Genomic DNA, 55,925 nt, shown 5'->3' on the forward strand with positions numbered 1-55,925 from the left:
CGCGGTCGGGATCGAGTGCGTCACGTACGCGATCGCGCTGCCCTCGGGCAGCCGGCTCAGCGCGTCGGCCGTCGACTCGACGAACGACCCGACGAAGCCGGGGTGGTTCGCGTAGTGCCGGAGCTTGTCGATCTGCGGCGCGTCCGGGACCTCCCGGGCAGCGTCCTCGAGGTTCTCCCGGTACTGACGGCAGCCGGAGTACGACGGGTAGGCGGACGTGACGATCACCACTGCACGGCGTACGCCGTCGGCCGCCATCTCGCGCATCGTGTCGGTCAGGTACGGCGCCCAGTTGCGGTTGCCCCAGTAGATCGGGAGGTCGAGGCCGATCTCGTCGAACGACTCGCGCAGCGCCTTCAGCAGCTCGCGGTTCTGGTCGTTGATCGGGCTCTTGCCGCCGAACGCGTAGTAGTGCTCCCCGACCTCCTTCAGCCGCTCGTCCGGGATCCCGCGGCCGCGGGTCACGTTCTGGAGGAACGGCAGGACATCTTCAGGCTTCTCGGGGCCTCCGAAGGAGAGCAGCAGGACCGCGTCGTACGGGGGTGCAGCAGGCGACATATTCCAAGCTTCTCAGACGGCTGAAGGTTAAGGTGTTCCCGGTCTCTCATGCTCAAGCCTTACGCTCATCTCATGCGCCGTCCCGGTGCCGGCGCCTTCTTCGCCGCCGGGATCCTCGGGCGTATGCCGATCTCGATGATCGGCCTCGGCATCGTCATCCTGATCGCCCAGGAGAGCGGCTCGTACGGGCTGGCCGGCGCGATCTCCGGAGTGGCCGTGATCGCGGGCGCGCTGACCGGACCGGTGCAGGGCAGGCTGGTCGACCGCTTCGGTCAGCGGATGCTCCTGCTGATTGGTTCGGTCCTCTGCACGGTCGCCCTCGGCGGTCTGCTCGTCGCGGTGCGTGCGGACGCCGCCACCTGGATCCTGTACGCGCTGTCGTTCGTTGCCGGTGGCACCCGTCCGCAGGTCGGCTCGTTCGTCCGTGCCCGCTGGACGCATCTGCTCGGGCGGGGCCGTGCGCTGCAGACCGCGTTCGCTCTGGAGGCGGTCGGCGACGAGGTCGTCTTCATCGTCGGTCCGGTGCTGGTTACCACGCTGGCGACGCAGTGGAGCCCGTACGCCGCGCTGACGGCCGCCGGCGTACTAGGGCTGGCCGGTGGCATCTGGCTGGCCACACTGCGCGCGTCCGACCCCCCGGGGCGTGGCAAGTCGAACGGCGCCGAGCAGGCACGGATGCCCTGGCTGTCGATCACGCTGCTCAGCCTGATCGGTCTCGGCCTCGGTGCGACTCTCGGCGGCGCAGAGGTGATCACGGTCGCGTTCACCACCGAGAAGGGCAAGGCGGGCCTGGCTGGCGTCGTACTGGCGATCTGGGCGTTCGGGAGCCTGCTGGCCGGGCTCTGGTACGGCTCTGTGCATTGGCGTGCTCCGGTGGAGCGCCGGCTGCTGATCGGTACGATCGCACTCGCCATCACGCTTGCACCGCTCCCCTGGGTCAACAGCGTGCTGATGCTCGGTGTGGTGCTCTTCTGCTGCGGCATGACGATCGCCCCGACGATGGTGGCGGTTACCGCCTGCGTCGAGGAGTGGGTGCCGCCGGAGCGGTTGACCGAGGCGATCACCTGGACCGTCACCGGCATCCTGCTCGGCGTTGCACCTGGCAACGCTGCCGCTGGGCACGCTGTCGACGTGTTGGGTCCGTCTGACGCCTACTGGGTCCCATTCGGCGTCGGCATCGCGTGCGCGATCGTTGCCGCCGTCTCGATCACCTTTGCTCGGCCGAAGGAACGGTTCGCCCATAACTAGGCTTGTATCTCCGGTAACGGGAGATGTGAGGGTGTTGGGCATGGACCACTCGATCGGTGCGGTGGCGCGGCTTGCCGGCGTGTCGGTGAAGACCGTGCGGTACTACTCCGACCTCGGGCTGCTGCCCTCACGTCGTACGACGGCCGGCCATCGGCGGTACGACAAGACCGCGGTCGCGCGGCTGGAGCTGATCCGCACGCTGCGTGCTCTGGGCCTCGATCTGGAGACGGTGCGGACTGTGCTGGACCGGGAGCGGACGCTGGCCGACGTACTCGCGGCGCATGCCGACGCACTCGCCGTACAGATCCGAACGCTGCAGGCGCAGCACGCGGTCGTATCGGTGGCCACTCATTCGACTCCCGAGGAGCTCATCCACATGACTGCACACTTCGAGGAAGCGCGCCGGACGCTGATCGCCGACTTCCTGACCGACGCGCTCGGCGACGACCCCGTACTCACCGCAGCTCGCCAGAACCTCACACCCGTACTAGCTCCAGACGCGGAGTCCCGGCAGGTCGAGGCCTGGCTCGAGCTGGTCGAGCTGGCGTCATCAGAAGACTTCCGTGACTCGGTACGGCGCCTCGCAGCCGGCTGGCGGGTTCTCGCCGGGGACGACCCCCTGCGGGCGGACCCGGAGTTGCGCGCGCGGCTGATCGAGATGCGGCGTACCGCGGATCCGCGCTGGCACCGGTACGTGGAATTGGTTGCCGTGGTCAACGGATGGGCACCGCCGTCACGGGTTGCGGGGTAACGGCGCGTTCCAGCCACGACGGATCGCGAGCAGGCGGATCGTGAAGCAGGTCGCCGCGGCGGCGATCGGGACCCAGAGCGCGTGGTACTCCAGCGCCGCCGCGATGACCACGATGCCGGCGCCGAGGAGCGCCGGAGTGGCGTAGATCTCGGACCGCAGTACGACGGGGACGCGGCCGCTGAGGACGTCGCGGAGTACGCCGCCGCCGATCCCGGAGAGCGTGCCCAGCAGGGCGGCCGAGATCGGGGACAGACCGAACTCGATCGCCTTCAGCGCGCCGGTCACGCAGAACAGCGCGAGGCCGGCCGCGTCGAAGATGTTCACCAGCCGCTCGAGCCGGCCGATCCCCGGATGCAGGAAGAACGTCAGCAGCCCGGCCACGATCGGGACGACCAGATAGCGCCAGTCCCGGAGCGCAGCGGGCGGGGTCTGGCCGATCAGCACGTCGCGGATGAATCCACCGCCGAGCCCGGTGACGAGCGCGAGCACCTGGATCCCGAACACGTCCAGCTTCTTCCGTACGCCGACCAGCGCTCCGGTGATCCCGAAGACGAAGATCCCCACCAGATCGAGAACTTGCAGCACCATGGGCCAGACGCTAAACCACGAGCGCTGCGCTTCCGGCACTTCTATCGTTGGTGGGCATGAGCCGCGCCCCGGACGTCGACTACTCCGCCACCTCGCAGCGCCCTGCCTGGGACTCGTTGCCGACGGCCCTCCAGGAGGCTCTCGAGGTTGCCCTGGGCACCGAGATCGTCTCGGTGGCCGATCCGGTCGGGTCCGGCTTCACCGGTGGGTTCGCGGCCCGCGCACGGCTGGCCGACGGGCGGCAGGTGTTCATCAAGGCCGCTCCGTCCGGGATGCACGCCTATGGTGCCTACCAGCGTGAGGCCGAGGTCGTGCCACAACTTCCGTCCGTCGTGCGAGCCCCGGCGATCGTTGCCACTGCGCAGGTCGAGGGCTGGTTCGCGGTGGTGTCCGAGTGGGTGGCCGGGCGGATGCCCGGAACTCCTTGGATAATAGACGACTTCGATCGGGTGACTGCTGCTTGTGAGGAGATGGCTCTCGCGTTGCGGCCCAGTCCGTTGGCCGGCTTGAAGCCGTTCGCATATCTGGTCGAGGACGACGTTGCCGTGCCCGCGCAGATTCTCGCGGGTGAGCGCGCGCTGCCAACGGGTTTACAGCCGTGGTTGCCCCGGGTGCTGCCGGAGTTGGCCGAGTTGGCGGCAGCAGGGCCGGAGGTTCTCGTCGGCGACACGGCGATGCACTCCGACCTGCGGCCCGACAACATGGTGATCGACGAGAGCGGCACCTGCTGGATCGTCGACTGGAACTGGCTGACGCTCGGGCCGCGCTGGGTGGACTGGGCGGGTCTGTTGCCGATCGCGCAACACCAAGGCATCGACACGTTCGCCGCGATCAGACGCAGTCCGCTGACGGCCGACGTACCCGACGAACACCTCGACGCCTTCGTGGCGGTGATCGCCGCCTACATGTTGAAGAACACCGATGCCCCGCCGCCGCCCGGCTGTACGCCCGCCCTGCGGGAGCACCAGCGCCTGCACGCATGGACGTACCTCGACTGGCTCGCCGTACGCCGGGGCTGGTGAGCGCCTACTGTTGTTGTATGACCAAAGGGCCGGCCACGAGGTTCAAAGTCGAGGTGCTCGATGGCGAGCGGACGTCGCGGCGTGAGGATGTCGTCACCACCGAGGAGCCGCTCGAGTTGCGGCTGGAGTGGCCGGGGCGACCGCCCGAACCATTGGTCGTCACCATGCGGACGCCCGGCTCCGACTTCGAGCTGGCTGCCGGCTTCTGCCTCGGCGAAGGTTTCGCGGTCCGGCCGGACGCGATCCGGACGGTTGCCTACTGCACCGATGTCGCGCTGACCCGCGAGCAGCAGTTCAACACCGTCACGGTCACCTTCGACGGTCCCCCGGACCGCGAGCCACCCCAGCGGTACGGCGTCACGTCGGCCGCCTGCGGCGTCTGCGGCCAGCAGAGCCTCGACGAGCTCGCGGATCGCGAGTACGACCCGGTGGACCCGGTCGAGGTCCCGGTCGACGTCGTACGGCGGCTGCCCGATCTTCTCCGCGAAGGGCAGACCACGTTCAACCGCACCGGCGGACTGCACGCGGCCGGCCTGTTCACCGCCGACGGCCGCAAGATCGTGGTGAAGGAGGACGTCGGCCGCCACAACGCCGTCGACAAGGTGGTCGGCTGGACCGTCCTCAACCACCACAGCCGCAAGGGCCTGGTCCTCGCCGTCAGCGGCCGCGCCGGCTACGAGATCGTCCAGAAGGCCGTCGCCGCCGGCATCGGCATGATCGTCGCCGTCAGCGCCCCCTCCAGCCTCGCCGTCGACCTGGCCCGCCAGTCCAACATCACCCTCGCCGGCTTCACCCGAGGCGACCGCTGCGTCGTCTACTCAGCCTCGGAGCGGATCACGCGTCCAGCTTGAGGAAGGTGGCTTTGGGGACGTATTCGTAGCGGTCGGGCATGCAGGTGAGGATGATGATCTGGCCGTGGTCGCCGGCTCGGCCGAGCAGGGCGCCCATGTCGCGGAGGCGGGCCTTGTCGGACCAGCCGAGGGCGTCGTCGAAGATGACGGGGACGCTGCCCTCGCCGGTGCTGACCAGGTGGCTGATGGCCAGGCGAGTGATGATTGCGAGCTGCTCCTGGGCGCCCGTCGACAGCGCCTCGACGCGGAGCCGTACGCCGTCCAGCTCCCGCTCCGCGACCGCGAGATCGTCGTCCAGCCAGACCTTGAACGACGGCCCGTAGACGCTCCGCCCCAGCGACTCGATGCGGGTCTGCAGCGGTTCGGAGTACTTCGTCTGGGCCTCGGCGCGATGCCGGCTCAGCGTCTCGTACACGCGCCGCGCTGCCTCGGCCCGCCGCTCCAGGCTGTCGTGCTCCGCGCGTACGGCGGCCAGCTCCAGGTCGGCCATGTCCCGCCGGGTCGCGAGCCCGTCCCGGCCGGACTGCTCCAGCCGGCCCTCCGTCGTACGCAACGCATCCCGCAGCGTGTCCCGCTCGCCCTGCAGCCGCTTCGCCACCGCCAGCGCGTGCGTCAGCTCGCCCGCGACCTGATCCGCCCCGGCCGCATCCGCCTGCTGCTGTACGACGGTCAGCTCCTCGAGCACCGCCTCGACCTCAGCCGTCGCCTCGGTTTCAGCCGCGGACACGCTGTCGTCGTCGAGCACCGTCCGCGCAGCCTCGAGCGCCTCGACCGCTGACGCCAGCCGCTCCCCTGCCAGCTCGGACCGGGCCCGCGCGTTCTGCGCCTCGGAACGATCCTCGTCAGCAGCCTTCCGTGCCTGCGCGATCGCGAACTCCGCGTCGGACAGCAACCGCTCGGCCTCGGCGAGCGCCTCCCGCGCGGAGTCCAACGTTTGCTGCGCGGCGGCGAGGTCGTCCGCCTCCGGCTCCGGCACCTCGAAGTCGTCGAACAGCGTGTCGTGCGGTGAAGCGAACTCCTCGAACAACGACATCTGCCCGGGAACGCCTTCAACCGCGGGCTTACCGGCTTCCTCGGCGTCGTCCTCAGGGCCCAGCCGCGCAGTCAGTACGGCGATCCGCTCCCCCGGATCGCCTCCGGCCGTCAACGACTTCTCCGTCCGGCGGGCTTCGTTCAGCTCGGCGGTCGCGGTGTCCGCCTTCCGCAGCAACTCGCGCGCCGCGGCGACGTCCTTCACGCCGGCCTTCTTGAGCAGATCCTTCTCCCGCCGTACGGCGTCGTCGACCCGCGACCGCAGCGTCGCCGCCTCGCCACCGGCCCGCACCGTCACTTCGAGCTGACCCGGTACGCCGATCACCAGCTCGCCCGAGACAAGCACCTGGGTCGCCTCGTCGAAGCCCAGCTCGGAAGGTACGGCTCCATCCAGACCGGTCCCCGACAACTCCACGGGCTCGGCGCCAAGTCGCCGTACAGACACTTCGGGTACGCCGGCCGCGAGCGCCGCGCGGGCCTCGACCACGGCCGCCCGGGCGTCTTCCAGCGCCGCGACGATCGCGTCGTCGACCTTGATTCGATCGAGGATCGTCCCGGCCGCCGCGATCCGCGCGCGGACGTCGACCAACTCGGTCTGCTGCCCCAGCAAACGATCGAGCTCGGCGCGATCCATCAGGTCCGAGACCCGGCGCTCGGCCGCCTGCACGTCCGTACGCCGGAGGTCCTTGAGCTCCACGACCTCGGCCAGCGCAGCCTCGGCCGCCTGCACCATCTCGGCCGCGGTCTTGGCGACCAGGTCGGCGTCCGCGCGTTTAGTGGCCAGCTCAGCCTCGAACTTGGTGAACCGCTCGACCTCGTCCAGCAGCCGCTCGCGGTCGAGCCGCGTGCGGGTGTGGTTCTCCAGCCGGGCTCGCGCCGTCTCCGCACGGGAGCGGACCGAGTCACGGCGGAGCAGGATCTCGTCGGTCGCCTTCTTGCGTTCGCGCAGCTCTTCGACCGACTTCAGGTGATCGGACAGCCGGGTATCGACATCGGACAGGTCGAGGTTGAGCCGCTCGGCCCGCCGGATGTCGGACTGAACCTCCTCCATCGCCTGCAACGCCTGCGCCGCACCCAGCTCGGCCCCGGCCACCGTCTTCGCGGACCGCGCATAGTCGCCGGTCGGCTTCCCACGTGGCGTCCAGTACCGCAGGTACTCATGCTCGACCGCAGTCACCAACGGCATCGACGCGCCGTCGACCGGCGTCCCCGACTCGGCGGTCACAGCCGTGATCAACGGCTCCGCATCGGCCGGCGTTGGCAGCACCAACGACTGGCCCTGGCTGACCATCAACGTCTGCCACAGCACCGGGTCGACGTTCTCGTGGAAGAGCCGCTCGGCCTCGTTGTGCGCCTCGCGACCGGTCCAGGACTGCCGCCGGCCGTCCGGCTCGACGATCGTCAGCTCGGTGGAACGGTTCTTCAGCCAGCGCTTGGAGTACGTCAGCTCGCGGCCGCCGAGGCTCAGCTCGGCGGTGACCTCCGGGCCGACATCCTGCCCGACCGGCTGGATGTCGCGGATCCGGGTCGACTTCGAGTCGTCGGGCAGCTCGAAGATCAGGCCGAACGCCTCGACCAGGCTGGACTTCCCGACCTCGTTGTCGCCGACCACGACGGTGGTGCCGAGTGCGCGGAACCGGACAATGCGGTCTTTGACGCCACGGAAGTCCCGTAGCGCCAAGCTGTGCAATCTCATCCCGCGTCCCGCGCCAATCGGTGCATCAAGGACAACGCCGCACCTGCGCCCTCGTCGCCGCCGGCCAACGCCTGCCGCAACTCCTCCATCGCGGCGCGAGCGGGACCGCTCAGCTGCAACGACTCGAGGTCGGCCGCGTCCGGAGCGGGTCGCACGGTCCAGAACTTGGCCCACCGCTCCACGCTGGCGAACACCTCGCCCTGCGCGTCGATCATCGCGTCGAGCCGACTCAGCAACGGCAGCGGCAACGAGCCGTCGCCGGCCAGACGCACGTACGTCCGTTCCTTGTCCGGCAGCTCGGCGAACCAGTCCTCGAGCGCCTGGATCGACTCCTCGTCGAACAGCTCGACGCGATGGTCGACCATGTGCCACGCGCCGACGCGCACCGGCTCGACCTCGATCGTGCCAGCGGCGATCGTCACCTTCAGCACGTTGCCCGGCGCGTCCTCCTCGGGTGACGTGACCTCTTGCGTCCCGGAGAACCAGATCCGCTCCGTCACCTTTGTCGTCGAGTGCCGGTCGCCGAGTCCGACGTACTGCAGCCGGCCGTCCGCGACCGCGGCCTCCAGCGCTGTCTGATCGATCGTCGGTACGTCGGACATGCCGCCGGACAGGCTCGTGAGCTGACCGTGGGCGAGCAGGATCCGGACGATCCCGGGCTCGGGCGCGAGGTCGGCGTACCCGGGCGCGGCCGGATCCGAGAGCGGGCGGCGAGAACGCCACGGTGCGCCGACGATCTCGACCCCCGGCAGGATCGGGAAAGGCGTCGTTTCGGTCAGGACCGTGACGTGCTCCGGGGCGTGCGCCTGCCACTGGCTCGACGTCCACAGCGAGCCGGGCTCGAGCGCGTCGTGGTTGCCGGGCAGGAGTACGACGGGCACCGGGATCCGCTTGAGGGCTTCACAAGCGCGCAGGATCGTCTGCCGCTCGACCTGGTTGTGCTCGAACACATCGCCGGTCACGACGACGAACGCCGCCCCGGTCTGCTCCGCGACCTCGCCGATCCGTGCGACAGCATCCAGCCGCGCCTGGCCCCACCGGGCCTGACCGTCCGGCCCCAGGAACCGGCGCATCATTCCCAGCTGCCAGTCCGAGCTGTGCAGAAACGTGATCGACTCGTCCATTGCGGGATGAACGCTAACCCGAGCCACCGACAGTCGCACACTCAACACTCAGAAGCGCCCCATACCGCCCACACTCCGGACAGGTTTCCGGCGTTTACCCAGGGAAGTCGGCGCTCCGGGAGAGTTCGGACCAGATGGCGACCTCGGCCCGCACACCGGCGTACACGCCGACGGGGACCCTCGTCGGTCAACGCCAATCAACTTTGTGCACCAGAGCCGTATGACGAGCGCCGATTCGTGCGGATCTGGTGCACAAAGTGCCCGCCCACCCTGACATCTAGACAGCCTACGATCCGGTGGTGGGCACCTACCTCGATACCGAGCGGCTGACGCTTCGCCGGTTCACCCCGGCTGATGTCGAGTTGCTGGTGGCATTGAACTCCGACCCCGAGGTGATGCGGTTCCTGACCGGTCGGCCGCCACCACGCGACCACATCGAGGAGGTCGTACTGCCGGAGATGCTCGAGGTGTACGCCGAACACCCGCAGCTCGGGCACTTCGCCGCCGAGGCCGACGGCGTCTTCATCGGATGGTTCGGGATGCAGCCGACGAGCGATGCCAAGACTGTCGGCATCGGCTACCGGTTGAACCAGGCCGCGTGGGGCAAGGGGTACGCGACCGAGGGTACGAAGGCGTTGATCGCAAAGGCGTTCACAGAGCTCGGGATGGAGCGGGTGGAGGCGGACACGATGGCGGTCAACCACCGTTCGCGGGCGGTGATGCGGCGGTCCGGCCTGCGGTTCGTGAAGGTCTACCACGAGCACTACGACAATCCGCTCCCCGGAACCGAGTTCGGCGACGTCCTGTACGGCCTCGATCGCGCGACCTGGGAAGCTGGGCGGTATGGGACAAATGGCTGACGATCGACCGTACGCCGTACTCGATATCGACGCGACGCTGTCCGACACGAGCCGGCGGATCCACTTCGTCGAGCGGAAGCCGAAGGACTGGGACTCGTTCTTCGCGCACGCCAAGGAGGACGCCGTACTCGACGAGGGGCTCGCGGTCGCGACGACGCTGGCGGCCGAGCACGAGATCGTCTACCTGACCGGGCGGCCGGAGCGGCTGCGACGGGACACGGTGAAGTGGCTGAAGGACAACGGCTTCCCGGACGGCAAGCTGTACATGCGCGGCAACACCGACCGGCGCCCGTCGACGATGATGAAGCTCGGCCGGCTGCAACGCCTCGCCGAGCAGCGACCGGTCGCCGTCCTGGTCGATGACGACGTCAAGGTGATCGCCGCCGCCGAGAAGGCCGGCTACACAGTGATGAGGGCCGACTGGGGACTCGATGCCGAGACCCAGCCGACCCTCTTCGAGGCCCAGGAGTCCGAAGGACGGACCTGAAGCCCTATTTGTCCCGCTACTTGCTGAGCCCGAGGATCAGCGTGTTCGGGTACGGCGGGTACTGCGGCAGGTAGAAGTTCTGCACCTTCGACCCGTGCAGGAACGCGTTCCGCGCGTAGATCAGCGGTACGACCGGTGCGTCGGCCATGATCTGCTTGTCCACCGCGCCCCACATCCCGGCCGCCTTGGTCCGGTCCGACTCGGCCGTCGCCGCGGCGATCGCGGAGTCCACCGCCGGGTTGGAGTAGCGGGAGATGTTGTACCCGCCGTTGCCGATCTCGGACGACGCGAACAGCGGCTGGATGTTGCCGATCGCGGACGGGAAGTCGGGCAGCCAGCTCGACACGGTCAGGTCGAAGTCCGGCTTGTTGCCGGTGATCAGGTCGGTCAGCGGCTCGCTGTCCAGCGGCTTGATCGTGACGGTGATCCCGGCCCGCTTCAGACCCTGCTGGATCGCCTGCGCGACGCCGAGACCGGTCGTGTTGTCGGCGGCCAGCACCAGGTTGAGGTTGGCGGCGCCGGCGGCCGCGAGCATCTGCTTCGCCTTGTCCGGGTCACCCGCCGGCGGTGCCGGGAACAGGTCGAACTTGTTGAAGCCGTCGATACCCGGCGTGATCAGGGTCGTGGCGAGCTCACCGCCGAACTCCGGTCCGCCCTCGGCGACCTGGACGGCCTGCTTGTCGACGGCGTACTGGATCGCCTTGCGGACCTCGGGCTTGGCGAGCGCGGGACGCTGCGTGTTCATCGCCAGGTACATCAGAGCGCCGGACGTCGACGTCGCCACCCGAGCCTTCACCGCGGGGTTGCCGGTCACGGTCGGGATCAGCGCGGCCGGGACCGAGGTTCCGGTGGTCGCGGCGAACTTGTCGTCGCCGGCGTCCGCGATCAGGCGCTGGTTGACGACGTCGGGCTGCAGGCCCATGTCGGTCACGATCGAGTCCGGCAGGCCGGTCCGGGCCGGGTCGGTCGACTTGTCCCAGTTCGGGTTCCGGGTCAGCACGAGCTTCGAGCCCGGCGCGTACGACTGGACCTGGTACGGGCCGCTGGCCATCGGCTTCTCGCCGTAGTGCGCCGGGTCGGTGTCGGCCTTCTTCGGCACCGGCGAGAACGCCGGCATGCTGACGATCCACGGCCAGTCGCCGTACGGCTTGTTCAGCTTGAACACGATCGTGGTGTCGTCCGGCGTCTGGATCGAGGCCAGGTCGCCGCCCTTGTACGGGCCCTGGTACTTGTCGCCGCCGACGAGCAGCGACTTGTGGTAGCCGAGTCCGCCGGACAGCTCCGGGGCGAACGACCGCTCGACGCCGTACTTGATGTCAGCGGCAACGATCGGCGAGCCGTCGGCGTACTTGAGACCCGGCTTGAGCTTGTACGTCCAGGTCTTGCCGCCGTCGCTGACCTGGCCGGTGTCGGTAGCCAGGTCCGGGACCAGTTCGGTCGGCTTGCTCGGGTCGGTCTTCCAGGACGTCAGGCCGCGCAGGACCAGGTGGATCCCGCTGATACCCAGGTTCTGGCTCTTGGCCGGGTCGTAGCTGACCTCCTTGGCGGTACTGAGGAAGTGCAGGGTGCCGCCCTGCTCTGCGGCGGCAGTACTGCCACCACTCGCGGGGGTCTTGTCGTTGGCGTTGCAGGCGGCCGCTGCCAACACCAGTGCGGCCGCTACCGCGACCGCTCGGGTTAGGTGTTTCATCATGTCCTCTCAGGAGGTGGGGGCTCAGGGAAGTAGCAGGCGGCCCGATGTTCTGTATTCCCTGCCACGGGTTCGAGCACTGGTCGTTGCGTCGCGCACACGTCCTGTGCCTTGTAACAGCGGGTCCGGAACGGGCATCCGGACGGCGGGTCGATGGGCGTCGGTACGTCGCCGGTGAGCACGATCCGGTCCCGCTCGACACCCGGCTCAGGCACCGGTACTGCGGACAGCAGCGCCTTCGTGTACGGATGCGCCGGGGCCTCGTAGACCTCTGCGGCGGGACCCTCTTCGACGATCGTGCCGAGATACATGACGGCGATCCGGTCGGCGACCTGCCGGACCACGGCGAGGTCGTGCGCGACCAGCACGTACGACAGGCCGAGCTCGTCGCGCAGATCGGCGAGCAGGTTGAGCACCTGGGCCTGGACGGACACGTCGAGCGCGGACACGGGCTCGTCGCAGACCAGGAGATCCGGCTTCACCGACAACGCGCGGGCGATCCCGATCCGCTGGCGCTGACCGCCGGAGAACTCGTGCGGGTACCGCTCCAGGTACTGCTCGGCGAGGCCGACCTGCTCCAGCAGCTCGACCAGCTGGGCCCGGGTCGGACGGATCCCCTGCGCGCGGTACGGCGTACTCAGGATGGTGCCGACCGACTGCCGCGGGTTCAGCGACGCCTGCGGGTCCTGGAAGACCATCTGGATCCGCCGGCGGATCGGCCGGAGCCGGCGACCGCGGACCTTGGTGACGTCGGTGCCGCCGATCTCGACGCGGCCCTGGGTCGGGTCGAGCAGGCGGGTCGCCACGCGGGCCAGCGTCGACTTGCCCGATCCGGACTCGCCGACCAGGCCGACCGTTTCGCCCTTGCGGACGACGAGGTTCACGCCGTCGACCGCGCGGACGGCCTGCGCCTTACGCCACGGGGCGCCGCGCAGACCGAAGTACTTCTTGACGTCCTTGAGGTTCAGCAGCTCTTCGCTCACAGGAGCACCTCCGGCCGCCGACCGAGGTGGCAGGCCGCCTCGTGATCGCCCTCGCCGGGACGCGGAGTCAGCTCGGGACGCTCGGTGATGCAGCGTTCGCCGACCAGATGCGTGTACGCACACCGCGGCTGGAACGGGCAGCCGGTCGTGATCGATCCCGGCGTGGGCGGGGTGCCGGGGATCGTGGTCAGCCGCGGCTTCGGCGGTACGTCGACCCGCGGCATCGCCCCGAGCAGCCCGAGCGCGTACGGGTGGGCGGCCCGGAAGAAGATGTCCCGGACCGTACCGCGCTCGGCCGCGCGACCGGCGTACATCACGAGAACGTCGTCCGCGACCTCGGCGACCACGCCCAGATCGTGCGAGATCAGGACCAGCGCCGTACCGAACTCCGCCTGTACGTCGTCGAGCAGGCGCATGATCTGTGCCTGCACGGTCACGTCGAGTGCGGTCGTCGGCTCGTCCGCGATCAGCACTCTCGGGTCGTTCACCAGAGCCATAGCAATCACGACCCGCTGCCGCATTCCCCCGGAGAACTCGTGCGGGTAGCTGTCGGCCCGGCGGACCGCGTCCGGGATGCCGACCTTGTCGAGCATCTCGATCGCCCGCTGGTGCGCCTTCTTCTTCGAGACGTCGTGGTGCAGCCGGTACGCCTCGGCGACCTGCCAGCCGACGCTGTAGTACGGATTCAGGGCGGACAGGGCGTCCTGGAAGACCATCGCGATGTCGTTGCCGCGGATCTTGCGGAGCTCGTCGCCCGGCAGGCCGATCAGCTCGCGGCCGTCCAGCAGCACCTCGCCGGTGACCTCGGCGTTCGAGGGCAGCAGGCCCATCACGGCGGCCGAGCTGACGCTCTTGCCGGAGCCCGACTCGCCGACGATCGCGAGCGTCTCCCCCGGCGCGACGGCGAAGTCGATGCCGTCGACGGCCGGAACCAGACCGCCCTCGGTCGTGAACGTGACGTGCAGGTCATGCACTTCCAGCACCGGCTCAGCCATGACTCACCCTCGGGTCGAGCAAACCGTGCACTATGTCCACCACCAGGTTCGCGAGGATGATCAGGAAGGCCGAGAACAACGTCACGCCGACGACCACGGCCACGTCGAGCGAGCCGACCGCGGTGATCAGCAGGTCGCCGAGGCCCTGCATGCTGAAGACCTTCTCGGTCAGGATCGCACCTCCGAGCAGACCGCCGAGATCGAGGCCGAACAGCGTCACGACCGGCACGAGGACGCCGCGGAGTCCGTGGGTCAGGACCACCCGCAGCTCGCCGGCGCCCTTGGCCCGGGCCGTGGTGATGTAGTCGAGGTTCAGCTCCTCGAGCATCTGCGAACGGGTCAGCCGGATGTACGACGCCGCCTGCAGGATCGCGAGCACGATCCACGGCGTGATCAGGTGCCAGGCCCAGTCGACCGGGCTCTCGGTGAACGGGACGTAGCCGTTGACCGGGACCATGTTGAGCCAGAACCCGAAGACCAGGATCGCCAGCAGACCGAGCAGGAACGACGGCGTCGAGACTCCGACCAGCGCGACCCCGATCGCGAGCCGGTCGAGGATGCGGCCACGGTTCAGGGCGGCGATCACGCCGAGCGAGACACCGAGGAGCAGCCACAGTACGGCGGCACCGAGCGCGATCGACGCGGTCACCGGCAGCCGGTCCAGGATCAGCGTGGTGACCGGGCGGGCTAGCGGGAACGAGTACCCGAAGCACGGCGCGTTGCAGTGCACGGCCGCCGTACCGTCGCCGAAGGTCCGGCCGGCGAAGACGCCCTTCAGGAAGCTCAGGTACTGCTGCAGGGTGCTCTGGTCGAGCTGCATGAAGTGCCGCGCCTGCTCCAGGCGGTCCGGCGTACAGGGCTTGCCGCAGGCCAGACGGGCCGGGTCGGCGGGGATCGCGTAGAAGACCAGGTAGACGGCCAGGCTGAGCGCGAGCATGACGAGCAGCGCCCCGAACAGCCGCCGGATCACGAACCAGGCGAGGTCGGGCATCAGCTCGTCCTCCGCAACCGGACGTCGAACGCGTCCCGCACCCCGTCACCGAGGAGCGTGAAGCCGAGCACGGCGAGGAACAGCACCGCGCCCGGGAACAGCAGGAACCACGGGTCCGCGCCGGTGTACACCCAGGCGATCGAGTCCGAGATCGACCGCCCGAGGCTCGGTGTCGGCGGTGGCACGCCGACGCCGAGGAAGCTCAGCGCCGCCTCCGCGCCGATGTAGCCCGGGATGGCCAGCGTGGCGATCACCAGGACCGGGCCGAGCAGGTTCGGCAGGAGCTCGCGGGTGATGACCATCCAGCCGCTCGAGCCGACGCTGCGGGCCGCCTCGACGAACTCACGGGTGACCAGCGAGCGGGCCTGGTTGCGGATCAGCCGCGCCAGGCCGGCCCAGCCGAAGAAGCTCAGCACCAGGATCAGCAGCAGCCAGCGCGGGAACCTGGCCGGGATGATGATGCCGAGGGCAATCATGAAGACGAGCTGCGGGAACCCGAACAGGAAGTCGAGCAGCCGCGACATGATCGCGTCGTACCAGCCGCCGAAGTACGCCGCGCTGATACCGGCGAGCGTGCCGACGACGGTCGTGATCGCGGTGACGACGACCGCGATGGTCAGCGACGTCCGCAGGCCGAGGACGACGATCGAGAACAGGTCCCGGCCGGTCAACGGCTCGACGCCGAACCAGTGACTGCCGCTGATCCCGCCGAGCGCACCCGCCGGCGCGTTCCCGCGGTTCGGATCGAGCAGATCGATGTGGTACGTCGTCGCGTCCTGGCCGGCCAGCCGCACCAGCAGCGGCGCGGCCGCCGCGATCACGATCAGCAGAACGACCAGTACGGCGCCGACCCGCGCGCTACGGTCACGCCGGACCCGGCGCAACGCCTGCCGGGTGGGCGAAACGGTCCCGGCGACCGAGGAACTCACAAGCACTCCCGACTGGTTTGATTCTTACAGCCGACAAAACCTAGGCCGCATCCTTCCACCACCGTGGTTGCATCTCGAACTTCGAGAATCTCGTGTTGGTAACTGTGGATTCGGATAGGTGGTGTCGGGTGGTTACGCTCCGCTGGTGGACGACATGGTGCGGGTCGGCGAGCGGATGGTTCTCTACAGCCTTCACGGCGCTGAGGACGGGCTGCCGGCACTGTCGTTCAGCGGTACGCCTTCGACCCGCTGGAAGCGGCCGGACGCCTTGGCGGCCATCGAGTCGTCGGGTCTGCGACTGGCCACCCCGGACCGCCCCGGCTACGGCGGGTCGACCCGCCTGCCTGGCCGGACCGTCGCGTCTGTGGCCGAGGACGCTGTCGCCGTGGCCGATGCGCTGGGTTGGGACCGCTTCGCCGTCACCGGTGGATCAGGCGGCGGACCGCATGCGTTGGCTTGTGCTGCGCTGTTACCGGACCGGGTGACGAGGTGCGCGGTGATCGGGAGCAATTCGCCGCCGATCGTGGACGGCCCGGAGCCGACCGAGGAGGAGGAACTCGCGGACCCGCGGCGCAATCGCACCTCGTGGCGCGCGCTGCACGGCGACCTCCGGCCCGGGTTCGAGGAGACTGCCCGGACGATCATGGCTGCGGTCGAGGCCGGTGGGCCGGAGATCCCACCTCAGCCAGGCGCTGAGCCCGGTCCGCCCGCTCGGGAAGACCCTTCGGCCATGGCTCGACTGACGGCGACCTTTGTCACCAGCCATGAGGGCTGGCTGGACGACCACGTCGCCTTCGCCACGCCGTGGGGCTTCGAGCTGCGCGACATCCGGGTCCCGGTCAGCCTCTGGCACGGCTCGGCCGACGAGCGAGCCGGCAAGTACGTCGAGTTCCTCGCTGCCGCGATACCCCACGCCGAACGCAAGTACTACGTGGGCGGCCACATCCCGCCGGCAAATGCGTTTCGCGAACTGCTGCGCTGGCTGACACTGTCCTGATGGACGCTTTGGACCTGGCGCACCAACTCGTACGAGAGCTGTATCCGGATGCTCGAGCTGCCTGGCTCGGCGGCAGTGTGGCGCGCGGCGACGCGAGTAGTACGTCCGACCTGGACATCACCGTGCTGCTGGACGGTCCTCCGGCGCCGATGCGGAAGTCGCTCGAGCACGCCGGGTGGCCGGTCGAGCTGTTCGTGCACACCGAGAAGTCGCTGCGCTATTTCGCCGACAAGGACCAGGACCGACGCCAGCCGACGATGATGCGGCTCGTCGGGGAGTCCGTCGTACTGCTGGACACCGACGGGTGCGGGGCGCGGTTGCAGCAGGAGTACCTGGCTGAGGTGGCTGCCGGGCCCAAGCCGTTGTCCGTGGACGAGCTGGACCTGCTGCGCTACACGATCACCAATCTGATCGACGACCTGTCGGATGCGTCCGGTGATGTGCGGCTGGCGATCGCTTCGGTGCTGTGGCAGGACGCGGCGCGGCTGTTGCTGACCGGTGCTGGGCGCTGGTCCGGCACCGGTAAGGGTCTGCTGCGGGAGGTTGCGGCGTACGACGGTGCTCAGGCGGCGGCGTTGATGGACGGCGTACGGGCTGAGGACGACCGGCTGATCGTTGCCGTGGACCACATCCTGGCTGACTACGGTGGACGGCTGTTTGCCGGCTTCGAGCTGGCGGCGAAGCTCTAGTCGATCAGCTCCCAGCGGCGCTTCGGGAAGAGGCGGACGGCAACGACTGCGGCGGCTGCGCCGATGAGGACGCCGGGGATGATCCAGCGCCAGCCGGTGAAGACATTGGTACCGGTGACTTGGGACTGCGCCGGTGCGGGTGCCGGTGTGGTGACGGGCGCGTCAGCTACGGAGTAGCCGTCGTCGAGGGTGGGTCCGCCGTCGAACTTGGCGTTGAGGAGCCTCAACGAGCCGAGCACCTCACGCAGCCGCTCCGGATCAGGCGGCCGGTGCCAGGTGAGCTTCGACGGCGTGGTTCCGTTGAACTCCTGAGTGGAGATCCACGGGCCGCCGGGTGCGTCCGGATAGATGATGTCGATCCGCCACACGCTCATGTCGTGGATCAGCCAGGTAGCGCGGACGAACTTGCCGGCCTCGTGCGCAGTACCGCCCTCGTCGCCCTTCGGCGCGTTCTGGACCAGCTCCTGCAGGTCGTAGTACCGCTGGTCGTCGTAGCCGACGGCGGTCACGTACGGCGGTGCGCTGAGCAGCACGCTGGTCGGACCGCCGGCGTGTGCCGGGGTTGCGACGGCGAACACTATTGCGACTAGTGCTGCGACGAGTGCGAGGGTACGGCGGACCATGGCAGCTCTCCTGTCGACGAGGACTCACTGCAGATACACCGCCGCTGTTCAAGAGGTTCCGGTCGCCAACTCCACTGCCCGTGCTTCGTCCACGCCTTCGAGCCGGAAGGTCACACCGTCGCGCTCCCAGACCAGAGTGGGTCCGGCGATGCGTACGACGCGCTTGTCGACCAGCACGAGGTCATGCGGGGTCTTGAACCAGAAGCCGTTGATCTGGTCCACATAGTCGAGGCTGCCGTAGTACCGCTTGAGGTACAGCGGCTCGATGCCGGACTGGAATTGCTCCAACCGCACTCCGGTCCAGCTGGTCGCTATGAACCCCTTCGACGCTTCCACGCCGGTCGGTGGACCCAGCTCCTTCGGAAGAGCTGGAGTGAACCCGGCGATCTGTGCGGCCTGCTCCAACGACAGGTGTCCAGCGACGGTGGGCACTGGAGGCGCAGTACTCGGACCGGTGCCGACGGGCTGGGCCTGGACTCCGCCGATGCGCAACCACTCTGCGACGGTCGCCCGGACTGGTGGGGTCAGTGCGAGGCCGGCCAGCAGTACGAGGAAGCCGGCGAGGAACGTACGCCATCTGTCGCGCAGGCGCTTCCGCACTGGGATGTCTGCTACGCGTGTGAGCACTGTGGCTGTCAGGGTGTCGTCAACCGGAGGTACGACGGCAGAGTGTCCGACGGCCCGCAGTTCGTCTTCGAGGCTCATCGCTGCACCTCCTTGTCGGGTAGGGCGTCGCGGAGTCGTCCCAGTGCGCGATGCAGGCGTGATTTGACCGTGCCGCGGGGCCAGCCGAGTACTACGGCGGTCTCCTGCTCGTCCAGATCCAGCAGGTACCTGCACGTCACCACTAGCCGCATCGGCTCCGGGAGCTTCCTTACGGCATCCAGCAGCTCAGTCCGCCGCTCCAGCGACACTGCAGCGTCAGCCGGGTCCAGCACCACGTCCAGCGGTGCCGCCAACTCCTCCCGCCGCGCCCGCCGCCCCCGCGCCCGCACCGCGTTCCGAGTCTCGTTAGCAACAATCCGCAACAACCAAGGCCTGAACGCAGCCCCCTCCCGAAACCCGCCCAGCCCTTTGTAAGCCTTGACGAAAGCCTCCTGCACCACATCATCCGCATCAGCCCCCGCCCCCAAAAACACCGCCGTCCGCTTCGCAATCAGGGCATGCCGACCCACCAACTCGCCGTACGCGGCCGTCTCCCCACCCCGCACCCGAGCCAGAACCTCCGCCTCATCGCCCTGCCCGATCACGCCTCCCATCCACCAAACCCACCCAACTCCATCCAGGAGCCGGCCCCTCACCCCGCTCGGGAGCCGGGCCCCTCTCCCAGCCCGCCGAGCGGAGCGAGGCGGTTTCTTGTCATTGTCACTACACCGCCGGGCTTTGTCCGGTTCCCTGTATAAGGTCGACACCGTGCCTGAAGTCGACGCGAGCTTCCTCGCCCTCCCCCGTCATCAACTCGCCCAGGCGGCGCTCCAGCGTGCCCGCGACCTCGGCGCGACGTACGCCGAGTTCCGCCTGGAGCGGATCCGGTCCGAGTCCATCGCCCTGCGCGACAGCGTCCTGGAGAGCGCGAACGACGACGAGGACCTCGGTCTCGCCGTCCGCGTGATCCACGACGGCACGTGGGGATTCGCCGCCGGCGTCGCGCTCACCGAGGACGAAGCGGTCCGCGTCGCCGAGCAGGCCGTGAACATGGCGCAGGTCTCCCGCCCGATCAACGCCGAGACGATCGAGCTCGCCGACGAGCCCGTGTACGACGACGTCACCTGGCTCTCGTCGTACGAGATCGACCCGTTCACCGTCCCGCGCGCCGACAAGGTCGCGCTGCTCACCGACTACAGCGACCGCCTCCTCAAGGCCGACGGCGTCGCCCACGTGAGCGTCCACGTCGCGACCATCCACGAGTGCAAGTACTACGCGAACACCGCCGGCACGTCGTACACCCAGCAGCGCGTCCGCATCGGCCCGAACATCACCGCCCACGCCGTCGCCGAGGACCGGTTCGACTCGATGTCGACCTGCGCCCCGCCGGCCGGCCGCGGCTGGGAGTACATGACCGGCACCGGGTGGAACTGGGACGAAGAGCTCGCCCAGATCCCCGGCTGGCTCGCCGAGAAGCTCGCCGCGCCGACCGTCGAGGCCGGCGAGTACGACGTGGTCATCGATCCGACGAACCTCTGGCTGACCATCCACGAGTCGATCGGCCACGCCACCGAGCTGGACCGCGCCCTCGGCTACGAGGCGAACTACGCCGGCACCAGCTTCGCCACCACCGACAAGCTCGGAACGCTGAAGTACGGCTCGCCGGTCATGCACGTCACCGGCGACCGCACCGTCGAGCACGGCCTGTCCACCGTCGGGTACGACGACGAGGGCGTCGCCGGCCAGCAGTGGGACCTGGTCAAGGACGGCATCCTCGTCGGGTACCAGGTCGACCGCCGGATGGCGAAGAAGAACGAGGACCTGCTCGGCACGCCGCGCTCCAACGGCTGTGCGTACGCCGACTCGTCCGGCCACATCCCGATCCAGCGGATGGCCAACGTCTCCCTCCAGCCCGCCGCGAACGGCCCCTCCACGGAGGAGCTGATCAGCCGGGTGAAGAACGGGATCTACATCGTCGGCGACAAGTCCTGGTCGATCGACATGCAGCGGTACAACTTCCAGTTCACCGGTCAGCGGTTCTACAAGATCGTCGACGGCAAGATCGTCGGCCAGCTCCGCGACGTGGCCTACCAGGCGACCACCACCGACTTCTGGGGTTCGATGGAGGCGGTCGGCGGCCCGCAGACGTACCTGCTCGGCGGCGCGCTGAACTGCGGCAAGGCCGAGCCGTCGCAGTCCGGCGCGGTCACCCACGGCTGCCCGTCCGCGCTGTTCCGCAGCGTCCGCATTCTCAACACCACGCAGGAGGCCGGCCGGTGACGATTCAGCTCACGCCCCAGGACACCATCGAGCGCGGTCTGGCGCTGGCCGCGGCCGAGGGCGCCGACGGCTGCGTCGTACTCGTCTCCGAGACGTCCAGCACGAACCTGCGCTGGGCCAACAACACCCTGACCACGAACGGCGCGATGCGGGGCTCGAGCGTGACCGTGATCGCCACGGTCGGCTCCGGCGAGGGTACGGCGGCCGGCGTCATCGGCCGCTCGTCCGTCACCGAGGACTCGTTGCGCGAGATCGTCTCCGCCGCCATCGCGACCGCCCGTTCCGCCGGACCGGCCGAGGACGCTCGCCCGCTCGTCGACGGCACCGTCGGCGCGGACTGGGACCTCGAGCCCGAGGAGACCACGGTCGGCGTGTACGAGAAGTTCGCGCCGTCGCTGGGCGAGTCGCTCAAACAGGCCGACCTCGAGCGGCGTCGGTTGTACGGGTTCGCCAACCATGAGGTCGTCACGCTGTACGTCGGCTCGTCGACCGGACTGCGGCTGCGCCAGGCGCTCCCCCGCGGGTACGTCTCCTCGACCGGCAAGAACGCCGACCTCAGCCACTCGGCCTGGGTCGGCACAGCTACCCGCGACTTCACCGACGTCGACGCGCTCGCGCTCGACACCGAGCTCACTCGCCGGCTGGGCTGGGCGAGCCGGACGGTCTCGGTCGACGCCGGCCGTCACCCGACTGTCCTGCCGCCGGCCGCAGTCGCCGACCTGATGACGTACCTGTACTGGCAGCTCGACGGCCGCGACGCCTTCGACGGTCAGACCGTGTTCTCGAAGTCCGGCGGCGGCACCCGGATCGGCGACACCCTGTCGCAGCAGCCGGTGAGCATGCACTCCGACCCGGCGCTGGCCGGGCTCGAGGCGTTCGCGTTCGCGGTGGCGCGGTCGTCGGGCGGATCGTCGAGCGTGTTCGACAACGGGCTGACGTTGCAGGCGACGGACTGGATTCGGGGCGGCAAGCTCGAACACCTGATGACGAGCCGCCATACGGCGGAGCTGATCGGCGTACCGGAGGCGACGCCGGACATCGCGAACTACGTCGTGTCTGTCGACGGCGGAGCCGGCTCGACCGACGACCTGGTTGCCGGGCTCGACAACGGTCTGCTGGTGACCTGCCTGTGGTACATCCGGATGGTCGACCCGCAGACGCTGCTGCTGACCGGCCTGACCCGCGACGGCGTCTACCTGGTCGAGGGCGGCGAGGTGGCGGGCGCGGTCAACAACTTCAGGTTCAACGAGAGCCCGGTGGATCTGCTTGCGCGGTTCACCGGCGCGGGCGCCACGGTTCCGTCGTACTCGAGGGAGTGGGGCGACTACTTCTCCCGGACGGCGACGCCGCCGCTGCTCGTGCCCGACTTCAACATGTCGAGCGTCAGCCAGGCCAACTGACTCCGGCCTTGGTGACAGCAGAAGGCCCCCGCGACAGGTCGTCGCGGGGGCCTTCTGCTGTGTCTGGATCAGACGGTCGGGTAACCCGGCTCCGCCGGACCAGCCTGGCCCGGGCCGCCGAACCGCTCGGCTGCCTTCGGGTCCGGACCGTACGCGTTGTCACCGGCGTTGCCCTCCTGGGCAGCCAGGACGATGAACCAGATCCACCCGATACACGGGATCAGGTTGATCAGGATCCACCAGCCGGAACGACCGGTGTCGTGCATGCGCCGGATCGCCACACCGATCGTGGGCAGCAGCACCGCCAGGCTGTAGATCGTCGACAGCCAGCCGGACGAGCTGGTCGAGCCCGAGCCGAAGTCGAGCCCGAGGATCCGGTCCAGGATGGACAGGATGATCGAGGCGATCACGTTGAAGAGCACGAACATCCAGTACTCTTTGCGGCGGGCCCGGCCGTCGAACACGGCGTACTTCTTCAGAACGTCGATGTACCACTGCATTGCTGTATCTCCGATGGTCGAAGGTGAGACGCGGACCGAGCCTGTCGGAACCGGTCGGGTTCGTCAATGCAACTTTTCGCTTTGGTGACCACACCGCAATCTGGCACGCCGATACCGCAGGCAACTTCACCTGTTCGGAACCAGAACACCTAGAGCCGGCTTCAGCTTTCCTGCACGGGTTTGGTCATGGTGACCCGCCACATCCGCCGCTGACCTTCGTCGTACGGCGTCGTCTCGTCGAGCCGCCAATCCTCGGCCAGCTCGGTCACCAATGACTCGTCGAAGAACCGCCCGACGAAGCCGTCGTGCATCGCCAGTCCGTCCTCCATCTGACGCCAGTACTGCGAGCAGGAGTCGGCTGTCGACCACACGGCGTACACGAAAAGCCCGCCAGGGCAGAGAACACGATGGATCTCGGCGACCAGCGACCGCAGCTCGGACGGCGAGAACGCCATGTTCAGCAGGAGGTTCGCGAACACCGCGTTGACCGTCGCATCGGCCGGCGGCAACGGATCCCGTACGTCGTGCAACGCCGCCGTCACCCGATCGTCGAGCCCCTCCCGCTGCGCCTCGTGCCGCAACTGATCGAGCGCCGCCTCGCTGAAATCGGTAGCGTGCACGCTGAATCCCTGCCTGGCCAGGAAAAGCGCATCTCTCCCGTGCCCCGCCCCCAGCTCCAGCACATCATCGATGCCCGCGGCACCAAACGCCCCAGCCGCCCACTCCACCGCCGCCGAGGGCTCCACCCCATGCAACTGCGGCCGCCGCGCATAAGCCGCTTCCCACCGCTCCTGCTGAGCCCTAGCAAGCTCCACATGCCCGTTATTCATCCTGCTCCCCGTGTTCGTCCCACCGACCTGGCCGATCGACAGACCGCAGCAGCCTACGCCAGAACCCCGAGTAGACGCACCCAGGCGGCGACCGCTCCCCGGTCGGGCCCGTGGAGCCAACCCCAGGAGGACGTATGCCGACCACCCGTGTGACGTGCCCGCAATGCCGCGCCCCGTTGTCACTCACCGTCGACCTGGTGCCGACGTACCTCGCTTATCCATAGCCTTACCCACAACCCCCAAACACCTGTGGACAATCACCCTCCGTACCAACCAGCCGTCCCACCACGCTTTCCGACCGCCGGCGGCTGCACGCAGCGCGCTTTCGCCCGCCCCGCCGTACAAGTCGCCCCACGACCGGCCGCAGCCCCCTCCCGCATCAGCTAGCAGGCCACTCCCCTCGATGCCCGGCATGGCCTCCCTGACCGGCGCGCCCGTCTCTGCCTCTGTCGTCACCGCGGTGTGGTCCTCACGATCGTCGCGACCTCCTTGGTTGCCTACGGCATGAACGGACGCCGCCGCCCGGCCCCTGTCCGCCGTCGTCCTGATCACCGCGAACATCACCTTCGCCGTTAGCGCCCACCACCACCCTGAGTGGTAGACCGTCCCACGGGCACTGATCCTACTGGCCGTAGGAATCCTTGCCTGGCGCAACCAATCGAGCTGGATCCACCCAGCCCCCGGCCTCCCCATCCACCATCATCATCACCACCACCACGACACCTGGCTCAGGCCGACCCTGCCAGTAGCCACCGCCAGCCTGATCCTCCTCATGCTAGGAGCCACCTCCGAACGCCGCCTAAGCCAAGCCACACAGGCCACCCGCTGGGTGAGCTCCCTGAAGTGAATCAATCGCCTGCTCGATCCGACGACGCGCTGACCGGACCGCGGACTAGCGCGGTTAACCGCATAATGAACATGTTGACCTCGCTGTGCTGGGGGGCGCGCGCATGTCCGAGACTGATGGCCCAGGACCGGCCGAGCCGTCCATCCTGGTGTCCGTGTTCGAGTCACTCCGGCGATTCGACGGACTGACAGCCAATCACCTCCAGTCGGCACGCGCCGCACCAGCTCTGCTCCGTCTCCCGGTCGTTCAGAACCAAGCGGTCCGCAGCGGGAACAAACCGGCAGCGGCGGCCGTCGAGGTCGTCATCGAACACGTCCCGCAACTCGAGTCCGTCACCGACCGCATCATCGCCGACGTGATCCTCAACCTCGGGATCTATGTCGACCTCTACAGAGACCAAGCCATCTCCCGCCGTGCCCTGCACATGCTGCAGCGCGGAGGTTTGGGCAACCGCCGCGAAACGCTCATCGAGCACTGGGAAGTGTTCCACCATGCGCACGGCGCCACCTCGACGCCGGATCCACCGGGTGAGCACACACTTCGCGACCGAATAGAGGGCGAGGTCTTCGAGCGGCTCGCCAAGCTGCTGGAGGATCCTGCTCCGGTCGTCGAGCTGATCGAACCGGACGAGCCACCACTGGCACCAGTAGCACGAGGTGCCCGTTCGGCCACGACCGGAAGGGTTGTGGTCGTCGGCGGCGTCGCGATGGACCACCTGTGGCGGATCAGATCGATACCCGACGTGGCCACCTCCACGATGGCGATGAACTACATCCGTTCACCCGGCGGCAAGGGCTTCAGCCAAGCAGTCGCAGCGGCTCACCTGAATCTCGACGTCTCGCTGATCGCGGCCATAGCCGCCGACGGCGCCGGCGAGGAGATCAAGGCGCAGCTCATGCGCGAGGGTGTTGACACCTCGCTGCTCAGGACCATCCCTAACCCTTCCGACCAGGAGAGACTCCAAACACCGGCCACCGGGATCCTCGAACTGCCCGCGGGCAACAGTTCGGCCGTCGTCTGGCGCGACGGTGTCGAGCTGGACAGCTCGGTCATCGATCAGCGGGCCGACGCGATCAAGTCGTGCGACGTACTGCTCCTGACCTTCGAGATGCCGCTCTCCGTCCTTCGACATACGCTCAGCCTCGTCAACTCCAGTTCGACGCGGCCGCTCGTGATCGTGACGCCAGGACAGCCGTACGCCGACGGCCATCTCCTCAGCTCGGCGCTGAGATACATCGACTACCTCGTGGCGCACCTGTGGGAGCTCGAAAAGTTCGCGTTCTCCGAAGAGTCCATGTACGACCCCCAACTGCTCAGCAACGAGCTCTTGAGCCTCGGTCTGCCCTCACTCTGCCTTTTGGTCGACCGAGGCGGCACCGTCTACCGGCAAGGCAAGCCGCAACAATCGATCGAGGCCCCGCCCTCGGACCTGAGAGAATCCTCGATCACCCGCGACGCCTTCTGTGCCGCGCTGGCCGCGCGACTGGCAGACCACGCCGAGCTGACCATCCAAGACATCCACTGGGCAGCCGCCGCGATGGCCTGTTTCGCGGAGACCTACCACCGGGCACCCGCTCACCCACTCCGCGAAACGGTCGACAAGAAGTATCACGAGCTCTTCCCGGACGACGACTGACTTGCCAATTGGCAGCCACCGGTCGGCCGATTGGCGCCCGTGGCTGGTCAAGCCGTCATCTGCACGTGCCAAAGTCCCCCATTTGGTGGCAAAACTCGCCCCTGCCGATCTCAACTGCACGGGCTGACCATAAGACCAGATGCCACCAGCATCGCCAGCGGTTCGGCAGAGCCCGGAACCCCGGGCCTGTCGAACGCGCGGATCAAGAATCGAGGGGACACCATGGACGGCAACCAAGCACTCGCACTGCTGCTGATCTTCGCCTTCTCCTTCGCGATCGCCAAGAACTGGAGGAAGGTCCTCATCTTCCTCGGCGCACTGGCAATGACGGCTGTCTGCTTCAGCGTCTACAGCATCGTCGCCATGGTCGACAGCACCGTCGCCCCCAGCCCCGTCGCACCAACCACCTCCGCCCCGACCACCGCCGGCCCCAGCGATCTCCAGGCAGGCCCGGCGGAACGGCCGTCGAAGACAACTCAACAGCGCTGACGAACCAACGAAACGGCGCCGTGGGCACCCGGGCCACGGCGCCCCCGGTAAAGGAGATGGCACGGTCCGATGACCACTACCGGCGACGAGCAGTCGACCGACGTCCTGTTGCTCGCCAACGTTCTCGAGAAACTCCGTACCCGTGCCGGCCTGACGGCCGATCGTCTCCGCTCGGACCGAACCGGTCTGGCCGCTCCCTTGCGAGAGTTGGTGGCCGGACGCCACTTCGCGGGGCCTGCTGACGCAGTCCCGGCCGAGGCCGTGGTCGCGCTGGTCGCCGACTGTGTCCGCGAGCGGCTTCACGGTTCCCAGCGACTTGTAGCGGATGTGATGTTGGCGCTCCAGCTGCACGCCGAGGCGCTCTCAGAAGCCTTCGGCGATCGACTCCAACGCTCGCTGTACAAGTCCGCGCTCGGCCGGCGTCGGGAGACCCTTCTGGCCAATTGGCACGAATTGCATGACGCACTCGAATATCCGCGCCCCGCCGCTCCGAGCGACCGGGCTCTTCGCGGCTCCATCGAGCTCGACGTCCTGCAGGAGCTGGCCGGCCAACTCGTCCGTGCCGATGACCCAGCAGCCGGTAGGTCGACCAAGCTCACGCTTCACAGGACGTCGGTACCCGAAACTTCGGCAACCGGCCGGGTCATCGTCGTCGGTGGCGCCGTGATGGACGTGAAGTTCCGCATCAAGGGGCTGCCGGCGCCCGAGACGTCGACCGAGGCGCACGGGTTCGAGCGGTCGCCCGGAGGCAAGGGGCTAACTCAGGCGGTGGCCGCGGCCCGTCTCGGACTCAAGACGTCCCTGATCGCCGCGGTCGCGGATGACGCCTTCGGCGAAGAGATCATGCACTACGTCGAGAACAAGGGCGTCGACACCTCGCTGATCAAACGCGTCCGGCGCTCCCAGACCCCTTTCACCGGTGTGCTCGAACAGGAGATGGGCGACAGCATCGCCATCAACTGGCGCAATCAGAACGAGGTCTGCATCGAGGCCAGGGACATCGACGAGCGGTACGACGACCTAGCGGCGGCCGACGTACTGCTGCTGACCTTCGAGGTACCACGCGACGTCATGCAGCACACGCTCGAGGTTGTCCACCGCGTCCCGGTCCGCCGACCGCTGGTCATCGTCACGCCAGGTCAGCCCTACGCGGACAAGAGGATCTCCTGGGACGCCTTTCCCCGGATCGACTACCTGATCGCGCACGCCTGGGAACTCGCCTCCTTCGCGCCGCGGGCCGCCGGTCCGTTCGACCCCGACCCGATTGCTCGCAGCCTGCTCGTCTTCGGCCTGAACACCCTCTGCCTCTTGGTCAACGGCGGCTGCACCATCTACTCGAAAGCCTTCGACGAGCCTTTCAGCGTCCCGAGCATCCCGTCGATCTACAAGGAAGCTTCCGCTGCACGTGACGCCTTCTGCGCCGCCCTCGCAACCCGCCTGATCGACAACGACCGAAGATTCACAGACGAGGTAGCCGTCTGGGCCGCAGCCGCTATGTCCTGCGCGGCGAGCGATTTTCCGCTGCAGAACCCTATGCCCGACCGCAAACGTGTTGACGAGCTACTCGCCAGATCGCATCTCAGGCCCCGCTGACAGTTCAGCGCCGAAGGAGGCGGTACTCGCCTGCGGCAACCTGTTCGGTCTCACCACGCACCCGGCTGCAGAAGATCACCGAGTCGAGCAGGCGGAAGCGGCTCTGTTCGAATCGATGCGCGCGATTGTCGGCACTGAGCTGGGCGAGGTTGGCGCCGCCGAAGCGGTTCCGGAGCTGGCGAGGGCTCGCGTAGAGGCCATCGACGTACAGGTACGGCCTGGCCGTGATTGACATCCACTGCTGCCAGTTGGCAGAGCGGTAGCTGGACCCGGTGAAGCCGAGATTCGGGTCGACCGCCGTGGTCAGCACCTGCACGCTCGGCAACTCCTGCCGAATTGCCGACCGGAGCTTACCCAACAGGTATGAGATCGCGTTGGCGGGAGCCACGTCGAAGGAGTACACCCGAGACACGTCCCAGGCCGAACCGAGTGGTACATCGAATTGTGTCTGCAACTGCCGCGCGACCCGCATCCACTCCAACGGCGACACACTGCACAAGGTCACCGGACGACGGCTCAGGGGCTCGACCAGCGCAAAGTTGACAGACCCGGCACGAGCATTCCGCAGGTAATGGAGCCGGCCGAAGATTGGGTCCGCGACGCTGTTCCTGAGCCGAACGAATCGAAGATCAGACAGGTCGAACCGATTCCGCGGAATCAGCTCACCGACGCTCCGCTGATCCTCCCGGAGCCGAACGGCGTGACGGTGCAACTCGGTCTCGACACTCCGCCGCGACACAGTGCCGTCCGACCGAGTCAGTCGCGGCAGATGCAAGAGGGTACGGACGCTCAGCGCCCGGCTAGGCACCTTGTACTCGCGGGCCGCATCGGCCAGTAGATCGGCGAACTCAGGACTGTTCCTTCGGCAGTCCTCGAGCGAGGGGCGGGACACTGGACCGACCCGACCGCCAGGCAGAAGCGTCTCGGGTCGCGAGGCAATGGTGGACAAGCGAGCTGTCTCCTGTCAGACCATTGGTGATGTCAGCTCGACCTGACATCACCAAAGAAAGCCGCGCTCAGGCGGCGGTGGACCCGGCGGATTCAGAACCGGCCGCGCCCGGCGACGTTTGCTGCTGGGTGGTCACCGATCGGGACCGGACTGCCACCGCCTGATGGAGGTTTCGAAATGCTTTGCGCCAGACCGGGCTCGTAGCCTGATCAAGCGCTGTGTATCTGTCCCAGACCGAGTCGCCGCGCAATTCTTCGAGACTTCTTCGGCTGTTCGCTTTGTACTCGATCGACCAATCCGTGAGGTCGCCGTAGTATTCACAGAGCACCGGACGCTTACAAAGTTTCTCAAATCGGCTGAACTGGTCGAACTGATCGAAAGTCAGGTCAATCACCAAACGCCGCGGCGACGCCTCGTCACCTATCTCGACCCAGCAATGGAAGGTCGCGACATCTTTGTCCGCGCCGAACCGGACGTCACCGAAGCAGTATCGAGCCTGAGATCGCCAGGACCGACGGAGCCTGGGCATCAGCCAGGCCGAGCTGACCCCGCACTGCCCGACCGACGGCGGGTCTCCAGGGAGCCGTGGTGTCCTCGGATGTCGGGTGGTGTCGTTCCAGTGGCGCGCAAGCCGATGCCGGCTCCTCTTAAGAGTCCATCTCAGCAGCCCTAGCCTCGGGCCCGAGACCGCTGGCCGGCTGTGCGACAGGGCGGCCGGTTCGGCGTCACTCAGGTCGGTCTCCGGCGAACCATGATCTGCGGGCGAAAGTTCCGCCGCAGCGCGCTCGACAAGCGTCACCCCGTGCACTCCATCCAGGCGATCTTCGAATCGCCGACCTTACAGAGTGAAGCGAATGTAGCAGTGCGTGTCAACTCTGCCACCCTGAGTGGCTGGAACCGCGCGGAAAGCATGATGTGTTGTACCGCTTGCACGCTGAGGCGTGTCAATAGATCGGCGACCGTCTTAATGGTCCACGTCACAGGGGGACCGGCTACGGCATGTGGAGCGGGTTCGGGATGCTGCCGGTGGACGGGATTGGAGGACGTGTGTCGAGGTCGGCGTAACCGAGGGTCAGGCGGTAGCCGTTCAGGGGGTAGCGGCCGAAGGAGTCGCCGAGAAAGGCTGTGGCGGCCAGGCGGGCGGCGCACTCCGGATGTGCAGCCGTGTAGCGGTCTATTTCGGCTTGAGCCAGGGACCAGAAAGCTGCTTCGGGGATGTGATTCTGACTGGCGAGCGGGTTCAGGACACCTAGCAAGAGGGCGTCGACAATGTATTGCCGGAGAACGCTCCAAGACTTTCTTGGAAGGACTCTGGAGTGCGTGTCAGGCGTATTTCCGCGCGCTGCTATTTCGTCGGTTGAAATGTTAATGTCATCGACCAGGTCTTTAATGACCAGACGAGCTGGAATGCCCTGGAAATTGCAGATGATGGCTAGGTTTTCACCGTGTGGGTTGACCGTTATGCCGTAGTGGTGGAGTAGGTGGAGTAGTGGGCGGAGGAGGGTGGAGAGGAGGTGGCTGAGCCAGGTTTGGGGGTCGGTGCCGGCGCGGGCGATCGCGGCTGGGGTGAAGCCGGGATGCAGTACGGCGGCTAGCGGCCAGACGGACTCGCCCTCGCGGAGGCGGGGGTCTACGGGGTCTCGCCAGATGACGCCGAGTGTTTCGGTCCATTGGTACGGGATGCCGGGGTGGGTCGAGAGTTCCGGGTGCGGGACGGTGACTGAGGCGACTTCGCCTAGGAGTTCTGTGCCCAACGCACGGAAGGTTTCGTCGCGGGACCAGAGGCCGTGGAGCCATTGGGTGAGCATGGGGGCGGCTAGCGTGCAGTGGGAGGGGATGCCTCGGTAGACGCTGGTGTTGAGGATTTTGAGGGGGAGTTTTACCTGGTAGCGCATCGGGTTGGTGATGTTGACCATGGTGCGGATGGATTGGGTGGGGAGGTACTCGTCGGGGCTCTCGCCGAGGATGACGATCTCGCCGGTGGCTAGTTCTCGGGCCCATTGGGTGCGGATGACGTGGTCTAGTTGCCAGGGGTGGCATGGGAGCCAGACGTACGCGTCGGGGTCGTCCAGCCGGCCACGGAAGGCCGCCACAGTTTCAACATCAAGTTCGCGGGCGATGACGGCGTGCTCGGAGAGGTCCGGCGTACCGCGGAACTCGGCTAGGCCTCGGCGTACGGCGAGCCAGGTCAGGTGGAGCGGCGTACGGGCCTCGGGGGCGTAGCGCTCGCTGTCGGCGGCTGAGAAGCCTAGGCGGCCCTTGTTGGCTACCAGGAGGGGGTGGCCGGTCAGGTGGCCCTCTAGGCGGCTGTGGTGTAGGTCCAGCAACTCGGCGACCGGTACGGCGGAGGCAGCCATGCGTACGTCGGCTGCCAGTGTGCTCGTCAGCTCGGCGACGTACCCGGCGATGGTCGAGCCGTCCAACCCGAGTACGTCGGAGGCCTCGACGAAGAACTGGATCGGGTCGGTGGCCGCCTCGCTCTCGTCGTTGCCGAGGATGCCGCTGGTGGTACGGCGGATCGACTGCGGGTCGACGCGCCAACTGCCGAACCCACCACGCGTGGCTTCGAAGGAATAGGACGCAGGCCCCAGGTCCAAGCGATTGTCGACCGGCTCGAGCAGGCCCTCGGTGCAGAACTGGGAGATCAGTTTTGCCAGCAGGTCCGCGGAACAGCGAGTCCAGAGGGGGTTCATCCGGGGATGGTGAAGGTTGTGAATGCGGTGGACTTCGGGAGGCGGAAGACTTCTCGGGCGGCGATGGTGTTGAGGATGGTGGCGTTGCGGATGGCGCCGAGGCCCAGGTCGGGGGCGGCTACGCCGTGGGAGTGGAGGTCGGCGTTGGCGACGAAGATTCGGTCGGGGACGGTGGTTGATGAGGCGCTGTGGTTGCGGTTGAGGATCCAGCGGCCCGAGGCGTCGTGGTCGAGCAGGGGCTGCAGGGAGGTCATGAAGGGTAGTGGCCGGTTGCGGTAGCCGGTGGCGGCCACTACTACGTCTGTTGTGTGATGAAAAGTGCGCCCGGTGTCGGCGTGCAGCATGGTCAGTTCTACGCCGTCGGGGCCGACGGCTGCGGACTGGACGCCGACACCTACCTGGAGTTCGACCGGCGCCGCGACCTGGTCGCGGGCGTAGAGCTCGTCGTGGATGTCTTCGAGGGTTTCTGCGGAGATGCCCTTGTAGTGGCGCCACTGGTCTTTGACCAACTGGTTGCGGACGGGCTCGTCCAGGGCGTGGAAGTAGTCGACGTACGAGGGGGTGGTCATCTCCAGGACGAGTTTGGAGTAGTCCAGCGGGGTGAAGGCAGCGGTGCGGGTCAGCCAGGAGACGGCGGGAGCCGATGATCGCAGCAGGTCGAGTGTGCACTCGGCGCCGGACTGGCCGGAACCTACGACGGTGACGTGCCCGGCAGCGAGGAGGTCCGGACGGCGGAAGAGGTAGTCCGCAGAGTGCAGGAAGCGGTCCGCGGGGAGATCGCTGAGGGCGGCGGGGACATATGGTTCCGTACCAACGCCGACCACCAGATGCCGAGCTTCAAACCGAAGAACAGCCTCACCGCGCTCGACAGTCAACAAGAACGCCGACCCGTCCCAGACCACCTCACGCACGTGGTGACCGAAGTGCAGTGACTCCAACTGCGCAGCACACCACCGCAGGTACGTCTCGTACTCGCGCCGCGTCGGATGGAACTTCTCCCGCACGTAGAACTGATAGAGCCGGTCAGTCGCACGAAGGAACGACAGAAACGACAGGTGGTGCGCCGGCTCGACCAACGACACCAGGTCAGCCAGGAACGACACCTGCAGCATCGCGTCTTCGAACATCAGCCCGCGGTGCCACGTGAACTCCGGCCTGCTGTCCAGCACGGCGATCTCGATGTCGTCCACCTCGGAGGCCAGTGCGGCGAGTCCGAGGTTGAACGGCCCACAGCCGATCGCGATCACGTCGTACATCTCATGCCTCCAGAGTGGTCCGGGTGCGGACCATCAGTACTGCTGTCTTGTCGGGCAGCTGTAGCTCCCCCTGCTGGACAAAGCCCGCCGCGACGAACGCACGGACGGACGGGGTGTTCTGTACGTCGGGCTCAGCCACCACCCGCTCGCACGCTGGATCGGCGCGCAACAACGCATCCGCAACCGCTCTGATCAGCCGACGACCCAATCCGCGACCGACCCGCGTGACATCACCGATGGCGAGGTGCATGCCCCAGTCGTGCTCGTCGCTCGCGTAGTACTCAGCCAGGTGGTCGTGCCGCACGCGGTACAGCTCGACGTACCCGAAGTCCTCCTCGTCCACGGCCGCGACGCAAGGGACCGAGTGCTCCCCCGATGTCTGCCGGGTGATCTCCTGCGCCCAGCGCTCGACCGACCAGTCCTGGTGCCACCACCGCCGGATGTGCGGCTGCGCCATCCACAGTGCGATCCGTGCCGCGTCGGAGGCGCCGGCCGGACGGAGGTCGAGGCCGTCGTCCAGGTGGAGCATCGGCTGCAGGTCACACCTCATCGCAGCGGGTTCGGGATGTCGAGGTACACCGACTGGGCGTCCAATGGCGCCACCACTTCGTCGATACCGCGCAGCCTGGTCAGCATGTTCGCCTTGCACGGCAGTGTGTCGGCCTCCAGCCACCGCCGCGCCAGCCTGTCCCCAGAGGGTCCAGCAGCCTCCAGCAACGGCAGCGCGAGCGTCAACCGCTCCCGCACCACGCTGAGCAGCTCAGCCTCGTCAGCGATCCCATCTGCCGCCAGACAGCCCACAACAGCCAGCGCCTGGTTGTGCAGCAGGTAGTAGGTCAAGCGATCGTCGACAATCGAGTCGTCCACCACCGCGAGCGTCGAGTCACGCAGCCCGGTCACCGCCAGGAGACCACGCAGGTACGACGACGCGAGGTAGTACCCCTGGTTGTCGCGATAGGCACCGCCCTTGATCCGCCCGGACCCGTCCAGCCGCACCAGCGTGTTCTGCTGATGCGCCTCGAGCCCGATGCCGGTCTCGGCGTACAGGTGCAGCATCGGGATCAGCAGGTTGTCGATGTACTCCGCCACCCAGCCGGCCGGGTCGTCCGCGGCGTACACACTCAGTCGGCTGAGCCCGCCAGGACGAGGCGCGACCAGACCCGCCAGACATGCATAGCTGTTGACGTCTGCCGGCACCTCCCGCACAGCAACGTCAAGACCGGTCAGCGTCGGCCCGCCCTCGTCAAGAGCAACCCAGGCCGGATCCCTGACGATGCTGAAGCGCGGGTGCGCGGTCGCCGTACCCGCGTTGTACGCCGCATCGAGCAAGCGGTTGATCTCCAGCCCGCGACGCAGCTCGGTCGGCGTGGACTCACGCCGCGAGTTGGTGATCCGCAGCCCGAGTGACAACTTGAGCATCACCGGCAGATCCGGGTGAAAGACCGTCCGCAACGAAGACGTCGGATACCAGGTAGCTCCCTGCGGCCCCAGCGCCTTGACGCGGCCGGCCTTGACAAGCGATGCCACCCGAGGCCGCGAAAGCACCGACGCCGCCTGCCACGGATGCGCCGGGATCAGCACCCGGCCCGACGACGCAGTGATACCGGCCAGCGCGCCCATCAGCTGCACAGCGTCCAGTCCCTGCAGCGAGGGCGCGCCGGCCACCTGGTCCGACGACACCAGCTCGGCGTCGGCTTCGAACCAGTGCACTGCGAAACGGCCACCGAGCTCCGGTGAGTACGCCGCCAGCTCGGCCCCGCTCAGTCCGTCCCGGCTCTTCGGCGCCGGGTGGTTCAGATGCCCGAACAGCAACGCCTGCTCGAACTCCAGGAAGCGCCCAGGTCCGCGCTCCCCGTCGGCGTCGTCCACAAACCGTGAGACGTTCCGCACCGACTCCGCCGTACGCGCCGCCAGATCGTCGATCTCCGCCGGATCCGCGTCCGCGGACAGCACCCGCACCAGATCCTCCGGGACGGCCGGTACGCCGTCCACCAGCACGTCGGTGAACTGGTGCAACCCGGTGCGCGAGGCGTGCTCGACCCGGGCGGTCACCGTCGACGAGCCCACGGAGAACGCCAGCGGTCCGACCGCGACCGGCACGGACGACTCCCGGGTGTAGCACCGCAGGATCGCGTTCAGATGCGCAGCAACCGCAATGCTCACGCCGCTCCTTCACCGGTCAGGACGTCGAGGCCGGTGGCCACGACCTGGTCGAGCAGGTCCTCGATGTCCGTCGCGGTGGCGTTCGGGTTCAGCAGCGTCAACTTCAACGCGACCGCTGCCGGGCGGCCACCGCGGGCCGGCAGTTTGGTCCGGCCGATCAGCACCCGTCCGGACGTCAGCAACCGGCGCCGGACCTCTCCCTGAAGGGCATCCGCAGCGGATGCCTCCAGCCCCCGTCCGGCGACCCGGAACAACACCGTGGTCAGAGTCACCGGCGCCAGCAACTCGAGGTTGCTGTCGGCAACGACCCGGGCCGCGGCGGCATGCGCGAGCTCGTGACAGGTGTCGAGCATTGTGCCCAGTCCGGACCGCCCGTATGCCGTCAGCGTGGTGGCAACCTTGACCGCATCCGGACGGCGGGTGGTCTGCAGGCTGCGTCCGAGCAGGCCGTCCAGCCCGGAGTCGATGTCGTCGGCCGGGTTCAGGTAGTCCACCGACCGGTCGAACGCGGAGAACCGGGTCCGATCGGCCACCAGCAGCACGCTGGTCGCCGCCGGCTGCCAGCCGATCTTGTGCAGGTCCAGCGTGACCGAGTCCGCCAGCGGCAGGTCGGCGAGCAACGGCGCCAGGCGCTCGGAGAACAGTGCCCCGAACCCGTACGCCGCATCCACGTGCATCCAGACCCCGTGCGCACGGGCCAACGTGGCGATGTCGCCGATCGGGTCGATCGAGCCGAAGTCCGTCGTACCGGCTGTCGCGACCACGGCGACCGGCGTACGACCGGGCTTGGCGAGCTCGTCGGCGAGTACGTCGGTGCGCAGGCGGAAGTTCTCGTCGGACGGAATCGTGATCGCGGCCGACTCACCGAGCCCGAGGGCGGCACAGGCTCGCTGGACGGAGAAATGCGCCAGCTCGGAGCAGAACACGACCGGCCGCTCGAGACCCTGCAGGCCGTTCCGCCGTACGTCGACCCCCGCCGCGGCGGCCGCGCTGTCGCGGGCGATCAGGACCGCGAGCAGGTTCGAGATCGAACCCCCAGGCGTCAGTACGCCGTCCGCCTCCGGGCCGAAGCCGGCGAGGTCGGCCAGCGACTTCACGACCCATTGCTCGATCGCGAGCGTCGCCGGACCGGAGTCGTACGTGTCCATCGACGCGTTCGAGGCCGAGGCCAGCGCGTCCGCGTCCACCGCGACCTGGAGCACCGGCGGCTGCAGGTGCGCTGCCGCGTGCGGGTGGCTCAGGTCGATGCCGTTCTGGTCCAGCAGGCCCGCGATCAGGTCGAGCGCGGCCGACTCCCCCACGCCGGTCGACGGGATCCGCGGCTCACCCAGCACCTCTGCGGCCCGGCGCAGTACCGCTCCGGGGGAACCGTGCGGCAACGGTCCACGCTCCCGATCCGAGACCGTCGAGGCCAGCGACCAGCGGTCGGTGAACGGATCGCGGACGGGTGTTGGCAGCGCGGTCAGACGCGCGGGCTGCGACATCCAGATCTCCCGGGAAGTTGTCGAGTAAGGCAACCCTTACTAAGGCAGCCCTAACTTTTGCCCGCCTCACCGACCGTGTCAACTCAACCACCCGAGACGTGAACATCCTCACGAACCGTCGGCGCCATCCAATGCGGCCCGGCGCTCCACCCGAGCAGCCGACGCCCGCCTCCAACTGTCCGGCCTTCCGCGTCGAATCGCTCGCCCGCGACCACCTGCTGCAGCCCTGCAACGGCCGGCGCCAGCCGAGGATCAGCCAGCCGCTCCAGCACCTCAATTTGGGACGCCTGCGAGCAGAAGCTCAGGTAGAAGATCGCCTGCCGCCACGCGTACGCCACCTTCCTGATGTCCAACTGCCGCTGAACCGCCCAGGTGAACGCACGGTCCGCCAGCTCAGGCGCGACCTCCCGCAGCCAGTCGATCAGCTCCAGCCCCTCGACCAGCACCGCCAGGTTGTGGGTGGTCAGGATCTGGCTCTGCTCCAGCACGGTCCCGTTCTGAGCGACGTGGCCGCCACCCTTCCCGGCCTCGTGCGCACGCTGGCGGCATACGTCTGCGAAGTCGTCCGCGGTCGCCTTGCCCCAGCGCATGTACCTACGCTGCTCCACGGCGGGCCAGGACGCCGGCAGGTCGTAGTACCGCGCGTAGAGCGTCCCGAACATCACCCGGCTTGCCACCGACGCCGCATGCCGCCACTTCTCGGTGAACGTCCCCATGAAGATGTCGGCCGCGACCTCCTCGACGAGCGGCAGCTTGAGGTCGGCCTGTGAGGCCAGTGCGCCGAACTCCCGGACGAGCGGATTCGGCAGGATCATCTGCGGAAAGGCGGTGAGCGCCAGAACCGTCGTCTCGCGCAGCGACTGCGCCGCGGCGCGCGTCGCCTGAACACGCTGATCGCGGTACGGCGCCACTGCGGCGATCCACGGCAGTTCGTCGAACCGCACCTGGTGTTCAAGGTTGAGCAGCAACAGGCTCCGCCGACGCCGGAAGGCCGCGTAGCTCTGGGCGTAGGCGGCGGCCAGAGACGGGTCCTCGATGTTGGCGGCGAGCAACTGCGACGTGATCTGCGGCAGCACCTGCGCGAGCACCTCCCCCGAGCTGATGACGCCGCGATCCACCAGCTCACCGATCGGGGCCTCCAGCGCCCGCGCTGCCTTCGCAAGCAGGTGCGCCGGAATGGCTGAGCCGGCCGCCGCGGGAACCTCGTCGGCGGTCACGTCGCCATCGATCGCATCGAGTGTGGGCAGCCCGCCGTCATCCGGGAACCGATCCAGCCGGCAGCTCAATACGTGTGCCAACGTCGCGTACGTCGGCCGCGCGGCGACGGCGTTCTGCGTCGTACGCAAGGCGGCACGCGCCTCCGATCCGGGCGCGCCGTGGGCCTGGATCGTGTTGGCCAGCGCACGACGGATCCAGCCGACCTCCCGACCGGTCAGCGCCGAACTGTCGGACGGACAACGCTCGAGCGCCGCCTGCAGCCGGGCGAAGTTGCTCTTCGGAGGCTGCTGCCGATGGACCTCGGCAGCGGCTCGGAACTCGTCCAGCCATTGAGAACGCCGTTCCATCCAGTCGTCCGGCCAGACCCGGCACGGCCAGCCACCGACGACCGCACCGTCGGCGGTCAGCTCCGGCAGTTCGTCGTCGACCGTGTCGCACCACAGCGCCACCAAGCGGTCGTACAGCGGGTTCCAGATCCGCAGAGTCTCCAGCATGGCAGCGATCCGCGGCCGTACCGTTGCCTGCCGCAACGTACTGCGTACCTCGGCGACCGGCTGCAGCCGCACGACCGCGCCGGACGGCGTCGACGACCGGCTGAACGTCGGCGTGAACCGGAGCCGGTGCATCAGCGGGCGGAGCTCCGACGTGAGGTCGAGCGCCGCGGCGTACTGCTTGTGCTCGAGCAACCAGGCGACGACCAGCAGCGCCGACTCTTCGGGGACGTCGATCCGGTAGTTGTTGGTGTGCAGGGCCTGGCTGAGCTCCGCGAGCCCTTCGTCGCCGAGGAACCACAGGTTGAGCCGCTCCCGGTCGGTCTCCCCCGGCGCGTCCTCCGGCACTCGTGCAAGCTCGTCCTCGCGCAGCGGCGCCTCTGCGACGTACCGCCCGGTCGCGAACCCGCCGTGCGCCACCTCGAGCGTGACCCAGGCCGGCGTGTCCGCCACCGGGGTCCGCGATCCGACCGTGAGTCGCCCGGAGGCCATCCCGTCGAGAACGTTGCGCCAGGCATCGACCCGGACGGCAGCACGTCGGCGTACGGCGAGATCGTCGGAGATCAGCGCCCGCTCGAGAGCCTGTTCGAGCCGGACCATCGCGTACCCGGCCGAGGCTGTGGCGCGCGCTTCCTCTGACATAGGACCCCGTTTCCCTGGTCATCCAGAGACATGGAGGCAGGACTCGAACCTGCGCCCTCCCGGTGCAGCCGGGCGATCTACCCCTGATCTACTCCATGCAATGCATCCCAGCCTAACCGCCGTACGGCGTTCTCGTCAGGACAAATGTGGCGATGTTGAGGTGCGAGATCGTGTCGCCGTCGCGGATGACGTGCAGCTTTTCGCCGGCCAGGTAGCCGTCGCGGCCGTGGTAGAGGTCGGGTCCCAGCGGGGAGAGGCGGGTGGTGAGGCCGCCGCTGAGCTGCAGAATGCCCGCGGAGACAGAGATCGTGAGCGGTGTGTTGCCCCAGTACCAGTGACCGAGCAGGTCGGTGCCTTGGGCAAGCGTCGGCTCCGGGACCCACTCCTGCGCGAGCGGCGGCTCGTACGCTGCCAGGATGCGGACCAGGTCCGGCGCCAGCGAGGCGACCCGCCCGTACGTCGCATTGCCGAGCGTGACGGCTCCGATCCGGCGTACCCGGTCGACGAACAGGCCCGCGAGGAATCCGGGCATCGAGCCGGTGTGACCGATCAGCAGATGCGGGTCGTCGGCGATCAACCGCAGACCAAGACCGTACGACGCCGTCAGCCCTTCCCGCGGATCCGATGCGACCGGAGCCGCCATCTCCTCGACCGTCTCCCGGCTCAACACCTCATGCACGGGATCGATCCAGAACGCCGCATACCGGGCCAGATCCTCGATCGTGCTCCACAGCTGGCCAGCCGGCGCCATCGCGCCCGAGTCGTAGGCCGGCTCCGGCACGAGCTGGCCGCTGAACGGATGAACCGAGAAACCCTCGGCCGCCGGCGTCGACGGGAAGTACGTCGTCCGCCGCATCTCCAGCGGATCGAGAATGCGCTCCTGCGCCAACTCCCACCACGAGGTCCCGCGCAACCGCGCGACGATCTCACCGAGCAGCCCATACCCGAGGTTCGAGTAGTGATGCCGCCGATCCGCCGGCCCGACCGCCTGCGACTCATCCATCGCCGCCGTCAGCTCATCGAACGAAACCCCCGGATTCCGTTCCCACCAAGGCCCTTCAGGCTCCGCATTCATCCCACCACTGTGCGCCAGCAGCTGCCGAACCGTCCGATCCCCGAACGCAACCCCCGGCAAATGCTTGCCCACAGCATCGTTCAACGACAACAACCCATCATCGCGGCACTGCATCACCAAAACCGCCGTCAACGTCTTGGTAATCGACCCGACCCTGTACTGCACGTCCGCCCCCGGCAGCGCCCCGCCTGCCGACGCGAATCGCCCGCGCGCGCCGGTCCACACCAGCGCCCCGTCCCGGATCACGCCACCGTTGACCGACGGCAACTTCCCTTCACTCTGAGCCGTCGCAATCTCGGCGTACAGAGCAGCGGCGGTGTCAGAACGCAGGGACATTACTCAAAAGCCTCCGGGGCTGGGCAGGAGCAGATTAGGTTTCGGTCGCCGTAGGCGCCGTCGATTCGGCGGACGGGGGGCCAGTACTTGGAGGCGCGGTCTACCGAGCGGGGGAAGGCGGCCTCTTCGCGGGTGTAGGCGTGTTCCCACTTGTCGTTGATGACGGATTCGGCGGTGTGGGGGGCGTTCACCAGCGGGTTGTCGGCGGCCGGCCACTCACCTGCCGCGACGCGGTCGATCTCGTGGCGGATGGCGATCATCGCGTCGCAGAAGCGGTCGAGCTCGTCCAGGTCCTCGGACTCGGTCGGCTCGACCATCAGCGTGCCCGCGACCGGGAACGACATCGTCGGCGCGTGGAAGCCGTAGTCGATCAGCCGCTTCGCGACGTCGTCGACGGTGATTCCGGTCTCCTTGGTCATCGGCCGCAGATCCAGGATGCACTCGTGCGCCACCAGGCCGCTCTCGCCGGTGTAGAGGACCGGGAACGCGCCCTCGAGCCGCTTCGCGACGTAGTTCGCGCTCAGTACGGCGGTCTTGGTCGCGTCGGTCAGACCGGCCGCGCCCATCATCCGGATGTAGGCCCACGAGATCGCCAGCACGCCCGCGGACCCGAACGGCGCGGCGCTGATCGGGCCGACGCCGGACTCGGGGCCGGCCTGGTCGAGCAGCGGGTGGTTCGGCAGGTACGGCGCGAGGTGCGCCGCGACTCCGACCGGCCCGACACCCGGACCGCCACCGCCGTGCGGGATGCAGAATGTCTTGTGCAGGTTCAGGTGGCTGACGTCGCCGCCGAACTCGCCCGGCTTCGCCAGCCCGAGCAAGGCGTTCAGGTTCGCGCCGTCGACGTACACCTGGCCGCCGTGCTCGTGGACGATCGAGCAGACCTCGCGCACGCTCTCCTCGTACACCCCGTGCGTCGACGGGTACGTGATCATGATCGCCGCGAGCTTCGAGGCGTGCTCGGAAGCCTTGGCCCGCAGGTCGTCCAGGTCGATCGTGCCGTCGTCGTTGCCCTTGACAACAACCACCTTCATGCCGGCCATCACCGCGGACGCCGCGTTGGTGCCGTGCGCCGACGCCGGGATCAGGCAGACGTTCCGATCGAGATTCCCCTGCGCCCGGTGGTACCCGCGAATCGCCAGCAGACCGGCCAGCTCACCCTGCGAACCCGCGTTCGGCTGGATCGAGACCTTCGCGTAGCCGGTGACCTCGGCGAGCCAGCGCTCGAGCTGACCGATCAGCTTCACATACCCGGCCGCGTCCTCGATCGGCGCGAACGGGTGGACGTCGGCGAACTCCGGCCAGGTGACCGGCTCCATCTCGGTGGTCGCGTTCAGCTTCATCGTGCACGAGCCGAGCGGGATCATCCCGCGGTCCAGCGCGTAGTCCTTGTCGGACAGCTTGCGCAGGTACCGCAGCATCGCGGTCTCGGACCGATGCGTGTTGAACACCGGGTGCGTCATGTACTCCGTCGTCCGCGGTACGGCGATCGCGGCGCCGCCGAGCGTGTCGTCGTACTGCACGCCGAAGGACTGGCAGACGCGGGTGAGCGTGGCGACATCGGTCTTCTCGTCGCAGGAGATCCCGACGTGGTCGGCGTCGACGAGCCGCAGCCAGATCCCGTTCTGCCGGGCGGCGTCGACCACGTCGGCGGCCTGACCCGGAACGCGGGCGAGCACGGTGTCGAAGAAGTCGTCGTGCACGACCTCGACCCCGCCGGAACGCAGCGACGCGGCCAGCTTGCCGGCGTAGTTGTGCACCCGGTCGGCGATCGCGCGAAGGCCGTCCGGTCCGTGGTACACGGCGTACATCGAGGCGACGACGGCCAGCAGGACCTGCGCCGTACAGATGTTCGAGGTGGCCTTCTCGCGGCGGATGTGCTGCTCGCGGGTCTGCAGCGCCAGCCGGTACGCCGGGGCGCCGTCGGCGTCGACGGATACGCCGACGAGACGACCGGGCAACGACCGCTCGAGGCCGGACCGGACGGACATGAAGCCGGCGTGCGGACCGCCGTAGAACAGCGGTACGCCGAAGCGCTGCGAGGAGCCGATGACGATGTCGGCGCCGGCCTCACCCGGCGCCTCGAGCACCGTCAGCGCGAGCAGATCGGAGGCGACGGCAACCAACGTGTCGCGCTCGTGGGCCGCCTCGATCAGCGGCTTGAGGTCGCGGACGGCGCCGTTGGAGCCCGGATACTGCACGAGGAGACCGAAGAAGTCGCCCTCGGGCAGGCCGTCGGTGGTATCGGCGACGACGACCTCGATGCCGAGAGCCTCGGCCCGGGTCTGCACGACGGCGATGGTCTGGGCGAAGCAGTCGGCGTCGACCAGGAAGCGGTCCGACTTGCTCTTCTTGTTCGACCGGTGGGCCAGCGTCATCGCCTCGGCGGCCGCGGTGCCCTCGTCGAGCAGCGACGCGTTCGCGGTCGGCAGACCGGTCAGGTCGGAGACGACGGTCTGGAAGTTCAGCAGCGCCTCGAGGCGGCCCTGGGAGATCTCGGGCTGGTACGGCGTGTAGGCGGTGTACCAGGCCGGGTTCTCGACCAGTCGCCGCACGATCACCGACGGCGTGAAGGTGCCGTAGTACCCCTGGCCGATCATCGAGGTCGCGACGTTGTTGCGGGCCGCGAGCTGACGGAGCTCGGTCAGCGCATCGACCTCGGAGGCCGGCTCAGGCAGCCGGAGCGGCTCGGCCGAGCGGATCGAGTCCGGTACGGCGGCATCGACCAGTGCGTCGACGTCGGCGTACCCGAGCAGCTCCACCATGCGCGCGACCTCGTCCGGGCGTGGCCCGATGTGGCGGTCGGCAAAGATTGCGGACAGTTCGGTCATCAGAGGCTCCGTTGCTGACAATGCTTCCGGTCGCCTCCCCCTCTGTCACACGAACGTGCTTCAGAGTCGCCTAAGGCACTCGGTCCATGGGCCTGAGAGGTTCCGGGGAGGAATTGCCCCTTCGGCGCCCGATGACACGGGTCTCTCCCGAGTGCTGTGTACGGCTGAAACGAGGCTACCAGGAATCTTGGAACAGTTCGGGCAGGAGTCGCCGGGCGGCGGGCCTGGCCGCCTCGACCTGCTCCGCGGACGCCGACTGCATCGGCCAGCGGACCCGGGTGCCGACGTCGGCCCAGTCCCCGACCGCGGCCAGGAACTTGTCCAGCGCCGGGTTCGACAGCCCGATCTTCTGCAGCGGCGCGACGTGCGCCGCGAAGAACTCCGCGATCCGGCGCTCGACATCCAGATCATGAGCGGTCCGTACGGCGCCGTTGGGCGACAGTGCAGCGACGTTCGAGTAGCTGCCGTGCGCGCCGAGTAACGACATACTCGCCAGGAAGTGCCCAGGCACGAAGATCGCGAGCCCGGACCTCAGCGCCTCGTCGAACCACGCCTTGTCGCCACCGGCAGTCTTCAACCCGATCAGACTCGGCACCGCCTCGGCGAGCTCACACAGCTGCCGCGGCGCAACAGCCGTCTTCGCGTGCGGCGGGTTGTACAAGACGAGCGGCACCTCCCCGGCGACGTCTGCCACCCGCTGGAGGAACGCCAGCAGCTCACGGGAATTCAGCGGAATCCAGTCCGGAACGATCACCTGAATCGCTCCAGGTGCCAGCTTCGCTGCCCGCTCGACCCGCGACAGCTGCACCTGCGCCGACGGATGACTGGCACCGAGCTGGAACGGTTTACCCGCCGCGGCAAGCAACGAGTTGATCCGGTCGAACTCGTCCTCGGTCAGCGTCTGGAACTCCCCCGCCGTCCCGTGGGCGTACAGCCCGTCCACCTCGGACGACGCCAGTACGGCGAGTTGGGACTCGAGCCGGGCGAAGTCGATCGAGTCGTCCGCGTTCAGGGGCAGCAACAAGGTCGCCCACACACCGCGGAGCGAGTCAGCAGTGAGTGGGCGCACAAGACAGAACTATGTCAGCCCGTCATCCGGGCGCGACGGCGGGCGGCGAGCTCGTCGCCGGCGTGGCCGTCGGAGTCACCTTCGTCGTGACCGTCGGCACGCTCGGTGGGCAGCTCGGAGAGCGAGCCCTCGACCTCACGCCAGACGCCGCCGAGCGCGATACCGAACACGCCCTGGCCGCCGGCCAGCAGGTCGATCACCTCGTCGGGCGACGAGCACATGTACACCGACGCGCCGTCGCTCATCAGCGTGATCTGGGTCAGGTCGTCGAAGCCGCGCTTGCTCAGGTGCGCGATCGCGGTCCGGATCTGCTGCAGCGAGATCCCGGCGTCGAGCAGCCGCTTGATCACCTTCAGCAACAGAACGTCACGGAAACCGTACAACCGCTGGGTCCCGGAGCCGGTCGCCGGGCGAACCGACGGCGAGACCAGACCGGTCCGCGCCCAGTAGTCGAGCTGCCGGTAGGTGATCCCGGCCGCGGCGCAGGCCGTCGGACCGCGGAACCCGACATCCTCCGGCATCGGCCGCAGGTCGTCGTCGAACAGCAGACCCTGTACGCCGGCGGTGGCCGTAGCAGCTGCCACAGCCTCGGCGTGCGCGTCGGACGTCGACTGCGCCGTCAGATCCGTGTCGCCGGTGCGTGTCACGCCTGAGCCTCCCTGGATACCGACTGGAACGAGCCATCTCCGTGGAGTGACAGCACCCCACGACTCCTTCACGGTAAGCCGCCGTCCGGAGCGGGTCAACGACAACCGCACCGAGCCGGGAGCGTGTCGCGACCGCCGTACGAATCGTTACCAAGCCGCTCTTGTACCACCCGAGCCCAAACGCGCGGGTGGATCAACTCTTGTCGAAGTCCTCCGGAGTCACCTGGTCGAGGAACTCGCGGAACCGCTCGACCTCCTCTTCCTCCACCACCTCGTCGTCGTCGGTCTCACTCTCCGGGACCGGGATCCCGGCCTCGGCCAGGATCTCCTCCGCGCAGAACACCGGCGTACCGGTCCGCAGCGCGAGCGCGATCGAGTCCGACGGCCGCGCGGAGATCTCGGTCTTGTCGTCGAAGACCAGGATCGCCTCGAACACCCCGTCGTTCAGGTTCACGATCCGGACCTGGCTGAGCGTGTGCCCGAGCACCCGGATGGTCTCGGCGAACAGGTCGTGGGTCAGCGGCCTGGGCGGCTCCATGCCCTGCTGGGCGAACGCGATCGCACTGGCCTCGGCGGCCCCGATCCAGATCGGCAGATACCGCTCTCCGCCGACCTCTTTCAGCAGCACGATCGGCTGACTCGAGGGCATCTCAACCCGGACTCCGACCACGTCGACTTCGCGCACACCTTCAGCCTACTCCGAGGGGAAGCCCCGGGGTGCCCCCGCGGTTCGCTACGGACGCGGCAGGCGGGAACGGACCAGTGCGGTGTGCAACCGAACGGTCAGGGCGGCCAGCTCCCCGGTCTGTTCGGTACGGCGCGGGCCGGTGACCTGCTCGATCAGCCCGACCTCCCGATCGGCCGCCGTACGGAAGGCGCGCAGGTGCCGGGGCTCGAGCCCGTACCCGGCCAGCTCCGCGGCGACCTGGGCGATCACGATCGCGTCGCCGCCGTAGTGGTTGCCGCTGGCCACCACCAGGCCGTGGCTCTCCAGCTCGCCGAGCAGCTCCGACGAGACTCCGGCAGCGGCCTGGAGCTCGCTGCGGGTCAGCCGCAGCTCGGTGCCCGAGGCACCGAAATCGTCCGCGACCGGCTGACCGGGGGTCTGCGGCAACGAGCTCGGCGCGACCGGTGGGCCCGCGGCGGCCGGACGCAGGCCGCGGTCGATCGCGCCGAGATGTTCCTTGATCACCTTCAGCGGCAGGTACTGGTCGCGTTGCGCGGTCAGCACATACCGCAGCCGCTCGACGTCGGCGGCACTGAACTTGCGGTACCCCGACGCCGTCCGGGCAGGCGTCACCAGTCCCTCGGCCTCCAGGAACCGGATCTTGGAGATCGTGACATCGGCGAACTCGGCCTGCAGCAGCTGCAGCACCTGGCCGATGCCGCGACCGTCCGCCGGCCCTCCGGCCGTGGAATCAGCGGCGCTCGGATCAGGCCTGGCCACTGGCGTAGTACACCAGCCGGTACTTGCCGATCTGAACCTCGTCGCCGTTGCTCAGCTGGACCTCGTCGATCCGGTCGCGGTTGACGTACGTGCCGTTCAGGCTGCCGACGTCGCGGACCTTCACGCCGTACGGGTCGCGGCGGAACTCCGCGTGCCGGCGGGACACGGTGACGTCGTCGAGGAAGATGTCGCTGTCCGGGTGGCGGCCCGCGGTGACGACGTCGACGTCGAGCAGGAACCGGCTGCCCGCGTTCGGGCCGCGCTGCACGATCAGCAGAGCCGACCCGGCCGGCAGTGCGCCGACAGCGGCCTCGTCGTCGGCCGACAGCGGCTCACCGGTCTGCTCCGGCTCCGGCTCGGCGCCGATCGGAGTCAGCATCGCGGTGTCGGTGACGCCCGGCGTCGGCTGAGGCGTGGCCGGTGCTGCCGCCGGGCGGTCCGCGCCAGGCAGCATCGCTCCGCACTGCGAGCAGAACCGGCTGCCCTCGGAGTTCTCGTGCCCGCACTGGTTGCAGAACGGCATGCTGTGATCCTCCCGATCGCCGGGTGTCCGGCGACGTTTTCGATAGACCCCGTGTGAACAGTGTGACGTGCTGGAACAAGATGAGAGGGCCTCAACCCTCGACCAGCGGTTGAGGCCCAAAACCTATCAGCTCTGGTCGAGCTGTCCCTGATAGGCATCGGCGTCCATCAGCGCGGCGACCTCGGCCGCGTCCTCGACCTCGATGTCGAGCAGCCAGCCCTCGCCGTACGGGTCGCTGTTCACCAGGTCGGGCTGGTCGGCGAGCGCCTCGTTCACCGCGGTGACGGTGCCGTTCACCGGGGCGAACAGGTCGCTCACGCTCTTGGTCGACTCCAGCTCGCCACACGCGTCGCCGGCCCGCACCGTGCTGCCGACGTCGGGCAGCTGCACGTACACGATGTCGCCGAGCTGGTCCTGCGCGAAGTCGGTGATGCCGACCCGCACCGGTCCGTCGCTACCGGCCTTCAGCCACTCGTGCTCGGCCGTGTACTTCAGGTCTTCGGGGTACACCTTCGTTCCTCTTTCACTCAAGGAGAACAGCTACTTGGTCGGGCTGGGCGCCGGGCGAGCGTAACGAGGCTCCTCCGGCGCGTGCAAGGCGGCGATCGGGACCGTCGGCAGCTCGTTCACCTCCGCCGTTCCGCCCACCTGCGGACCGGTCACCTCGCTGACCAGGCCGCCGGGGAAGTTGGCCGCCTCGGCCAGGTTGTGCGACTCGCCGATCGCCTCGATCACGTACGGCGAGTTGACCTTCTGACCGTCGATCAGGATCCCCGGCGGATCGTCCACGAAGTCGGTGCTCGCGACCACCCGGACCAACCCGTTGATCTGGATCGCCTCGGCACCGGCGTCGCGCAACTCCTCGATCGCGTCCAGCAGGTTGCTCGAGGTCATCTTGCCCTGCGGGTCGTTCAGCGTGATCCGGACACCGGGACCTGTCGCGGGCAGCGTACCGGCCAGGATGCCGAGGGTGCGGACCTGGGCCTCGGCCTGCTCGCGCGCCGTCTGTGCCTTGTCCGCGCTCGAGGACAGCGAGTTCTTCCGCTCCTCGAGGTCGGCGATCTCGCTCTCGAGCCGGCGGGTGTTCTGGCCGAGGCCGTCCAGGATCGCGATCAGGTCCTCGCGGCGGGCGTTCTGGTAGCCGTCGTCGGCCCGGTTCACCCGGACCTGGACCACGGCCACACAGGCGACCAGCGCCAGCACGACGGCCACGATCGCCTGGCCGCGGGACGGCTTGAACCCGGCCTTGAGCCGCCGCAGCGCCAGGTTGGGCGTCTTCGGCTTGGGCATCGGGGTCGGCATCACCGGCTGCGGCGATTCGGCCGCGGGCTCGGGCTTGGGCTCGGGCTTCGCCGCTTGCTCAGGCTTGGGCTTGTCGGGTTTGTCGTCGGTCATCTCAGGCCCGGAAGATGTGGCGCCGGATGGCGGCCATATTGGTGAAGATCCGGATGCCGAGCACGACCACCACGCCGGTGGACAGCTGCGAACCGACGCCGAGCTGGTCACCCAGGTAGACGATCAGGGCCGCGATCAGCACGTTCGAGACGAACGACACGACGAACACCTTGTCGTCGAAGATCCCGTCCAGGAACGCCCGGAGCGCGCCGAACACCGCGTCGAGCGCGGCCACGACCGCGATCGGCAGGTAGGGCTGGGCCCAGTCCGGCACATCGGGCGCGACCAGCAGACCGATCACGACACCGATCACCAGTCCGAGTACGGCGATCATCTCGATCCCACTTTCGCGTAGCGCAACGCGATGGTCGCATCGGCCGGCACCAGCAAGGAGTCCTCCGTCGTGATCGTCATCCGGACATCGAAGTTGCTCACCAGGTACTGGACCCAGCGGCCGCCCGAGCTCTGCGCGAACCGGGCCGGCATGGTCGCGGTGTCCCCGATCGCGAGCACCGTGTAGGGCGGGGTCAGCGAGCTGTAGTCGACCGTGATCGCACTGCCCGCGCCGCGGATGGCGGTCAGCGAGGTGATCCGGTGACCGTTCACCGAGACCGCCTCCGCGCCGGACGTCCACAGGCCGTTGACCAGCTGCTGCAGATCGACGTCGAGCAGCCGGCCCTCTTTGGAGTCGGCGTTCTTCGCATCGTCGATGACCGCCTTGAGCCCCGGGCCGGTGACCGAGATCGCCCCGGTCTGCAGCTCCAGGTCGTCGAGCTTCTGCTGCAGCGCCGCGCCGGTGCTGTCGTTGCTCAGTCCGCTCGCCTGCAGCCGGCGTACTTCGTCGGCGAGATCGGACTGGTGGTTGCGCAGACCAGTCAGCCGGCTGTCGGCCTGGTTGATCCGGTCGATCAGCTCGTTGCGTTGCTTCTCGGCCTCCGGCGCGCTGCGGTAGTTCTGCGAGGCGGCGATCGCGAGCAGGAAGCCGAGCACGAGCGTGGCCGCTACGAGCATGATCCGGTGCCGGGAGCGGAGCGCCTTGGCGCCGTCCTTCGGGCGGGTCCGGGCGGCGACGGCGTACCCCTCGTCGATGGGGTGCGCCATCAGGTTGTTCAGCAGCGACATCGACGCGTCGACGCGCCGAGGCTGCTGCGCCGGTTTCTGGGGGGCTTGCTGTGTCACCGCTCTACCCGGCCGCGTCCTTGATCGGCTTCACCGTCTGGACGAGGTGCCGCAGCTGGGCGAAGTACAGCGCGCCGGCCCAGTAGTACAGACCGGTCCCCCAGATCGCGAACGCCCAGCCGAACACGCGGGCGAGCAGGTTGAGGGTGGAGTCGCCGTCGCCGAGCAGGAGCAGCGGGAACGCGTACAGCAGGCAGAACGTGGCGGACTTGCCGAGGAAGTGCACCGGCAGCGCGTTGAAGCCGCGGCGGTGCAGGGCCGGCAGGGTCAGCGTCAGCAGCAGGTCCCGCAGCGGCAGCGCGATCGCCAGCCACCACGGGATGATGTCGCGCAACGCCAGGCCCACGACGGTCGCGAAGATGTACAGCCGGTCGGCGACCGGGTCGAGCATCTGGCCCAGGCGGCTGGTCTGGTTCATCCGGCGGGCGATCTGGCCGTCGGCCCAGTCGGTGAACCCGGAGATCGCCAGCACCAGCAGCGCCCAGCCGTCCTCCTTCGGGCCGAGCACCAGCCACAGGAACAGCGGCACCCCCAGCAACCTGAGGAAGCTGAGCGCGTTCGGGATCGTCAAAACCCGGTCGGACACTTCCAAGTCCGGCACGCGACCCCTCCCTCTCTCACCCTGATACCCGTCGTAACTCTACTGGGGCACCCCGACAGGTTTACGTCCGGCCATGCCGGGGCATGCCCCGACTTTCCCCTGATACCAGAACGCGCCTGCCCGGCTGCCGCTATGGATGGTGCGAACCGGTGACCCGATCGATACCCGAGAGTGATCCTTGGAACGGGAGGGCTGATCATGAAGTTCTTGGTGCTGATCTACGGGAACCCGGAGTCGCGGGCGGTGTGGGATTCGCTGTCCGACGAGCAGAAGCAGGAAGGCATGGCGGGGTACGCCGGCCTGCACGAGGCGCTCGCGGCCCGCGGGGAGCTGGTCGCGTCGGAGTCGCTGGACGACCCTCGGCTGACCAAGCAGGTGCTGGTCCGCGACGGGAAGCCGATGACGACGGACGGGCCGTTCGCCGAGGTGAAGGAGCAGCTGGCCGGCTTCTACCTGCTCGACTGCGACTCGATGGACCGTGCGGTGGAGATCGTCGCCCAGATCCCGGAGGCTCCGTTCAGTGTCGTGGAGGTTCGACCGGTCCGTGATCTCGGCGCGTTCATGTGATCGGGGAGCTGCTGCGGGAGCAGGCGCCGCAGGTGCTGGCCGCGCTGGTCCGGCGGTACGGCGACTTCGACGCGTGCGAGGACGCCGTACAGGAGGCTCTGCTGGCGGCGTCGCTGCAGTGGCCGGGTGAGGGCGTTCCGGCGAATCCGCGCGGCTGGCTGATCACGGTCGCGTCGCGGCGGCGGATCGAAGTACTGCGGAACGAGGCGGCCCGCACGCGGCGGGAGGAAGCCGTCGCTGTCGCGCCGGACCCGGAGCCCGCGTCGTCGGTGGACGACTCGCTGACGCTGCTGATGCTGTGCTGCCATCCGGCGCTGACGTCGCAGTCGCAGGTCGCGCTCACGCTGCGCGCGGTCGGCGGGCTGACCACCGGCGAGATCGCCCGGGCATTTCTGGTGCCGGAGGCAACGATCGGGCAGCGGATCAGCCGCGCGAAGGCGAAGCTCCAGGGCGCGCGGTTCGCGATGCCGCCGGCGTCGGAGCAGCCCGAGCGGCTGGCCGCCGTACTGCATGTGCTGTATCTGATCTTCAACGAGGGCTACACGGCGTCATCCGGTACGTCGCTGCACCGGGTCGAGCTGAGCACGGAGGCGATCCGGCTGACGCGGCAGTTGCGGGCACAGCTGCCGGCCGAGGGCGAGGTGGCCGGGCTGCTCGCGTTGATGCTGCTGACGGATGCGCGTCGGCCCGCGCGTACGACGGCGGACGGGGCGCTGGTGCCGTTGCCCGAACAGGACCGGACGTTGTGGGATGGTGCGGCGGTTGCCGAAGGCACCGAGTTGATCACGTCGACGCTGCAATCGGCGCCCGTCGGGCTCTACCAGCTGCAGGCGGCGATCGCCGCGGTCCACGACTCGGCGGCGCGGGCCGAGGACACGGACTGGCGCGAGATCCTGATGCTGTACGAACTTCTCGAATCGACCGCGCCAGGGCCGATGGTGACTCTGAACCGGATCGTCGCGGTCGCGATGGTGCACGGCCCGGCGGCCGGGCTGGCGTTGCTCGACGACGTGGACGGTGCATTGCAGGGTCACCATCGGTTGGCTGCGGTGCGCGCTCATCTGCTGGAACTGTCCGGCGATGCGGTTGCGGCCCAACAGGCTTATGAGCTTGCCGCGCGGCTCACGCAGAGTCTTCCCGAACAGCGCTACCTGCAGGCGCGCGCCGCTAAGCTCTCGGCCGACCCCAGCTGAGCTCGGCCTCGATCTTCAGCTCCAGTACGCCGTCCTTCGCGTACGGCCGGACCGCTTCCTCGACGGTCGCGTCGAAGTCGGCGGCCTCCTCGGGAGTCATCAGATCTCTCGCCAGGCTCGACGTCGAGTGGAACTGCTCCACGTAGTCGACGACCTTCTGGTGATAGCTGACGGGCGCCGTCCGTGCCATCCCGTTGAGCTCGAGCAGCCCGCGATCGCGGATCGCCTCGACCACGCTGTACTTCGGGTCGTGGTCCTTCTTGCGCGAGTGCCGCTGGATTGCTTCGACGACACCGTCCCACCAGGGCATGTCGACGGGACCGTGCTCGATGACGACGAGCTGGGCGTTCGGGGTCAGGTGCGGGACGATCCGCGCGAACGTCTCCTCCCACGGCATCCAGTGGATACTCGCGCCGGCGGTCACCACTGCGTACGGGCCTTCGAGGTCCGCGGTCGCGATCGGGTTGACCTGCCAGGTGATGTTCGGGTGGTCGCCGCCGGGGCGCTGCTTGCCGGCTTCGATCATCGGCGCGGAGAAGTCGATCGCGTCGACGTGCTCGACCCGCGGCGCGATCGGCCGGGCGATCGCGCCTTCGCCGGCACCGATGTCGAGCACGCGTCGCGGTTCGTCGGTGATCAATGCCAGAAGCCGGTCGAACACCTCGTCCGGGTAGGGCGGCCGATGCTGGTAGGCCTCCGCTACTGCTTCCTGCTGGAACGTCGCCGCAAGCTCAGTCATGTCTCGGAGCCTAGTCCGGGCGTCGCCTGTCCGACGGCCGATTCTGCTGCCGGCCTAGCGCGGAACTCCGGCGTCGTCAGGGTCGTTGTTCGTCAGCCAGGCACGGAGTTCATGCATGGCCCGGGCGGTGGACCAGCGGGCCAGATCGGGCCACGAGTGCTCGCGGCGGAGGTCCTGGATCAGCCTGGTGCCGACGTAGTACCCGATGCGCTGCGGGAACTCGGACTTGCCGCTGAGCGTGAGGAAGCGGCGGATGACGTCGTCGTCCTCGGAGTCGAGGTTGCCGAGGATCGCGGCGCGGGCGGCCGCTTCCTGGCGTTGGCAGTCGGCGAGCCAGTCGTCGTACCCGGGTCCGAACCAGAGGTGCTCGGCGAGCGTGTACTGCGGGAACAGCTCGGCCGTGAGCGCGGTCGCGAAACCTTCGCTGTAGATGTCCTCGCCGAGCGGACCCTCGTCCGGCCAGGGCTGTTCGGGAAGCGGCGCCTGCAGCGCGTGCGCGATCTCGTGGGCGCCGAGGATCTCGGCGCCGCGTTCGTCGGGGATCAGCTCGACCGCGAGGTACAACGTGCCGCCGGCGACCCAGCCGTTCGAGGTCGCGAGCCCGACCATCGCGACCCCGTCGATGTCGATGTGGCCGGCGTCGAGGAGCGGTACGACGCGATCGGCGGCCTGCTCGATCCACCGGGTGGCGTGCGGCGCGTTGGCCCGGATCCGGTCGGCGAACTGTTCGTACGCCGCGAACGTCTTCTCCCGTTGCGCTTCCTGCAGCGTCCGGCCGGACCTGGTCAGATCGTTGAGGACGTCAGGGTGCTTCTCGATGTACTCGTCCCAGGGCCGGTCCGCACTCGCCCAGAAGTCGATGAACGCGGGCACCAGATCCCGCACTGTCACGCTCATTCATTCCCCCAGACGGTCGCCTGCTGCTCGAAGTACTTCGGATCGCTGTGCATTGGGATGACGCAGAACAGATGGCCGCCGGGGGCTTTGAGGGTGTGGCAGCCCTGCCAGTCGGCGATCTCCACCGCGCCGAGGGCGGTCAGTCGCGCGACCTCGGCGGGGACATCATCGGTCTCGATGTCGAGGTGGTACCGCGGGTCGTCGTCGACCGACTGGATCGCGGCAACGTACCCCGGGATCGCGTCGTGCAGACTGGTGAACTGCGGCTCGCCCTCCGGCGACGACGTCCGTACCCCGAGCGCCTCGGACCAGAACGTCGTGGCGGCGTCGATCTCGTCGCGTCGTACGTCGATGAGAAAGGTGGAGACTCGGCTGCGATGCATGCGGTCAATTTAGTTCCGGAAGCGGGTCGTCCGGAACCGGCGTTAATCTGCTGGGCATGGTGATCGATGAGTCGCAGCTGACCGTCGTACCGGCGAACGAAGTGCCGTGGGAAGACCTGCAAACGATCTTCGGTACGACGGACGCCGGGCAGTGCCAGTGCCAACGGTTCAAGATCCGCGGGTGGATCTGGCGGGACTCGACACTGGACGAGCGGATGACGCGGCTCCAGGACCAGACCGCGTGCGGCGTACCGGACGCGACGTCGACGACCGGACTGGTCGCGTACGTCGACGGCGAGCCGGCCGGCTGGGTCGCTGTCGAGCCGCGCACGGCGTACCCGAAGCTGCGGACGTCGCGGGTGCTGTGGGCGGACCGCTCCGAGGACAAGGACGACGAGAGCGTCTGGGCGGTCACGTGCCTAACGGTCCGCAAAGGCTTCCGCGGCCGCGGCCTCACCTACCACCTGGCCCGCGCGACGATCCCGTACGCCCGCAGCCGCGGCGCCCGCGCGCTGGAGGCCTACCCGATGTTCACCCAACCCGGCAAAACCATCACCTGGGGCGAACTCCACGTAGGCCCCCACCAAGCCTTCGAGGAAGCCGGCTTCAAACAACTCACCCACCCCACCCTCCGCCGCACCGTGATGCGCATCGACTTCACGTGATCAGTCGTAGGTGGCTTGGGCCTGCCAGGTTGTTTGGTGGAGGGTGAAGAGCCAGGCGCGGGTGTCGGCGGTCTGGAACTGGAAGCGGGCCTGGCGGGACTCGGTGGCGGGGTCCCACCAGCGTTCGGTGCTGAGCCAGGGGCCGGCCCAGGCCGTGATCGGGTGGAGTTTGTTGCTGTCGGCAACTTGAACGCCGGAGCCGCCGGAGGACAGCAAGGAGAACGCGGTCGGTACGCCGGACAGCTCGCCGCGGGCGCTGACCGAGACCTGGGCGCCGTCCGCTGCGAACACCTTCGCGGGGATCGGCTCCGGGAAGATCGTGGTCGGCGCCGGCGTCGGCCAGCGCTGGGCCCCGGTGATCGCCCCGGGCCACGGCTGGTCCGGCGGCCGTGCCGGCACGGGCGGATCGCCCCACGGGATCAGCGTCTGCCGGTCCGCGAACCCTCGCCCGCCGCCGATCACCACCGACACGACCGCGCCGTGACCGAGCATGCTCTGCACCCGCGACAACGCCCGGTGGATCCGCTCGTCCGGCCCGCCACCCCACAACCCGTCGACATGCGCGCCGACCGGATCCGCCTGATCCGGGATCAACCGGATCCGCACGACCGGCGACGTCAGCTCACTGGTCGCCGTCCCGCTCCCCTGCAACTGCCAACGCACGCGGTCCACCACGTCCGCCGCGGTGAACCAGCGTGGATGCAGCCACTCCCGCTCGTGGATCCGCCCGGACTCGGTGCCGACCTCGACCCGCAGCGTCGTACACACCAGGCCGAGCTCGGTCAGCCGGACGATCAGCTCGTCGGCGATCGCGCGGACCGCGAACGCGACCTGGTCGACCCGGTCGACGGACGGCTCGAAGTCGAGCGCCCGGGTCAGCTCCGGCGGGACCTCCCGGCCGGTCACCGGGCGATCGTCGGATCCGCTCGCCAGCCGATGGGCGAAGGCGCCATTGGGACCGAACCGGGTCAGCACCTCCGTCCCGGACAGTTGGGCGAACGCGCCCAGCGACCGCAACCCCAGCCGGCGCAGCAGATCCGTGAGCTCCGGCTGCTCGAGCAGATCGACCGACAACGGCGCGAGGAACTCCGGTGATCCGCCCGGCGCCACCACGTGCACCCTGGTCCGCGCGGAGCTCGCCCGGGCCG

Annotated in this window: 54 protein-coding genes, 1 tRNA gene and 1 riboswitch (2 of these 56 cut by a window edge); of the genes, 16 read left to right on the forward strand and 39 right to left on the reverse strand. The window is 68.3% G+C overall.

Going from position 1 to position 55,925, the window contains the following annotated elements:
* Positions 1-558 carry the 5' portion of a ferrochelatase gene (locus tag EV645_RS40620; protein ID WP_130450496.1) on the reverse strand. The gene continues 513 nt to the left of window position 1, outside the view, so the window shows 558 of its 1,071 coding nt (coding positions 1-558); its start codon is at positions 556-558; the stop codon falls past the left edge of the window.
* 72 nt (positions 559-630) lie between these two features.
* Here EV645_RS40620 and EV645_RS40625 point away from each other — a divergent pair, with 72 nt between their 5' ends.
* Both EV645_RS40625 and EV645_RS40630 read left to right on the forward strand, forming a co-directional pair.
* Complete coding sequence (locus tag EV645_RS40625; RefSeq protein ID WP_242000971.1) at positions 631-1,806, forward strand: MFS transporter; 1,176 nt, start codon at positions 631-633, stop codon at positions 1,804-1,806.
* A 40-nt stretch (positions 1,807-1,846) separates the two neighbouring features.
* Positions 1,847-2,557 carry a MerR family transcriptional regulator gene (locus EV645_RS40630; RefSeq protein ID WP_130450500.1) on the forward strand — a complete coding sequence of 237 codons (711 nt, stop codon included), beginning with the start codon at positions 1,847-1,849 and terminating at the stop codon, positions 2,555-2,557.
* Here the strand turns inward: EV645_RS40630 and EV645_RS40635 are convergent.
* Entirely contained in the window at positions 2,540-3,145 is a 606-nt protein-coding gene (locus EV645_RS40635) for a trimeric intracellular cation channel family protein (RefSeq protein WP_130450502.1), read from the reverse strand. The genes EV645_RS40630 and EV645_RS40635 overlap by 18 nt on opposite strands.
* Positions 3,146-3,201: 56 nt before the next feature.
* On the opposite strand from EV645_RS40635, the gene EV645_RS40640 reads away from it, so the two are divergent.
* Both EV645_RS40640 and fdhD read left to right on the forward strand, forming a co-directional pair.
* Positions 3,202-4,167 carry a phosphotransferase family protein gene (locus EV645_RS40640; RefSeq protein WP_130450504.1) on the forward strand — a complete coding sequence of 322 codons (966 nt, stop codon included), beginning with the start codon at positions 3,202-3,204 and terminating at the stop codon, positions 4,165-4,167.
* 17 nt (positions 4,168-4,184) lie between these two features.
* Positions 4,185-5,018 carry a formate dehydrogenase accessory sulfurtransferase FdhD gene (gene fdhD, locus EV645_RS40645; protein WP_130450506.1) on the forward strand — a complete coding sequence of 278 codons (834 nt, stop codon included), beginning with the start codon at positions 4,185-4,187 and terminating at the stop codon, positions 5,016-5,018.
* Here the strand turns inward: fdhD and EV645_RS40650 are convergent.
* Positions 5,002-7,746 carry an AAA family ATPase gene (locus EV645_RS40650; protein WP_130450508.1) on the reverse strand — a complete coding sequence of 915 codons (2,745 nt, stop codon included), beginning with the start codon at positions 7,744-7,746 and terminating at the stop codon, positions 5,002-5,004. The genes fdhD and EV645_RS40650 overlap by 17 nt on opposite strands.
* Positions 7,743-8,870, reverse strand: coding sequence for a metallophosphoesterase family protein (locus tag EV645_RS40655; protein WP_130450510.1), 1,128 nt, complete (start codon positions 8,868-8,870; stop codon positions 7,743-7,745). Before EV645_RS40655 ends, EV645_RS40650 begins: the two co-directional genes overlap by 4 nt.
* 299 nt (positions 8,871-9,169) lie before the next feature.
* On the opposite strand from EV645_RS40655, the gene EV645_RS40660 reads away from it, so the two are divergent.
* Both EV645_RS40660 and EV645_RS40665 read left to right on the forward strand, forming a co-directional pair.
* On the forward strand, positions 9,170-9,730 hold the full coding sequence (locus EV645_RS40660) for a GNAT family N-acetyltransferase (protein WP_130450512.1): 561 nt from the start codon (positions 9,170-9,172) through the stop codon (positions 9,728-9,730).
* The gene (locus tag EV645_RS40665; protein ID WP_130450514.1) at positions 9,723-10,217 is read left to right on the forward strand and encodes a phosphatase domain-containing protein; all 495 of its coding nucleotides are present in this window, start codon (positions 9,723-9,725) and stop codon (positions 10,215-10,217) included. The genes EV645_RS40660 and EV645_RS40665 overlap by 8 nt, the downstream gene beginning before the upstream one ends.
* Before the next feature lie 16 nt (positions 10,218-10,233).
* Here EV645_RS40665 and EV645_RS40670 read toward each other — a convergent pair whose 3' ends face one another.
* From EV645_RS40670 to EV645_RS40690, 5 genes are read right to left on the reverse strand one after another with little or no spacing between them, the layout of a single operon-like run.
* Positions 10,234-11,910 (reverse strand): ABC transporter substrate-binding protein, encoded by a 1,677-nt coding sequence (locus EV645_RS40670; protein WP_242000972.1) that lies wholly within the window; start codon positions 11,908-11,910, stop codon positions 10,234-10,236.
* Entirely contained in the window at positions 11,907-12,890 is a 984-nt protein-coding gene (locus tag EV645_RS40675) for an ABC transporter ATP-binding protein (RefSeq protein ID WP_198682180.1), read from the reverse strand. Before EV645_RS40675 ends, EV645_RS40670 begins: the two co-directional genes overlap by 4 nt.
* Positions 12,887-13,885, reverse strand: a complete 999-nt coding sequence (locus EV645_RS40680; RefSeq protein WP_130450516.1) for an ABC transporter ATP-binding protein — start codon at positions 13,883-13,885, stop codon at positions 12,887-12,889. The genes EV645_RS40675 and EV645_RS40680 overlap by 4 nt, the downstream gene beginning before the upstream one ends.
* On the reverse strand, positions 13,878-14,876 hold the full coding sequence (locus tag EV645_RS40685; protein ID WP_130450518.1) for an ABC transporter permease: 999 nt from the start codon (positions 14,874-14,876) through the stop codon (positions 13,878-13,880). Before EV645_RS40685 ends, EV645_RS40680 begins: the two co-directional genes overlap by 8 nt.
* Positions 14,876-15,805 (reverse strand): ABC transporter permease, encoded by a 930-nt coding sequence (locus EV645_RS40690; protein ID WP_130450520.1) that lies wholly within the window; start codon positions 15,803-15,805, stop codon positions 14,876-14,878. The genes EV645_RS40685 and EV645_RS40690 overlap by 1 nt, the downstream gene beginning before the upstream one ends.
* A 154-nt stretch (positions 15,806-15,959) precedes the next feature.
* On the opposite strand from EV645_RS40690, the gene EV645_RS40695 reads away from it, so the two are divergent.
* Both EV645_RS40695 and EV645_RS40700 read left to right on the forward strand, forming a co-directional pair.
* Positions 15,960-16,802 (forward strand): alpha/beta fold hydrolase, encoded by an 843-nt coding sequence (locus EV645_RS40695; protein WP_130450912.1) that lies wholly within the window; start codon positions 15,960-15,962, stop codon positions 16,800-16,802.
* Entirely contained in the window at positions 16,802-17,491 is a 690-nt protein-coding gene (locus EV645_RS40700) for a nucleotidyltransferase domain-containing protein (RefSeq protein ID WP_130450522.1), read from the forward strand. The genes EV645_RS40695 and EV645_RS40700 overlap by 1 nt, the downstream gene beginning before the upstream one ends.
* Here EV645_RS40700 and EV645_RS40705 read toward each other — a convergent pair.
* From EV645_RS40705 to EV645_RS40715, 3 genes are read right to left on the reverse strand one after another with little or no spacing between them, the layout of a single operon-like run.
* Positions 17,488-18,114 carry a hypothetical protein gene (locus tag EV645_RS40705; protein WP_130450524.1) on the reverse strand — a complete coding sequence of 209 codons (627 nt, stop codon included), beginning with the start codon at positions 18,112-18,114 and terminating at the stop codon, positions 17,488-17,490. The genes EV645_RS40700 and EV645_RS40705 overlap by 4 nt on opposite strands.
* 48 nt (positions 18,115-18,162) lie before the next feature.
* Complete coding sequence (locus EV645_RS40710; RefSeq protein WP_130450526.1) at positions 18,163-18,819, reverse strand: hypothetical protein; 657 nt, start codon at positions 18,817-18,819, stop codon at positions 18,163-18,165.
* Positions 18,816-19,373: an RNA polymerase sigma factor gene (locus EV645_RS40715; protein ID WP_130450528.1), complete on the reverse strand. Its 558-nt coding sequence runs from the start codon at positions 19,371-19,373 to the stop codon at positions 18,816-18,818. Before EV645_RS40715 ends, EV645_RS40710 begins: the two co-directional genes overlap by 4 nt.
* A 154-nt stretch (positions 19,374-19,527) precedes the next feature.
* Between EV645_RS40715 and EV645_RS40720 the strand changes: the two genes are divergently transcribed.
* Entirely contained in the window at positions 19,528-21,039 is a 1,512-nt protein-coding gene (locus tag EV645_RS40720) for a TldD/PmbA family protein (protein ID WP_130450530.1), read from the forward strand.
* The gene (locus tag EV645_RS40725) at positions 21,036-22,439 is read left to right on the forward strand and encodes a metallopeptidase TldD-related protein (RefSeq protein WP_130450532.1); all 1,404 of its coding nucleotides are present in this window, start codon (positions 21,036-21,038) and stop codon (positions 22,437-22,439) included. Before EV645_RS40720 ends, EV645_RS40725 begins: the two co-directional genes overlap by 4 nt.
* Positions 22,440-22,507: 68 nt before the next feature.
* On the opposite strand, the gene EV645_RS40730 is transcribed toward EV645_RS40725, so the two are convergent.
* Both EV645_RS40730 and EV645_RS40735 read right to left on the reverse strand, forming a co-directional pair.
* Positions 22,508-22,939, reverse strand: coding sequence for a DUF805 domain-containing protein (locus tag EV645_RS40730; protein WP_130450534.1), 432 nt, complete (start codon positions 22,937-22,939; stop codon positions 22,508-22,510).
* Between the two features lie 161 nt (positions 22,940-23,100).
* The gene (locus EV645_RS40735) at positions 23,101-23,769 is read right to left on the reverse strand and encodes a class I SAM-dependent methyltransferase (RefSeq protein ID WP_130450536.1); all 669 of its coding nucleotides are present in this window, start codon (positions 23,767-23,769) and stop codon (positions 23,101-23,103) included.
* Between the two features lie 950 nt (positions 23,770-24,719).
* Between EV645_RS40735 and EV645_RS40740 the strand changes: the two genes are divergently transcribed.
* The 3 genes from EV645_RS40740 to EV645_RS40750 all read left to right on the forward strand — a co-directional run bounded on the left by EV645_RS40740 (position 24,720) and on the right by EV645_RS40750 (position 28,334).
* A complete protein-coding gene (locus EV645_RS40740) occupies positions 24,720-26,252 on the forward strand; it encodes a PfkB family carbohydrate kinase (RefSeq protein ID WP_130450538.1) in 1,533 nt (510 codons plus the stop codon).
* Positions 26,253-26,474: 222 nt separating this feature from the next.
* Positions 26,475-26,741, forward strand: coding sequence for a hypothetical protein (locus tag EV645_RS40745; RefSeq protein WP_130450540.1), 267 nt, complete (start codon positions 26,475-26,477; stop codon positions 26,739-26,741).
* A gap of 69 nt (positions 26,742-26,810) precedes the next feature.
* Positions 26,811-28,334: a carbohydrate kinase family protein gene (locus EV645_RS40750; protein ID WP_130450542.1), complete on the forward strand. Its 1,524-nt coding sequence runs from the start codon at positions 26,811-26,813 to the stop codon at positions 28,332-28,334.
* A 4-nt stretch (positions 28,335-28,338) separates the two neighbouring features.
* Here the strand turns inward: EV645_RS40750 and EV645_RS40755 are convergent, their stop codons facing one another.
* The 21 genes from EV645_RS40755 to clsA form a co-directional block, all read right to left on the reverse strand.
* Complete coding sequence (locus EV645_RS40755) at positions 28,339-28,806, reverse strand: Mom family adenine methylcarbamoylation protein (RefSeq protein WP_479684507.1); 468 nt, start codon at positions 28,804-28,806, stop codon at positions 28,339-28,341.
* Positions 28,807-29,350: 544 nt separating this feature from the next.
* Positions 29,351-30,082: a hypothetical protein gene (locus EV645_RS42495; RefSeq protein WP_198682181.1), complete on the reverse strand. Its 732-nt coding sequence runs from the start codon at positions 30,080-30,082 to the stop codon at positions 29,351-29,353.
* 193 nt (positions 30,083-30,275) lie between these two features.
* Positions 30,276-31,976: an IucA/IucC family protein gene (locus EV645_RS40765; protein WP_130450548.1), complete on the reverse strand. Its 1,701-nt coding sequence runs from the start codon at positions 31,974-31,976 to the stop codon at positions 30,276-30,278.
* Positions 31,973-33,232, reverse strand: a complete 1,260-nt coding sequence (locus EV645_RS40770) for a lysine N(6)-hydroxylase/L-ornithine N(5)-oxygenase family protein (RefSeq protein ID WP_130450550.1) — start codon at positions 33,230-33,232, stop codon at positions 31,973-31,975. The genes EV645_RS40765 and EV645_RS40770 overlap by 4 nt, the downstream gene beginning before the upstream one ends.
* A 1-nt stretch (position 33,233) precedes the next feature.
* Complete coding sequence (locus EV645_RS40775; protein WP_242000973.1) at positions 33,234-33,761, reverse strand: GNAT family N-acetyltransferase; 528 nt, start codon at positions 33,759-33,761, stop codon at positions 33,234-33,236.
* Between the two features lie 17 nt (positions 33,762-33,778).
* Positions 33,779-35,395 (reverse strand): IucA/IucC family protein, encoded by a 1,617-nt coding sequence (locus tag EV645_RS40780; protein ID WP_130450554.1) that lies wholly within the window; start codon positions 35,393-35,395, stop codon positions 33,779-33,781.
* On the reverse strand, positions 35,392-36,879 hold the full coding sequence (locus EV645_RS40785) for a pyridoxal phosphate-dependent decarboxylase family protein (RefSeq protein WP_130450556.1): 1,488 nt from the start codon (positions 36,877-36,879) through the stop codon (positions 35,392-35,394). The genes EV645_RS40780 and EV645_RS40785 overlap by 4 nt, the downstream gene beginning before the upstream one ends.
* 83 nt (positions 36,880-36,962) lie before the next feature.
* Entirely contained in the window at positions 36,963-39,230 is a 2,268-nt protein-coding gene (locus tag EV645_RS40790) for a hypothetical protein (protein ID WP_130450558.1), read from the reverse strand.
* Between the two features lie 28 nt (positions 39,231-39,258).
* A tRNA-Ala gene (locus EV645_RS40795) sits at positions 39,259-39,328 on the reverse strand.
* 14 nt (positions 39,329-39,342) lie between these two features.
* A complete protein-coding gene (locus EV645_RS40800) occupies positions 39,343-40,641 on the reverse strand; it encodes a serine hydrolase domain-containing protein (RefSeq protein WP_130450560.1) in 1,299 nt (432 codons plus the stop codon).
* Positions 40,641-43,472 carry an aminomethyl-transferring glycine dehydrogenase gene (gene gcvP, locus EV645_RS40805; RefSeq protein ID WP_130450562.1) on the reverse strand — a complete coding sequence of 944 codons (2,832 nt, stop codon included), beginning with the start codon at positions 43,470-43,472 and terminating at the stop codon, positions 40,641-40,643. Before gcvP ends, EV645_RS40800 begins: the two co-directional genes overlap by 1 nt.
* 70 nt (positions 43,473-43,542) lie before the next feature.
* Positions 43,543-43,632, reverse strand: a riboswitch (glycine riboswitch).
* 15 nt (positions 43,633-43,647) lie between these two features.
* Complete coding sequence (locus EV645_RS40810) at positions 43,648-44,541, reverse strand: dihydrodipicolinate synthase family protein (RefSeq protein ID WP_130450564.1); 894 nt, start codon at positions 44,539-44,541, stop codon at positions 43,648-43,650.
* A gap of 14 nt (positions 44,542-44,555) precedes the next feature.
* Entirely contained in the window at positions 44,556-45,062 is a 507-nt protein-coding gene (locus tag EV645_RS40815) for a MerR family transcriptional regulator (RefSeq protein ID WP_233714804.1), read from the reverse strand.
* Between the two features lie 319 nt (positions 45,063-45,381).
* Positions 45,382-45,873, reverse strand: coding sequence for a bifunctional nuclease family protein (locus EV645_RS40820; RefSeq protein ID WP_130450568.1), 492 nt, complete (start codon positions 45,871-45,873; stop codon positions 45,382-45,384).
* 48 nt (positions 45,874-45,921) lie between these two features.
* Positions 45,922-46,635 carry a transcriptional regulator FtsR gene (gene ftsR / locus EV645_RS40825; RefSeq protein ID WP_130450570.1) on the reverse strand — a complete coding sequence of 238 codons (714 nt, stop codon included), beginning with the start codon at positions 46,633-46,635 and terminating at the stop codon, positions 45,922-45,924.
* Entirely contained in the window at positions 46,622-47,158 is a 537-nt protein-coding gene (locus EV645_RS40830; RefSeq protein ID WP_130450572.1) for an FHA domain-containing protein, read from the reverse strand. The genes ftsR and EV645_RS40830 overlap by 14 nt, the downstream gene beginning before the upstream one ends.
* Positions 47,159-47,284: 126 nt before the next feature.
* On the reverse strand, positions 47,285-47,668 hold the full coding sequence (gcvH, locus tag EV645_RS40835; protein ID WP_130450574.1) for a glycine cleavage system protein GcvH: 384 nt from the start codon (positions 47,666-47,668) through the stop codon (positions 47,285-47,287).
* A gap of 30 nt (positions 47,669-47,698) precedes the next feature.
* A complete protein-coding gene (locus EV645_RS40840; protein ID WP_130450576.1) occupies positions 47,699-48,553 on the reverse strand; it encodes a DUF881 domain-containing protein in 855 nt (284 codons plus the stop codon).
* A 1-nt stretch (position 48,554) separates the two neighbouring features.
* Positions 48,555-48,887: a small basic family protein gene (locus tag EV645_RS40845; RefSeq protein WP_012920789.1), complete on the reverse strand. Its 333-nt coding sequence runs from the start codon at positions 48,885-48,887 to the stop codon at positions 48,555-48,557.
* On the reverse strand, positions 48,884-49,732 hold the full coding sequence (locus EV645_RS40850; protein ID WP_242000974.1) for a DUF881 domain-containing protein: 849 nt from the start codon (positions 49,730-49,732) through the stop codon (positions 48,884-48,886). Before EV645_RS40850 ends, EV645_RS40845 begins: the two co-directional genes overlap by 4 nt.
* A 4-nt stretch (positions 49,733-49,736) precedes the next feature.
* Positions 49,737-50,333 carry a cardiolipin synthase ClsA gene (gene clsA, locus EV645_RS40855; protein WP_130450578.1) on the reverse strand — a complete coding sequence of 199 codons (597 nt, stop codon included), beginning with the start codon at positions 50,331-50,333 and terminating at the stop codon, positions 49,737-49,739.
* A gap of 198 nt (positions 50,334-50,531) precedes the next feature.
* On the opposite strand from clsA, the gene EV645_RS40860 reads away from it, so the two are divergent.
* Together EV645_RS40860 and EV645_RS40865 are read left to right on the forward strand one after the other, a co-directional pair.
* Complete coding sequence (locus EV645_RS40860; RefSeq protein ID WP_130450580.1) at positions 50,532-50,900, forward strand: YciI family protein; 369 nt, start codon at positions 50,532-50,534, stop codon at positions 50,898-50,900.
* On the forward strand, positions 50,897-52,093 hold the full coding sequence (locus tag EV645_RS40865; RefSeq protein ID WP_130450582.1) for an RNA polymerase sigma factor: 1,197 nt from the start codon (positions 50,897-50,899) through the stop codon (positions 52,091-52,093). The genes EV645_RS40860 and EV645_RS40865 overlap by 4 nt, the downstream gene beginning before the upstream one ends.
* On the opposite strand, the gene EV645_RS40870 is transcribed toward EV645_RS40865, so the two are convergent.
* Genes EV645_RS40870 through EV645_RS40880 form a run of 3 tightly spaced genes read right to left on the reverse strand, consistent with a single transcriptional unit; the run spans position 52,068 to position 54,112 of the window.
* Positions 52,068-52,832, reverse strand: a complete 765-nt coding sequence (locus EV645_RS40870; protein ID WP_130450584.1) for a class I SAM-dependent methyltransferase — start codon at positions 52,830-52,832, stop codon at positions 52,068-52,070. The genes EV645_RS40865 and EV645_RS40870 overlap by 26 nt on opposite strands.
* Positions 52,833-52,886: 54 nt before the next feature.
* The gene (locus EV645_RS40875) at positions 52,887-53,729 is read right to left on the reverse strand and encodes a DUF2268 domain-containing putative Zn-dependent protease (RefSeq protein ID WP_130450586.1); all 843 of its coding nucleotides are present in this window, start codon (positions 53,727-53,729) and stop codon (positions 52,887-52,889) included.
* Positions 53,726-54,112 carry a VOC family protein gene (locus EV645_RS40880; RefSeq protein ID WP_130450588.1) on the reverse strand — a complete coding sequence of 129 codons (387 nt, stop codon included), beginning with the start codon at positions 54,110-54,112 and terminating at the stop codon, positions 53,726-53,728. The genes EV645_RS40875 and EV645_RS40880 overlap by 4 nt, the downstream gene beginning before the upstream one ends.
* Positions 54,113-54,168: 56 nt before the next feature.
* Here EV645_RS40880 and EV645_RS40885 point away from each other — a divergent pair, with 56 nt between their 5' ends.
* The gene (locus EV645_RS40885) at positions 54,169-54,777 is read left to right on the forward strand and encodes a GNAT family N-acetyltransferase (RefSeq protein WP_130450590.1); all 609 of its coding nucleotides are present in this window, start codon (positions 54,169-54,171) and stop codon (positions 54,775-54,777) included.
* Here the strand turns inward: EV645_RS40885 and EV645_RS40890 are convergent, their stop codons facing one another.
* Positions 54,778-55,925 carry the 3' portion of a DNA polymerase Y family protein gene (locus EV645_RS40890; protein ID WP_130450592.1) on the reverse strand. Its footprint extends 457 nt past the window's final position, so only the last 1,148 of its 1,605 coding nucleotides appear in the window; its start codon lies off the right edge, out of view; its stop codon occupies positions 54,778-54,780.

The organism is Kribbella rubisoli (assembly GCF_004217145.1).
Lineage (GTDB): Bacteria > Actinomycetota > Actinomycetes > Propionibacteriales > Kribbellaceae > Kribbella > Kribbella rubisoli.

What these genes read in the sequence shown, in the direction of transcription:
- EV645_RS40625 (WP_242000971.1), top strand. Translation starts at nt 631, where the DNA reads ATGCGCCGTCCCGGTGCCGGCGCCTTCTTCGCCGCCGGGATCCTCGGG.
- EV645_RS40630 (WP_130450500.1), top strand. Translation starts at nt 1,847, where the DNA reads ATGGACCACTCGATCGGTGCGGTGGCGCGGCTTGCCGGCGTGTCGGTG.
- EV645_RS40635 (WP_130450502.1), bottom strand. Translation starts at nt 3,145, where the DNA reads ATGGTGCTGCAAGTTCTCGATCTGGTGGGGATCTTCGTCTTCGGGATC.
- EV645_RS40640 (WP_130450504.1), top strand. Translation starts at nt 3,202, where the DNA reads ATGAGCCGCGCCCCGGACGTCGACTACTCCGCCACCTCGCAGCGCCCT.
- fdhD (WP_130450506.1), top strand. Translation starts at nt 4,185, where the DNA reads ATGACCAAAGGGCCGGCCACGAGGTTCAAAGTCGAGGTGCTCGATGGC.
- EV645_RS40650 (WP_130450508.1), bottom strand. Translation starts at nt 7,746, where the DNA reads ATGAGATTGCACAGCTTGGCGCTACGGGACTTCCGTGGCGTCAAAGAC.
- EV645_RS40655 (WP_130450510.1), bottom strand. Translation starts at nt 8,870, where the DNA reads ATGGACGAGTCGATCACGTTTCTGCACAGCTCGGACTGGCAGCTGGGA.
- EV645_RS40665 (WP_130450514.1), top strand. Translation starts at nt 9,723, where the DNA reads ATGGCTGACGATCGACCGTACGCCGTACTCGATATCGACGCGACGCTG.
- EV645_RS40670 (WP_242000972.1), bottom strand. Translation starts at nt 11,910, where the DNA reads ATGATGAAACACCTAACCCGAGCGGTCGCGGTAGCGGCCGCACTGGTG.
- EV645_RS40680 (WP_130450516.1), bottom strand. Translation starts at nt 13,885, where the DNA reads ATGGCTGAGCCGGTGCTGGAAGTGCATGACCTGCACGTCACGTTCACG.
- EV645_RS40685 (WP_130450518.1), bottom strand. Translation starts at nt 14,876, where the DNA reads ATGCCCGACCTCGCCTGGTTCGTGATCCGGCGGCTGTTCGGGGCGCTG.
- EV645_RS40695 (WP_130450912.1), top strand. Translation starts at nt 15,960, where the DNA reads ATGGTGCGGGTCGGCGAGCGGATGGTTCTCTACAGCCTTCACGGCGCT.
- EV645_RS40700 (WP_130450522.1), top strand. Translation starts at nt 16,802, where the DNA reads ATGGACGCTTTGGACCTGGCGCACCAACTCGTACGAGAGCTGTATCCG.
- EV645_RS40705 (WP_130450524.1), bottom strand. Translation starts at nt 18,114, where the DNA reads ATGGTCCGCCGTACCCTCGCACTCGTCGCAGCACTAGTCGCAATAGTG.
- EV645_RS40710 (WP_130450526.1), bottom strand. Translation starts at nt 18,819, where the DNA reads ATGAGCCTCGAAGACGAACTGCGGGCCGTCGGACACTCTGCCGTCGTA.
- EV645_RS40715 (WP_130450528.1), bottom strand. Translation starts at nt 19,373, where the DNA reads ATGGGAGGCGTGATCGGGCAGGGCGATGAGGCGGAGGTTCTGGCTCGG.
- EV645_RS40730 (WP_130450534.1), bottom strand. Translation starts at nt 22,939, where the DNA reads ATGCAGTGGTACATCGACGTTCTGAAGAAGTACGCCGTGTTCGACGGC.
- EV645_RS40735 (WP_130450536.1), bottom strand. Translation starts at nt 23,769, where the DNA reads ATGAATAACGGGCATGTGGAGCTTGCTAGGGCTCAGCAGGAGCGGTGG.
- EV645_RS40740 (WP_130450538.1), top strand. Translation starts at nt 24,720, where the DNA reads ATGTCCGAGACTGATGGCCCAGGACCGGCCGAGCCGTCCATCCTGGTG.
- EV645_RS40745 (WP_130450540.1), top strand. Translation starts at nt 26,475, where the DNA reads ATGGACGGCAACCAAGCACTCGCACTGCTGCTGATCTTCGCCTTCTCC.
- EV645_RS40750 (WP_130450542.1), top strand. Translation starts at nt 26,811, where the DNA reads ATGACCACTACCGGCGACGAGCAGTCGACCGACGTCCTGTTGCTCGCC.
- EV645_RS40755 (WP_479684507.1), bottom strand. Translation starts at nt 28,806, where the DNA reads ATGCGGGTCGCGCGGCAGTTGCAGACACAATTCGATGTACCACTCGGT.
- EV645_RS40765 (WP_130450548.1), bottom strand. Translation starts at nt 31,976, where the DNA reads ATGAACCCCCTCTGGACTCGCTGTTCCGCGGACCTGCTGGCAAAACTG.
- EV645_RS40770 (WP_130450550.1), bottom strand. Translation starts at nt 33,232, where the DNA reads ATGTACGACGTGATCGCGATCGGCTGTGGGCCGTTCAACCTCGGACTC.
- EV645_RS40775 (WP_242000973.1), bottom strand. Translation starts at nt 33,761, where the DNA reads ATGCTCCACCTGGACGACGGCCTCGACCTCCGTCCGGCCGGCGCCTCC.
- EV645_RS40785 (WP_130450556.1), bottom strand. Translation starts at nt 36,879, where the DNA reads ATGTCGCAGCCCGCGCGTCTGACCGCGCTGCCAACACCCGTCCGCGAT.
- EV645_RS40790 (WP_130450558.1), bottom strand. Translation starts at nt 39,230, where the DNA reads ATGTCAGAGGAAGCGCGCGCCACAGCCTCGGCCGGGTACGCGATGGTC.
- EV645_RS40800 (WP_130450560.1), bottom strand. Translation starts at nt 40,641, where the DNA reads ATGTCCCTGCGTTCTGACACCGCCGCTGCTCTGTACGCCGAGATTGCG.
- gcvP (WP_130450562.1), bottom strand. Translation starts at nt 43,472, where the DNA reads ATGACCGAACTGTCCGCAATCTTTGCCGACCGCCACATCGGGCCACGC.
- EV645_RS40815 (WP_233714804.1), bottom strand. Translation starts at nt 45,062, where the DNA reads ATGCCGGAGGATGTCGGGTTCCGCGGTCCGACGGCCTGCGCCGCGGCC.
- EV645_RS40830 (WP_130450572.1), bottom strand. Translation starts at nt 47,158, where the DNA reads ATGCCGTTCTGCAACCAGTGCGGGCACGAGAACTCCGAGGGCAGCCGG.
- EV645_RS40840 (WP_130450576.1), bottom strand. Translation starts at nt 48,553, where the DNA reads ATGACCGACGACAAACCCGACAAGCCCAAGCCTGAGCAAGCGGCGAAG.
- EV645_RS40845 (WP_012920789.1), bottom strand. Translation starts at nt 48,887, where the DNA reads ATGATCGCCGTACTCGGACTGGTGATCGGTGTCGTGATCGGTCTGCTG.
- EV645_RS40860 (WP_130450580.1), top strand. Translation starts at nt 50,532, where the DNA reads ATGAAGTTCTTGGTGCTGATCTACGGGAACCCGGAGTCGCGGGCGGTG.
- EV645_RS40870 (WP_130450584.1), bottom strand. Translation starts at nt 52,832, where the DNA reads ATGACTGAGCTTGCGGCGACGTTCCAGCAGGAAGCAGTAGCGGAGGCC.
- EV645_RS40875 (WP_130450586.1), bottom strand. Translation starts at nt 53,729, where the DNA reads ATGAGCGTGACAGTGCGGGATCTGGTGCCCGCGTTCATCGACTTCTGG.
- EV645_RS40880 (WP_130450588.1), bottom strand. Translation starts at nt 54,112, where the DNA reads ATGCATCGCAGCCGAGTCTCCACCTTTCTCATCGACGTACGACGCGAC.
- EV645_RS40885 (WP_130450590.1), top strand. Translation starts at nt 54,169, where the DNA reads ATGGTGATCGATGAGTCGCAGCTGACCGTCGTACCGGCGAACGAAGTG.